Here is a 55259-nt window from a genome sequence, read left to right as displayed (position 1 = left end):
GGCGCGTCCCAGGAGAGCATGGCCGGGCCCGCGGTCGTGCCGGGGGCCGGAGCCGTGGTGGACGACGTGGGTGTCGCACCGGCGGACGGGGTGCCCGGGCCGCCCGGAGGGCTGGTGGTCCCCGGCGCGGTCCGCTCGGGTCCGCCGGGGACGGCCGGTCCGCCGCCGGCCGGCTGTGACGGTGACGGCGACGGAGTCTGTGGCGGTGACGTCGGCCGTGCGGGCGCCGACGGCCGTGGCGTGGCGGGTGTGTCCGTCCGCACGGTCCCGTCGAGCGGGGTCAACGACACCGAGCCCGTCGGGCCGGCCGCGGCCGTACCGCCGCCTTCCGGGCCGCCGACCGTGCCGACCGCGACGTAGCCGCCGCCCGGGCCGTGGTCCCCGCACACCGTGAGTACCCCGCCCAGGACGACGACGGCCGCCGACGCTGCCACAACGGCGCCTCGGCGGCCACGTGTCCATGTCGCACGGATGGTTCGAGCGGTGTCGTCCGGCCCTGTCGCGCGCAGCATCGGGCCAGTGTGACTGACGGGGCGTCAGAAAAGAACCCTCAGTCGGAGATGAGTCCTTCCCGTAGCTGCGCCAGCGTCCGCGTCAGCAGCCGGGAGACGTGCATCTGGGAGATGCCGACCTCCTCGCCGATCTGGGACTGGGTCATGTTGGCGAAGAACCGGAGCATGATGATCCGGCGCTCGCGGGGCGGGAGTTTGGCCAGGAGGGGCTTGAGGGACTCGCGGTACTCCACACCCTCCAGCGCCGTGTCCTCGTAGCCGAGTCGGTCGGCCAGGGAGCCCTCGCCGCCGTCGTCCTCGGGGGCGGGGGAGTCGAGGGAGGAGGCGGTGTAGGCGTTGCCGACCGCGAGGCCGTCGACCACGTCCTCCTCGGAGACGCCCAGCACGGCGGCCAGTTCCGTCACCGTCGGGGAGCGGTCGAGCTTCTGGGAGAGTTCGTCGCTCGCCTTGGTGAGGGCCAGGCGCAGCTCCTGGAGGCGGCGCGGGACGCGCACCGACCACGAGGTGTCCCGGAAGAAGCGCTTGATCTCACCGACGACCGTCGGCATCGCGAACGTCGGGAACTCCACGCCCCGTTCGCAGTCGAAACGGTCGATCGCCTTGATCAGCCCGATGGTGCCGACCTGGACGATGTCCTCCATCGGCTCGTTGCGGGAGCGGAAGCGCGCGGCCGCGTAGCGGACCAGCGGCAGGTTCAGCTCGATCAGGGTGTCCCGGACGTAGGCCCGTTCGGGGCTGTGCTCGTCGAGCGCGGCGAGCCGCAGGAACAGCGAGCGGGACAAGGTGCGGGTGTCGATGTCCCCCGTGGCCGGCAGGGCCGGGACGTGCGCCTCCTGGGCGGGCGGGGACGGCACGGCGTCGAGGGCCGTGACGGCCTCGATTCCGTCGAGGACGTCGAGAGCGTCGAGCTCCTTGGGCGCTGCCGCGCTCGGCGCGGGCGTCAGCACCTTCGAGCTGCCCTGGTCTGCGGACATGCCACCCCCTTTGGGTCGCGGGACGGTCGTGGCGGCGCCGCCTTTCGAGCAACGCAGCCTTCACCTGAATACCGGAGCCGGAGGCCCGGCAAACGCGTCTCCCGCAGAATGTCACATGTCGGCAACACGCTGTAGTGACATGTCGACATGTGAGATCCGAAACGGCCCTGGAGAGAAGGGGTCTGACGCTATTTCGGGTCCCAACTGTCGGCATCGACGCAGGTGAGCGAATTCGCTCGGGACGGTTACCGCTCGCTCGGGTATGCGATGCAGAACCGCTTGAGGCGTGCTTCCGTGCGCCCGCTGTGCTTCATAAGGGGGCCGTTACGGGCCCTTATGCGTCGATGCGATTCGCGGAGCGCAGGCGCTGGAAGCTGCGGGCGAGCAGGCGCGAGACGTGCATCTGCGAGACGCCGAGTTCCGCGCTGATCTGCGACTGGGTGAGATTGCTGTAGTAGCGCAGCAGGAGGATGCGCTGCTCGCGTTCGGGGAGTTGGACGAGCAGGTGCCGGACGAGGTCGCGGTGCTCCACGCCGTCGAGTGCCGGGTCCTCGTAGCCGATCCGGTCGAGCAGGCCGGGCAGCCCGTCGCCCTCCTGCGCGGCCTCCAGGGAGGTGGCGTGGTACGACCGTCCCGCCTCGATGCAGCTCAGCACCTCGTCCTCGCTGATCCTGAGCCGCTCGGCGATCTCGGCGGTGGACGGGGAACGGCCGTAGAGCGTGGTGAGGTCCTCGGTGGCGCTGTTGACCTGCACCCACAGCTCGTGCAGCCGGCGCGGTACGTGCACCGTGCGGACGTTGTCCCGGAAGTAGCGCTTGATCTCGCCGACGACGGTCGGCATCGCGAAGGTCGGGAACTGCACGCCCCGGTCGGGGTCGAAGCGGTCGATGGCGTTGATCAGGCCGATGGTGCCGACCTGGACGACGTCCTCCATCGGCTCGTTGCGGGAGCGGAAGCGGGCGGCCGCGTAGCGCACGAGCGGGAGGTTCGCCTCGATCAGCGCCCCGCGCACGCGGTTGTGCTCCGCAGTGCCCGGCGTGAGCTGCTTCAGCTCGGCGAAGAGCACCTGGGTGAGGGCCCGGGTGTCGGCGCTGCGCCGCTTCTCGGGGCTCGCGGGAGCGGGTTCGGCATCGGGGGCGAGATCGGCGGCGGGGTCGGGTTCGGCAGTGGCGGCTGGGTCTGGGGCGGAGTCGGGAGCGGAGGCGGGAGCGGCCGCCTCTTCCTGGGGCGGCGCAGTACTGGCCGACACGGTCAACGCCACCTCTTCGTCGCTCAATCATCCGCGATCAGTCACCCGTCAAAAGCGGTCATAGCATCACAAGACATGTGCACTGTGTGCAAGCACCGCATAACGCCGTGTTGTGTTCAGATTTCTACAAGTTGAGAGCGGGTGAAGGGTGCCGCGACGCACGAAAGCCCTCCGCCGTTCAGGCGGAGGGCTCGGCCGGACGGGCTCAGAACTCGTAGTCGGCGATCACCCACGTGGCGAACTCCCGCCACAGCGCGACGCCCGCCTGGTGGGCCGGGTGCTCCAGGTAGCGCCCCAGGGCGTCGGTGTCCTCGACCGCCGAGTTGATCGCGAAGTCGTAGGCGACGGGCCGGTCGGTGATGTTCCAGGCGCACTCCCAGAACCGCAGTTCCCCGATCTGGTCGCCCAGTGCCCTGAAGGCCTCCACGCCTGCCACGACCCGCGGATCGTCGCGCTCGACGCCCTCGTTGAGCTTGAAGAGGACCAGATGGCGGATCATGGGATGTACCTCAGTTCTTTCCTCCGTTGGCGAGCCATGTCATGAAGTCGCCCACCGACTTGGCCGCCTCCGATATGCCCTCGAAGACTATCTGGACGTAGTGCGCCGCCCTGGGCGGGTCCGTGATGATCACGTACAGCGCGAAGACCACGAGCACGTACACGGCGATCTTCTTGGCGTTCACCGCCACCGCGGCCTCCCCTGTGCCTGTCCCCTGTGGGCCCCTGCTGCCGGCCGCGAGTGTAACCTTCACGCCCCTTTTGCGGACCAACGGCCCGCCGCCCGGCGGCATTTGCGCGGAGAGGTCCCCTACGACGAGAAGGGCCCCGTCCTCAAGACGGGGCCCTTCTTCGAGCGGTAGCGGAGGGATTTGAACCCTCGGTGACTTGCGCCACACTCGCTTTCGAGGCGAGCTCCTTCGGCCGCTCGGACACGCTACCGAGGGAGACCTTACAGCACAGGGGAGCGTGGTTCGAAATCGGTACTCACCGGCTCCGGAAGAACTCCGTGAGCAGCTGGGCGCACTCCGTCGCGAGGACGCCCTCGATGACCTCGGGCCGGTGGTTGAGCCGGCGGTCGCGGATCACGTCCCACAGCGAGCCCGCCGCGCCCGCCTTGTCGTCCCGGGCGCCGTAGACGACCCGGTCGACGCGGGACTGGACGAGGGCGCCGGCGCACATCGTGCACGGTTCCAGCGTGACCACGAGCGTGCATCCGCTCAGCCGCCACTCCCCGAGCCGGGCGGCGGCCCGCCGGATCGCGAGGACCTCCGCATGGGCCGTGGGATCGCCGGTGGCCTCGCGTTCGTTGTGCCCGGCGCCGAGCACCGTCGTACCGTCCGGGGACAGCACGACGGCGCCGACGGGCACGTCTCCGCCCCGGACGGCCAGCCCGGCCTCGTCCAGGGCGAGTCGCATCGCACCGCGCCAGCGGTCGCGCACCGGGTCCGCCGGGACGCGGCCGTCCTCAGGGCCTGCCGGGTCCACGCCGCCGTACGGGTCCTGGGTGTGCCGCGTGCTGCGCGGGTCTTCCGCGGCGTCCGCGTCCTGTGGTGCGGTCAGCGGACGGTCTCCAGGACCTCCGCGGCGCCCAGGGCCTCGGCGATCGCGCCGAGCGCGTCCTCGGCGTCCAGGGCGCGCAGTTCCTTCTCGCTGATGCCGAGGTCGTCGAGGATCTCGCTGTCGCCCACCGGGCTGTGCGGGACGGAGTCGGCGTCGCCGCCTTCCTCGTCGTCCTCGTCCGTCTCGCCGTCCTCCGTGCCGTCCAGGTCCAGGGAGTCCAGGTCGGGGCCGTCGTCCGAGCCCGGCTCCCGGCCGAGCAGCTCGTCGGTGAGCAGCAGCTCGCCGTACGCGCTGCGCTGGGCGGCGGCCGCGTCCGAGACGTAGATGCGGGGGTCGTCCTCGCCGTCGACGCGGACGACGCCGAACCAGGCGTCCTCCTGCTCGATCAGGACGAGCACCGTGTCCTCGTCGGGAGAGGCTTCCCGGGCCAGGTCGGCCAGATCCGACAGGGTCTCCACATTGTCGAGCTCTGTGTCGCTCGCTTCCCACCCGTCTTCGGTGCGCGCGAGCAGTGCGGCGAAGTACACCGTGACTCTCCCACTGGTCATAGGTGTGCCGGTTGGGGGTCCCCCCGGCGGAGGTACGTGGGCGGGAAGAGCTGGGCTCCGAGCCCCACCCACTCGGAATCGTGGCAGAAACAAGGCGTTCAGGGGACGTCTTCGGCTCCCTGTGTCTTGCCGGCCACCTGCGGATCGTACGCGGCTTTTCCAAGCGCTCACGCACGCCCACCGCGCAAACACCGCCGCGGACGTGGATCTTCCTCACCGAGAACTTTCTCACCGGGCCTCGCTCCAGGGGCCTCCTCCCTGCCGGACGGGCCGACGAGCGGACCACGTCCGGGCTATCCGCGGACCCGACCGGGCTATCAGCGGACCCCGGACGGCCCACCGCGCCGCCGGTCGCGCGGTGCGTGGCTCGTCGGGCGGTCTACCAGCGGAATGTCCGCATGCGCATGGCATGGCGGAGCCGGGCGGCCTTGGCGCGCCGGGGCTGGACGCGGGCGCGCAGCGCGCGGGCCTCGGCGAGATCGCGCAGGAACTGGGCGCGCCGGCGCCGCCGCTCGGCGTCGGTCTCGCCGTCCGCGCCCCGCGCGGCGGCCGCGCGTATCGCGGGCTCCGCGGTGCCCTTCGCGCCCCCGGTGTCCCCGGCGCGCTCGGCCGCGTTCTGTGGAAGGTCAGGCAGGTCAGGCACGTCACACCACCCCGGTTCCGTCCCTCCCACTTTCCCCCGTACGGCCGCTTCGACGCCAGGGCCGGAGGGCGTTCGGTCGCGGGTACCGTTATGGGCATGCGTCTCCACGTCGTCGACCACCCCCTGGTCGCCCACAAGCTCACCACGCTGCGCGACCAGCGCACCGACTCCGCGACCTTCCGCCGGCTGGCCGACGAGCTGGTCACCCTGCTGGCCTACGAGGCCACGCGGGACGTGCGCACCGAGGCCGTCGACATCAACACCCCGGTCGCGCGGACCACCGGCGTCAAGCTCGCCCGTCCGCGCCCGCTGGTCGTGCCGATCCTGCGCGCGGGCCTCGGCATGCTGGACGGCATGGTCCGGCTGCTGCCGACCGCCGAGGTGGGCTTCCTGGGCATGATCCGCAACGAGGAGACCCTCCAGGCGTCCACGTACGCCTCGCGCATGCCGGAGGACCTCTCCGGCCGCCAGGTCTACGTCCTGGACCCGATGCTGGCCACCGGCGGCACGCTGGTCGCCGCGATCCAGGAGCTGATCAAGCGCGGCGCGGACGACGTGACCGCCGTGGTGCTGCTCGCCGCGCCCGAGGGCGTCGCGGTCATGGAGCGCGAGCTGGCGGGCACGCCGGTGACGGTCGTGACGGCGGCGGTGGACGACCACCTCAACGAGCAGGGGTACATCGTGCCGGGCCTGGGCGACGCCGGGGACCGGCTGTACGGCGCGGCCGAATAGCCCCCCCCCGCCGGGCCCTTCGCGGCTGCCGGGACGCCTCGCGTCCATGGCTGCCGGGCTGTTCGGCCGCTGGGCTGCCGCTCAGCAGCCCTTCTTCGAGGACGAGGTCGACGCCGGCGCCGTCAGGGCCGTCAGCGCCTGCTGCGCGTCCGCCGGCCTGGCCAGGCCCGTGAAGCCGTCCCCCAGGATGAGGTCCAGGTCGGCGCCCTTGCGGCTGGCGTCGGTGCGGCGCTCGGCGCCGGCCAGCTCGGTCGCCAGCACCGGCAGCGAGGTGTTCTGGGCGGCGACGGGACCGAGCAGTATCCCGGTGCCCTTGACCTTCTTGTCGTAGTCCTTGGCGGCGTTGCCCACGTCGCCGATCCTGAAGCCGCGCTTCTTCAGTTCGTCGGCGGTGGACTTGGCGAGGCCGCTGCGGGCGGTGGCGTTGTAGACGTTCACGGTGATCTGGCCGGGCTTCGGCAGTGACTTCGCCTGGGCGGCCGGGGTGGCCGCGGTGCCCTTCGGGCGGCAGGCGGTCGCCGGGCCGGCCGCCGTCTTCTTCTTGTGGCCGCCCGAGAAGACGTCGATGAGCTGCAGGGTGCCCCAGCCGATGAGGCCGAGGGCGCAGACGGACGCCACCACGGCGGCGACGAGCCTCGCTCGCCGGCGCGGCGGACGCATGCGGGGGTACTTGTCTCCCGTGATCCGGTACTGGCCGCCCATGCCGGGGGGAGTCAGCATGCTCATGGGCGCAGCGTAGTGCGCCGGAGCGACGATGCCTATCAGATGATCAGTCGATGCCGCTCGGATGCCGCCGACGGAACCCGAAAGGGGCAACGGCCGCGCCGCACCGGGTCAGTCGAGTTCGAGCACGCGCGCGTGCAGCACCTGGCGCTGCTGGAGGGCGGCGCGGACCGCGCGGTGCAGCCCGTCCTCCAGATAGAGGTCGCCCTGCCACTTCACGACGTGCGCGAAGAGGTCGCCGTAGAAGGTCGAGTCCTCCGCCAGCAGGGTCTCGAGGTCGAGCTGCTGCTTGGTGGTCACGAGCTGATCGAGGCGGACCGGGCGCGGCGCGACGTCCGCCCACTGCCGGGTGCTCTCCCGGCCGTGGTCGGGGTACGGCCGGCCGTTTCCGATGCGCTTGAAGATCACACGGAAAGCCTACCGGTCTAGACGTTCCGGGCGCAGCCATGGCGGCGGAGTGCGCTCCTTGGAAAGCCTTGAAAAGATGGAGTGAAGCAGACAAAAGGGATGTTATCGGGGTCGGTGGGCCTGCGATCGCCGTTGTACACAGCCTGTGGACCGCGAATCGGCGGACCGGGAAGGGCGGTGGGCCGGTGGGGGGTGGGCCGCCCCCCACCGGGTCCGGTTCAGCGGCCGTCCCGTTCCTCGGGCCGCTCTTCCGCCTCCACTTCCTCATGCTGCTCCGGTCTGGGCGCCGCGGCGCGCCTCGCCTCCGCGCGCAGCAGCGCGCGCAGGACGGCGTACGGATCCTCGGACATGGCTGTGCTCCTCGCGTCGAGCCGACTGACCTTGCGTGTGCGTGAGGACACGGGTCCGTCAGCAGCGCAGGACCACCGTGCGCAGCGGGGGAGCGGTGTACGGCGCCGTGGCCGCGGCGGGGGACGGGCGGCCGTCCGCGGGGGCCGGGCCGGGCAGGGGCGCGGGGCGCTCGGGGACGTCGGCGCGGTGCACGGCGCGGGCGGCGGGCCGTACGGCGACATCGGGGACGTCCGGCACGTCCGGCACGTCTACGGCGTCGGAAGGATCGGTGAGGTCGCCGGCGCCGGGGTGCCCGGAGGTCTCGGCCGACGCGCCGTACACCGGGGCCGTCCGGGCCTGTGCGGGTGCGCCGGGCACCCACAGGGCGAGGAGCAGCACGAGCACCCGCAGCCAGGTACGGCTGCGCGGGGTACGCGCGCTCCTGCTCACGAAGGGTGTTTCCCCAGGCCGGGCGGCAGGTGCAGCACCGCAGGCCGCGGATCCGCCCGGTCGGGGGACGGGAGGGGTGCGGGGTTGACGTCTGTGGCGGCTCAGACGGTCCGCGGGACCTGCCTGGCCCGGCCGCGGATGCCGAGCGCGGTGACGATCTCGGTGATCCCCACGACGACCAGCCAGACGCCGCCGACGAGGGTCAGTACGGCGACCGACCGGAACGGGGAGTCGATGAGCACGATGCCGGCGATGAAGGTGAGGACGCCGAGGAAGGCCTGCCAGCCCCGGGCGGGCATCCGGGGATCGGAGGCGGCGGCCAGCGTCTGGGTGATGCCGCGGATCAGCCAGCCGATGCCGATCCACAGGGCGAGCAGCAGGATCGACTGCATGGGCCCGCGGAAGCAGAACAGGCCGAGCAGGATCGACAGGGCGCCGCTGATGAAGGCCAGTACCCGCAGCGAGGTCGCCCGGTGCGTGCCGAAGGCGGCCACCAGCTGGAAGACGCCGCTGATCACGAGGTAGAGGCCGAACAGGACGCCGATCGCGAGGAGGGAGGCGCGGGGCCAGAGCAGGACCAGGATCCCGAGGACCAGCGAGGCGACCCCGGTGACCAGGACCACCTGCCAGGCGGCCCGGGACAGCGCGTGCAACGGCCCCTCGAAAGGCGGTTCGGGCTCGTGGCGTCCCGCCGCCTGCCGGGCCGCGTGGACGTTCCGGTCGTCGTACTCGGGCCCCGGGTTCGGGCCGCCGCTCGGTGCCTCGGTCATGGTTCATGCTGTGATCGGCGTGGCGGGCGCTGCCATCAGGGAGGGCCGTCCGGGTGAAGCACGCCCGACCGGGTGGAGCGGCTTTGCTTGGGCGGAGCGGTCGGCTTGGGTGGAGGGGGGGCGGCTCGGGTGGAGCGGCTTGCTTGGGTGGAGCGGTCGGCTCGGGTGGAGCGGCCTGCCCGGCCTGCCCGGCCTGCCCGGCCTGCCCGGCCTGCCCGGCCTGCCCGGCCTGCCCGGCCCGTCCGGCCCGTCCGGTCCTCTCCGCTCTCCGCTATGCGCCGGAGGCCTTCGCCGCCTTGGCCGCGGCCTTCATCTCCTGCTTGTGCGCCCGCACCTTGGTCAGCGACTCCGGCCCGGTGATGTCGGCGACGGACCGATGGGCCTTCGGCTCGCCGTACGCGCCGGCCGCCTCCCGCCACCCCTTCGGCGTGACCCCGAGCTGCTTGCCGAGCAGGGCGAGGAAGATCTGGGCCTTCTGCTTGCCGAACCCGGGCAGGTCCTCCAGCCGCTTCAGCAGCTCGGCCCCGCTGCCGACGCCCCGCCACACGGCCTCGGCGTCCCCGTCGTAGTGCTCGACCAGGTACTGGCACAGCTGCTGCACCCGCTTGGCCATCGAGCCGGGATAGCGGTGCACGGCCGGCTTCTCGGACAGCAGCGCGGCGAAGGCCTCCGGGTCCATCGCGGCGATCTCGTGCGCGTCGAGGTCCCCGTCGGCCCCGGCGCCGAGCCGGTCGGCGATGGTGCGCGGTCCCTTGAACGCCCACTCCATCGGGACCTGCTGGTCGAGCAGCATGCCCACCAGCGCGGCGAGCGGGGAGCGACCGAGCAGCGCGTCGGCCTCGGGGTCCTGGGCGAGGTGCAGGGTGACGTCCATGGCTCGATGATCGCTCCGCCGCGCGCCGGGCGCAGCCAGGGCCGCCCCGCCTTCGCCTCGGCGGACGGGGTCGCTCTTCCGCCAGACGGGGGGGTCCCGTTTCGACAGGCGGGGTCCCCCCTCTCGTCATACGGGTCGTGGACTGTTCGGGGTGACTAGCCTTCCGGCTGTGACGACGCCCGCAGAGCCCAGGCCGACACCGGACGCGCTGATCGCCCACTACGGCCTCGAACCCATCCCCCGTGAAGGCGGCCTGTACCGGCAGACCTGGGCCGGACCCGCCCGCCCCGACGGCCGCCCCCAGGGCACCGCCATCGTCGCCCTGCTCACCGCTGACGACTACTGCGCCCTGCACCGGCTCCCCACCGACGAGATCTGGCACTTCTACCTCGGCGACCCGCTCCGCCTCCTGCTCCTCGCGCCCGACGGCACCACCGGCACCGCCGTCCTCGGCTCCGCCCCGCTGTCCGGCCGGCACGTCCAGCTGACCGTGCCCGCCCGCACTTGGATGGGCGCGCGGGTCGCCCCGGGCGGCGCGTGGACGCTCTTCGGCACCACGATGGCCCCCGGATTCACCGAAGCGGACTACGAACACGGCGAGGCCGCCCACCTGACGGCGCGTTACCCGGCCGAGGCCGCCCGCATCACGGAACTGTGCCGCCCATGAACACGCCCACGGACAGGAACGGAGAGGGAACCGGCGGCAGAACCGGGACCGGAACCGGGACGGCGAGCACGAGCCTGCTCGCGGGCAACCGCCCTCGTGACCGGAGCGGGCGGCGGCATCGGCCGCGCCGTCGCCCCGCGCTTCGCCCAGCAGGGCGCGGCGGTGGCGCTGCACTGCCGTACGGCGGTGGAGACGGCCGGCGACGTCGCGGCACGCGTCCGGGAGTCGGGCGGACAGGCCGTCGTACGGCCCTGGAGTACGGCCCGACGGCATCCGCGTCAACACGGTCCCGCCCGGACTGATCGACCGGGAAGGCCTGGCCGAGGCATGGCCGGACGGCGTACGGCGCCGGCTCACCGCCGTCCCCGCCGGCCGCCTGGGCGGCCGGCGACGACCTGGCCGACGCCTGCGTCTTCCTGGCCCCGCCGCTCGCGGCCCGGATCACCGGCCACGACCTGGTCGTGGCCGGGGGTGTCTCGGCCCGCCCCACGGGTGAGCGACGGCGCCGATCCCTCCGTACCTATAGGGGACACCCATAGGTACCTGCAGAACCTGTGGGAGCTGCGGACGGCGGGCCGACGGAGGGGACAAGGTGCAGCTGCGCGACCGACACCGAGGACCACGACGGGGGGCGCGACGGGAGACAGGGCGAGAGGCACGGCGGGAGGCGCGAGGAGCTTCGCACCCCGCCTCCCGGCGATGGCCACGGCGGCTGGTGCTGCTGGCTACGAGCCTCCTCCTCGTGCTGTTCGCGGGGGCCGCCCCCGCCTCGGCCCACGCGGCCCTGCGGACGACGGCCCCCGCCGACGGGACCGTCCTGCGCGCCTCGCCCCGGCAGGTGACGCTGACCTTCACCGAGTCGGTCGGGCTGCTCACCGACTCCTTCCGGGTCTACGACCCGGCCAACCACCGCGTGCGCACCGGACCCGCCGACCACGCCCCCGGCCGCTCGGACACCGCCCGCGTGCCGCTGCCCGCCAGGCTCGCCCAGGGCACCTACACGGTGGCCTGGCGCGTGGTGTCGGCGGACAGCCACCCGGTGTCCGGAGCGCTGACGTTCTCGGTCGGCCGCCGCACCGCGACGGCCGTGAGCCCGGCACCCGACACCACGGAGAACCCGGTCACCGCGGCCCTGTACAACATCGCGCGCTACCTCGCGTACCTCGCTTTGGCCCTCCTCCTCGGCACGGCCGCGTTCGTGGCGTACTGCCGCCCCCCGAAGGCGGCCCCGCTGCGCACGCCCGTCCTGGCGGCCGCCTGGACCCTCGTCGGATCGACGGCGGTCCTGTTCCTCCTGCGCACCCCGTACGAGGAGGGCACGTCCCCGGCGCGGGCGCTCTCGCTCAGCGCCGTTCTCCACGCGGCGGCGACCCGTCCGGGTCAACTCCTGCTCGCGCGGCTGGCGTTGCTGCTGCTGGCCGCGGCGGTCGTGCTGGTGCTGCGGGCCCGCCGCACACGCCTTCCGCGCCGCGCCACCCTGACGGTGGCGGCGGCGGTCTCGGTGCCCCTCGCCCTGACCTGGTCGGCGGCCGAACACGCCTCGGCGGGCATCCAGGTCCCCCTCGCGATCACCTCCGCCACCCTCCACCTGCTGGCCATGGGCGTCTGGCTGGGCGGCCTGGCCGCGCTCCTGCGGACCATGTCCCGCACCCCGGCGCTCCCGCTGTCGGTCCCGGCCCGCTTCTCCCGCCTGGCCCTCGGCTCGGTGACGGTCCTGGTGGCGACCGGCGTGTACCAGTCCTGGCGGGGCCTCGGCTCCTGGCAGGCGCTCACGGACACGACGTACGGCCGCACCCTGCTTGCGAAACTGGCGGCGGTCGCCGCCCTCCTGCTGGCGGCGGCCTGCTCCCGCACCTGGACGGCCCGCACGACGCGCGCACGCACCCAACCCTCCCCCGCCCCCGCGCTCGCCACCGTGACCGCCACCGTCCCCGCCGTCCGGGCCCGCGTCCCCGAACCGGCGGCGGGTCCCCCGTTCCCCGAGGAACCGTCCCCTCCCACGCCGCCCCCGCCCCCGCCGTCCCTCCCCTTCCACCTCCTGCGCCGCTCCGTGCTGGCCGAGGCGGCCGTGGCGGCGGTGGTCCTGGCCCTGACGACCCTCCTGACCGGCACGGTCCCCGGGCGCACGGCCACGGAGGCGGAGCGGTCCACGGCGGCGGAGTCGGGCATCGCGACGGCATCGGTGACGACCATCCCCTTCGACACCGGCACCTCGGGCGTCCGGGGCAGGATCCAGGTCACCCTGGACCCCGGCCGGGTCGGCACCTCCTCGGTCCAGGCAGTGGTCTACGGCCCCGACGGCGGCCTGTCCACCGTCCCCGGACTCCGTGTCACCCTCACCCTCCCCGCCCAGCGCATCGGCCCCCTCGACACCAGGCTCACGGACCGGGGCGGCTACTGGTCGGCCGACTCCTTCACCCTTCCCCTGCCGGGCACCTGGACGATGAAGGCGACCATCCGCGTCTCCGAACTGGACCAGGTGACGGTCTCGGCACCGGTGCGGGTGGTGCGGTAGGTCAGCCGCGGCCGGAGGACCGCGCGCCGTCGTCCGCGATCCCGCCCGGCCCGCCGGGTTCGGTGAGGTCGGCGAGGAACCGCCGCACCAGCCGCTCCACGACGGCGGGCCGTGCCAGGTGCACGTCGTGTCCGGTGCCGGGCACGCTCACGCCGGTCGTCTCCGGCCGGCGCCGGAACATGCCGTCGATCTCCCGCGCCGAAACGATTCCCCGCTCGCCCCACACGGCGAGCACGGGACAGTCGATGCCCGCCCACTCGTCCCAGGAGGAGCGGCCGGCACCGTCGGTGAGCGAGGCGACCATCACGTCCCGGTCGAAACGGGGCCACCAGCCGTCGTCCCGCTCCTCCAGGCCGGCCGCCCACGCCTCGCCGACGGGCCCGCCGCCGAAGAACTCCACCGCCGCCGTCCGGGACGGGAACGGCACCGGCCAGGCGGCGAGCATCCTGTCGATCCGGTCGGCGGTGCCGGGGGCCGCCTCACCGGGACCCGCCTCGATCAGCACGAGTCCGCGGACCACGGTGGGACGGGCGGCGGCCGCGAGCAGAGCGGTGTGGCCGCCGAGCGACTGGCCGACCAGGACGGGCCGGCGCAGACCGAGCCGTTCGATCACGGTGACGACATCGGCGACGTACGCGGCGCGGCTGACGTCCCCCGGCCGCCGCTCGGAGGCACCGTGCCCCCGCTGGTCGACGGCGACGACCCGGTGGCCGGTGCTCAGGGCTCCCGCCAGGCCGTCCCACTCTCCCGCGTGCCGAGCCAGCCCGTGCAGCAGCACGACGGGCGGCCCGTCTCCGCCCCCACCCCAGTCCCGGCACACGAGCCGCACTCCCGCGTGCTCCACCTCACACTCCACCCAGCCCATGCGCTCCCCTCCGACACCGACGGCGAACGAGAAGAAGGCCCGCGCCGATCGCTCAGCACGGGCCTTCTTCACAGGCGGAGGATACGAGATTCGAACTCGTGAGGGGTTGCCCCCAACACGCCTTCCAAGTCTGTTGGCGCCTAGCCGGAGCGCGTACAGGGCCGTTCACCTGCGTTCATGGGTGGCCTGGCTACGGGAAGGACCTGGCATACGGTCTCGTCCGAACGACGGTGAACGGGGCTGAACGAGACGGAAACTGAGACGGCCGTACTCTTCACGGGAGCACGTGAGACGGCCGCGGCCAGTTGCCGGAGCCACCGTCATTGGTGGAGCTAAGCCGCCTTGGGCCGCGCCGTACGTAGGCCCGAGGCAGGCTCCTGTGCGTCCTCGAGCGGCAAGGTCTCGTCTTCCCCGAAGTCAGGGGCCTGGAAGGGGTTGGTCGTCGGAGGCGGCGATGCCGCAGTGGAGCAGCGAGGTTGCCCTTCCAGGGCGGAAAACAGCGACGTCAGATCGATGAGGGGACTCTCTTTCGGTACAGGTCCCTGAAGGGGCCTGGTGTGCCGTGACCGGGCACAGCGGTCCTACAGTCTGGTCATCTTCGCGTACGGGCTCAAGATCCGCATTTGCGCCGAGCGGAAGTCCACGAGCGCCGCGACTCCGTCCTCGATGCCGATGACTCGGCCGAGGCCGTACATGTCGTGTGTGACCTGGTCGCCCACGGCGAAGTGCTTGGGAGCCGGTGTGACCGGAGCCTTGAAGGGGCTGGTAGGCAGATGACGCTTCGGCGCAGCAGGCTTTGTCATGACTCAGTATGAGCCTACGTCTATACCCGTTCGCTGTGGCCGTCGGCACAGATCCGGACGGGAACAACCGCTCCATGCCGCTGACCTGGTGGTTCGAGACCTGGTGAGGCGAAGCTGGACCGTAGGTCCCCACTGATCGTGGCTGACCCGCCGCATACGACGCCATCGACCTGCACCGACGTGGGCTTGTGCGGTTTTGTTCGCCTGGTTAAGGAGCGCCGTCCGCGATGTGCCCCTTCCGCGTCACTCGTCTGCGCTGTCGGGGGCGACGGCGAGCAGTAGTCCGCCGAGGCTGGAGGTGACACCAGGGGGGCGCGATGTCGGTCCGTAAGCCCGACCCCATGTCGGAAACGCGGCGCCACAGACACACATTGCTGACGGAGGGAAAGGGTGCCCCCATGTCACAGCACACTGCGAGGGGGCCGGGGGCCACCTGGGCGGCCAGGCTGGCGGGAGCTCTGCTGTGCCTCGCGGTGGCCGTCATCCATGTCAAAGATCAAGGCGGCGTCACGACGACGAGGGAGCCTCACTACATCGGTGTGGCCTATCACGTCCTGGAGATCGCTGCCGTCGTCGCTGCTGCGCTGCTTCTCGTCGGTCTCGTCCGACCGGGGTGGCTGCTGGCGGCCGGGGTCGCCGTGGGCCCCCTGCTGGGATACATCCTTTCCAGGGGCCCGGGACTGCCCGACTACAGCGACGACGTCGGCAACTGGACGGAACCGCTCGGGCTGGTCAGTCTGGCCGTTGAAGGGGCCCTCCTGCTGGTGTCGGTCCTGCTCTTTGCGCAACGCCTGCGTCGGAGGAACTACTAGCACTGTGCCGAGTGACCTTGGTGAAGGCGGACCGCCGGCCGACAGGGACAGTGCCCCCGCGAGGCCAAAGCTCTGAGGCCGGTGTTCATCCTTATCAGACCGGAGCTGAAGCCTCTATGAGCCGTCCTCGGGCGGGTGGGGTGATGGAAGGCGAGAGAGTCGTTGGCGTTCCAGTGAAGCATCCAGGGCCCTGCGGATCTCCGGGGGAAGCCGCTGGCACTGCGGCCACTGCACGACGTGCACTGCTACTTCTCGCAGCTTGACGTTGGTGTGCTGTGAGACTTCCTTGAGGACTGTCCACCCTTGCGGGGGTTGCACGCCGCTGTAGGCGATCACGACGCCGATCGCCTGGTCGATGACGGCGTGGGAGTCGATCGCCTGCGTCAGCTGCTCGATCTGCTTCCGCAGGTCGCGATTCTCGCGGTCGAGGTCAGAGCGCTCTTGCATGGGTGATCCGCAACTTTCCACCATGGCGCTGCATGGGATGGCTAGCGTCCAGGCTCTTCAGTGGAGGGGCTCAGGAGGCAGCGGCGTCGTGCACAGTCTCTCGGATCTCCAGGACGGTGTCGGCTCCGGTGATGGCGAACAGTCGCTGAAGCTGCTCCGGCGGCGCGGCCACGCGCAGGGTGCCCGTTCGGTGGATGACGATCAACAGATTGAGGAACGTGGAGTCCGCGAAGTCCACACCGGAGGCGTCCAGGATCACCTTGGGATGCTTCCTGGCGGCGGCGTTCAGGGCGTCCGCCAGAGGCTGGATCGAGTGCATGTCGTAGGAGCCGTGGGCGGCGACGACCCAGCTGCCGCGCCATTCGTACTGGTCCGAGTCGGCTTCCGGGGCATGGTCTGTGGCTTGGTCCGCGTTCTGCTCCTCGCCGGCGTTGCTCATGAGTTCTGGCACGACGGCCTCATCCCTGGACACCTTCGGGGTCTCCTTCCGCGGCGCTTCAGCGCGGACCACGTCAGCGGTTACCGGAAAAGTATGTCATGCATCCGGGTTCGGCAACGGTGGCCCCTTAAAATGCCGGCCATGGTTGGAGTGCCGGAACCTCACAGCGGATGGACGTTCATCACTAGCCACGCACGGGTACTGGCAGCCATCGCCGACAATCCGAACGTCCGGATCCGCGACATGGCTGCCCGCTGCCGGCTCACGGAGCGCGCCGTCCAGCGCATCATTTCCGACCTTGAACAGGAGGGTTACCTCTCCCACACCCGTGACGGGCGCACGAACACCTACCGCATAGAGCCGGACAAGGTGTTGCGCCACCCGGCAGAAGCCGGCCTGTCCGTCGCCGCCCTGCTTTCCCTGCTCGTGCAGGACGAGACCGACCGCGCCGCAAAGCCGGTTCCTCGGTAGCTGCGTCTGGCGGGCGCTGACAGTGTGTACCTCCTCACCCCACCACTCTCCCCAGCTCCCATCCCGTACACCGTCGACCCACACTTCGTGGAGCGGGGCCTTCGCCGCCTGCGCCATCGCCGCGGAACGGCCCGGCCTGGCCGTGGCGGGCGACAGCTCCGGCGGCTGGTCCCGCATCCGTACCCCGTATCTGTCCCTCGCCGACGCTGCGGCCACCTGCCGAGAGTCCGCGCACCTCGCCCCCGACGTACCGGCGCTGACGCCTTTCCGGCCTTACGTCCCACCCGTGCCCGTGGAGGACGCCGGGCCGGTCACCGCCCCTCGCCCGGTCACCGGATAACCCACCCCGCCCAACGGCCGGCGCGGCCCTTCCGCGCCAAGTCCCTACCCCGCCATGCCTGAAGAAGGGAGAGCACTCGCCGTGTGCAGACCTCCGGCTCCGGGCCTGGGCGCACATGCTCGGATTCCGCGGCCACTTCTCCACCAAGTCCCGCCGCTACTCCACCACCCTCGGTGCCCTCCGCGACGCCCGTGCCGACTGGCGCCGCGCCCAAGCCGCACCGCCTGTGCCGCTGGACGGCGAAACCACGCTCGTCCTCGCTCACTGGGTCTTCGCCGCAACCGGCCTCAGTACCGCCGAATCCTGGCTCGTCGCCTCGCTCGAACCAGCCCCCGGAACGGAAGGAGAACCGACCCATGGTTGAGCCCCGACCGACTGTTGCCCCGCCGGAGACGGCCGATCCCACGCTGGCGCTCCTGACCGTAGAGGAGGCGGCTCGGCGGCTCCGTACCGGCCGTATGACGTGCTTCCGGCTCGTCCTCGCCGGTGAGATCGAGTCGGTCCCCGTCGGGCGACTCCGTCGAGTCCCGGTCGGCGCCGTGCCCGCCTACGTGGCCAAGCTGCGCCACCGACCCGCCGAAGCGGCCTGAGAGGGAGCGACATGGCAGAGCAGAAGCGCACTCGCCAGCCCAACGGTGCCTCCTCGATCTACCTCGGCAAGGATGGCAAATGGCACGGACGAGTGGCGGTCGGCGTCCGTGATGACGGCAAGCCCGACCGACGCCACATCGAGCGGAAGTCCAAGGCCGAGGTGACCAAGGCCGTCCGCGAGATGGAGCGGGCGCGGGATGAGAAGAAGCTCAGGAAGGCGGGCCAGGGCTGGACCGTCCAGGCGTGGCTGGAGCACTGGGTCGAGAACATCGCGAAGCCGTACGTCTCTGAGAACACGTACGACGGGTACGAGGTCGACGTTCGCGTTCACCTCGTGCCCGGCCTCGGCGCGCACAAGCTCGACCGCCTGGAGCCGGAGCACCTGGAGCGCTTCTACCGGAAGATGCGGCAGGCGGGGAGCGCGGCCGGCACCGCCCACCACGTCCATCGCACGGTCCGGGTCACCCTCGTGAGGCCGTTCGGCGCGGGCACGTCCCCACCAACGTGGCCGAGATCGCCAAGGCACCCCGCCTCGAAGAAGAGGACATCGAGCCGTACACGATCGAAGAGGTTCAGAGCCTGCTGGTCGAGGCGGCCAAGCTGCAGCGCGCGCTGGGTCGTCGCCCTGGCCCTCGGCCTCCGCCGAGGGGAGGCGCTCGGGCTGCACTGGGAGGACGTCGACCTGGCCGCAGGGTATGTCCGTATCCGCAAGAACCGGCTGCGGCCCAAGTACGCGCACGGCTGCGGTGTGGATCCGTGTGACAGGAAGGCGGGCTACTGCCCCAAGCGGGAGCAGATCCGGCGCGAGCACAAGTCGACCAAGTCACGCGCGGGGCGGCGCACCACGGCACACCCGCTGATCAAGATTCTTCGCCAGCACCAGGAGGTACAGGATCGGGAGCGGCTCGCCGCCGGTGCGGACTGGGAGGGCAAAGGGTACGTCTTCGCCTCGCCGACCGGCGGGCCGTTGAGCCCGAACACCGACTTTCACGTCTGGTAGCGGCTTCTCCGGGGTGCGGGCGTACGAGACGGTCGCCTCCATGACGCTCGTCACACCGCTGCGACTGTTCTCCTGATCCTCGGAGTCCCGGACGTCGTGATCGACGCGATCACGGGTTGGGAACCTGGGGGAGCGGCGCGGATGCGCGCCCGGTACATGCATGTGACCGGGACCATGCTCCGCAAGGTCGCTCAGCAAGTCGGAGACGCGCTCTGGGTGCTGCCCGGCACCGAAGAAAAATCCGACTGAGACGGAAACTGAGACGGACAACGTCGAAGGGCCCCACTGCGAACAGTGGGGCCCTTCGACATCGTGCCCGGTGAGGCACTGGCGGAGGATACGAGATTCGAACTCGTGAGGGGTTGCCCCCAACACGCTTTCCAAGCGTGCGCCCTAGGCCTCTAGGCGAATCCTCCGCCGGAAACATTACATGACCGAGGGGAGTGCTCGCGAACCCGTTCCCGCAGGCCCGGATCGGGGGTGGCCGCGGCCGGGGACGCGGTACTGACCGGGGGCCGCCATCGGGTACTGTGGGGCACAGCCCCTCACGCGGCGCTATCTGACTGAACTCCCCCAGGGCCGGAAGGCAGCAAGGGTAGGTCGGCTCTGGCGGGTGCGTGGGGGGCGCTTGCTTTCCCGGGTTGTCAGTGGGCGCCTATAACCTCGTAAGCGTGTCGTCTCTCGCGCTGTACCGCCGCTATCGCCCGGAGACCTTTGCCGAGGTCATCGGGCAGGAGCATGTCACCGACCCGCTGCAGCAGGCGCTGCGGAACAACCGGGTCAATCACGCGTACCTGTTCAGCGGTCCGCGCGGCTGCGGCAAGACGACGAGCGCGCGCATCCTCGCCCGCTGTCTCAACTGTGAGCAAGGTCCCACCCCGACCCCGTGCGGGGAGTGCCAGTCCTGCCGGGACCTCGCGCGCAACGGTCCGGGCTCGATCGACGTCATCGAGATCGACGCGGCCTCGCACGGTGGTGTGGACGACGCCCGTGAGCTGCGGGAAAAGGCCTTCTTCGGGCCGGCCGCCAGCCGGTACAAGATCTACATCATCGACGAGGCCCACATGGTCACGTCGGCCGGTTTCAACGCGCTGCTGAAGGTCGTCGAGGAGCCGCCGGAGCACCTCAAGTTCATCTTCGCGACGACCGAGCCCGAGAAGGTCATCGGGACCATCCGGTCGCGTACGCATCACTACCCCTTCCGGCTCGTCCCGCCGGGCACCCTGCGCGACTACCTCGGCGAGGTGTGCCAGAAGGAGGACATCCCGGTCGAGGACGGCGTGCTCCCGCTCGTCGTGCGCGCGGGCGCCGGGTCCGTGCGTGACTCGATGTCCGTCATGGACCAGCTCCTCGCGGGTGCCGGCGCCGACGGTGTGACGTACGCCATGGCCACCTCCCTGCTCGGGTACACCGACGGCTCGCTCCTCGACTCCGTCGTCGAGGCCTTCGCCACCGGGGACGGGGCCGCGGCCTTCGAGGTCGTCGACCGCGTCATCGAGGGCGGAAACGACCCGCGCCGCTTCGTCGCCGACCTGCTGGAGCGGCTGCGGGACCTCGTGATCCTCGCGGCCGTGCCGGACGCGGTGGAGAAGGGGCTCTTCGACGCCCCCGCCGATGTCCTGGAGCGGATGCAGGCCCAGGCCTCCACGTTCGGCGCCGCCGAGCTGAGCCGCGCCGCCGACCTGGTCAACGCCGGCCTGACCGAGATGCGCGGCGCCACCTCGCCCCGCCTCCAGCTGGAGCTGATCTGCGCGCGCGTGCTGCTCCCGGCCGCCTACGGCGACGAGCGCTCGGTGATGGCCCGCCTCGACCGCCTGGAGCGCGGCGTGAGCTTCTCTGGTGGCGCCGGCGCGCCCGCCATGGGGTACGTCCCCGGCCCCGAGGCCCATGCCGGCGCCTTCGCGGCCGGCAGCGGCGCTCCCGCACCGGCCGGCCCCCCCGTGCCGCCCGGCGGCGGCCCCGCCGCGGCCCGCGCGGCCGTACGAGCGTCCAACGGCCCCGGCGGCCCGGGTGGCCCCGGATCCGGTGCTCCCGTCGCCCCAAGTGCTCCGGCTGCCGCGGGTGCTGCGGCTGCTCCGGGTGCCGGCGGTCCGGCTCCTGTCGCCCCCGCGCCGACGGACCCCGCGCCGACGGACCCCGCGGCGCCCCCCGCGACGACGGCGCCTGCGCCCGCCCCGGCCGCCCCGGCTCCGGCTCCGGCGGAGGCGCCCGGCGCTGCCCCTGCCGCCGCCTCCGCCGCCCCCGGTGCCTGGCCCACCGCCGCTGCCGTCGGAGGCGGCCGGCGTCCCGGTGGCTGGCCCACGGCCGCGGCACCGGCGGGCGCTGCCCCGCAGGGCCAGGTCCCCGGCCGTGCCCCGGCCCAGCCGCAGCAGCGGTCCGCCCCCGCGTCGACGGCCCCGGCGGCAGCCGCCGCGGCACCCCCTGCCGCTCCCGCCCCGGCCGGTGGCCTCGACCCGCGCATGCTCTGGCCGAACATCCTGGAGGCCGTCAAGAACCGCCGCCGCTTCACCTGGATCCTGCTCAGCCAGAACGCCCAGGTGACCGGCTTCGACGGCACCACCCTCCAGCTCGGCTTCGTCAACGCCGGCGCCCGGGACAACTTCGCCGGCAGCGGCAGCGAGGACGTGCTGCGCCAGGCGCTGGCCGAGCAGTTCAACGTGCAGTGGAAGATCGAGGCCGTCGTCGACCCGTCCGGCGGCTCCGCCCCCGCGTCTCCCGGCGCCCCCGGCTTCGGCGGAGGCGGCGGCTACGGCGGCGGCGCTCCCGCCGGCGGTGGTGGCGGTGGGTACGGCGCCCCGGCCGCCCCCCGGCCCGCGCCCCCCCAGCCGTCCCCGCAGGCGTCGACGCAGTCCGGTCCCGCGGCCGCCGCGCCCGCCGCGGCTCCGTCCCGGCCCGACCCGGCCCCGGAGCCGCCCCCCGTCGCCCCCGAGGACGACGTCCCGGAGGACGACGACCCCGACCTGGACGAGTCGGCCCTCTCCGGCCACGAACTGATCGTCCGGGAGCTGGGCGCGACGGTGGTGGAGGAGTTCTCGAACGAGTAGCCCGCCGTCGAGGAGCCCCTCCGTGCGGCGCGCCCTGGACGCCTCTTTGGAGGAAGCTCCGACAAACCCGGCGCCCCGGCTTCGGCGACCTTGCCATTAGGCTGACCCCGTGAAGGTCCTCGTCATCGGCAGCGGCGCCCGCGAACACGCCCTGTGCCGCTCCCTGTCCCTCGACCCCGACGTCACGGCGCTGCACTGCGCCCCCGGCAACGCCGGCATCGCCGAGGTCGCCGAGCTGCACCCGGTCGACGCGCTCGACGGCAAGGCGGTGGCCGAGCTGGCCGCGGGCCTCGGCGCCGAGCTGGTCGTCGTCGGCCCGGAGGCCCCGCTGGTCGCCGGGGTCGCCGACGCCGTCCGTGAGGCGGGCATCCCCGTCTTCGGACCGTCGGAGAAGGCCGCCCGGCTGGAGGGGTCCAAGGCCTTCGCCAAGGACGTCATGGCGGCGGCCGGGGTGCCGACCGCCCGCTCCTACGTCTGCGCGACCGCCGAGGAGGTCGCCGCGGCCCTGGACGCCTTCGGCGCCCCCTATGTCGTCAAGGACGACGGCCTCGCCGCCGGCAAGGGCGTCGTCGTCACCGAGGACGTCGAGGCGGCCAAGGCGCACGCCGCCGGCTGCGAGCGCGTGGTCGTCGAGGAGTTCCTCGACGGCCCCGAGGTCTCCCTGTTCGCCGTCACCGACGGCGAGAGCGTCGTACCGCTGCAGCCCGCCCAGGACTTCAAGCGCGCGCTGGACGGCGACCAGGGTCCGAACACCGGCGGCATGGGCGCGTACTCGCCGCTGCCGTGGGCCGATCCGAAGCTGGTCGACGAGGTGCTGCGGACGGTTCTGCAGCCGACCGTGGACGAACTGCGCCGCCGCGGCACGCCGTTCTCCGGTCTGCTCTACGCCGGCCTGGCGATCACCAGCCGCGGCGTGCGGGTCATCGAGTTCAACGCCCGTTTCGGCGACCCCGAGACGCAGGTCGTGCTGGCCCGGCTGAAGACCCCGCTGGCCGGCCTCCTGCTGGCCGCCGCCACCGGCACCCTCGCCGACCTGCCGCCCCTGCGCTGGAGCGAGGACGCCGCCGTCACGGTCGTCGTCGCCTCGCACAACTACCCCGGCACGCCCCGCACCGGCGACCCGATCACCGGCCTGGACGAGGTGGCCGCCGAGGACGCCCCGCACGCGTACGTGCTGCACGCCGGGACCAGGCGGGACGGGGACGACGTCGTCAGCGCGGGCGGGCGGGTGCTGTCCGTCACGGCCACCGGCGCGGATCTGACCGAGGCGCGGGAGCGGGCGTACCGGGCGGTGGGCCGGGTCCGGCTGGCCGGCTCGCAGCACCGCACCGACATCGCCGCGAAGGCGGCGCGGGACGCCCAGGCGACCCCGGCGGCGGGCGCCTGACCTGCCCTGCCGTCACCCGAGACGTGCACAGGCCCCGGATCCCCGATCCGGGGCCTGATCCTTGCTGTCTGTCGCCCACCTCTGACCAAAGCCATTCCATCGAGTGAGCAATCGTCCATACGGCTGACGGGGGCCGGGGCCCCAACTAGGGTGCCGCGCAAGCCTTCCGGACGTTCCGGCACTTGGCCCACCGGCATTGCGATGTCAGTGGCGGGTGCCACAGTGGGGGAGTGAGCACCACCAGGCAAGCACGGCGACGGCAGCGAGGGGGTGAGGTCGGCACGTGAGCGGAATCGGTGTGGAGGCGGGCGCGCAGGCCGCGCGTTCCCGGGCCCTCGCCGTCCTGCGGGTCCGGGGCCGGGCGCTGGCCGTGGCCCTGTTGCCCGCGGGCGCCGCGGTGATCCTGCTGACCGGCGGCTCCACCGGCCACCTGGTCGGCCCCGGTTGGGACGCCGCGCGGGTGGCGGTGAGCGCCCTCGCCCTGCTGGTGCTGCTGGCCGCCGCCGGCATCGCCCTGGTCGTGGCCCGCGCCCGCCCCGCCATGGCGCCCACGGTGCCGGTCCCGGAGGCGTCGGCCCCGGATCTGTACCGGATGGTGCGCGACCTCGCCGACCGGCTGGACGTGCCGGCCCCGTCGGCCGTCGCGCTCACCCCGGACTGCGACAGCTGGCTGGAGGACCGCACGCACAGCGCGCACGGCCCGCCGGTCCCCTCCGCGCCCGACGAGATAGCGGGCCCCCACGGCTCCCGCGCCCACCGCCGTGCGCCGCTCGCGCCGGTCCTGGTGATCGGCTCCCCGTTCCTGTGGTGGATGCGCGTCGGCGAGCTGCGCGCGGTCCTCGCCCCGGTCATCGCCGGCACGGGTCCTTCGGCGCACCCCGACATAGCGGCCGCCCGCCGCTTCGTCCGCGGTCTGGACGCGGCGCTCGCGGTCGCCGCGGCGCCCGGCCGCGGCCCGCTGGCCCGGACCGGCTGCGTGGCGCTCGGCTGGGTGGCCGGGGCGCTGTTGCGCGGCTGCCGCGAGCACGCGACGCAGATGGAGCGCGGGGTCGCCGCGGCGGCGGCCGAGCGCGCCCAGGCGGTCGACTACGGCCTCAGGATCGTCGCCCAGGAGCAGGTCGGCCTCGCCTACGCCGGCTGGGACCGGCTCCTGACCAGGGTCGCGCTGCCCGCCTGGCGCATGGGTCGCTGGCCCTCCGGACTGGACGCGGGCGTGGTCGCGGCACTGACCGAGCTGTCCCGGCGCGACCGGCTGGCGGAGGGCTTCACCACCCGCCTCGGCGAGCGTCCCGCCTGTGACCTGCTGGAGGAGCCCGGCGCGGTGGACGAGGCCGCCTCGCTGCTCGCCGCCCGCCTCTTCCACGGCGGCCCCGCCGAGCCGGGCCCGGACTGGGCGCCGGTGGACTGGCAGGCGTATCCGGAGGAGGTCGTGGACCGCACCTGGCGCGCCGAGGCGGCCCGGCTGCACCGCGTGCTGGACGCGCTCGGCGTGCGCCCCGCCGTCGACCCGGCGGCTCCCGACCCCGGCGGCCCCACCCTGGCCCGCGTCCTGGACCACCTCACGGACCCCGCCGGCGCTGTGCAGCACCGGGCCCTCCGCAGCGCCGGCGAGCCCGCCGACGACGAGGACACCGAGGCCGGCACGGAGCGCAGCACCGCCGTGGCCGCCCGGCTGAGCGCCGAGCTGGCCCGCGAGGAAGCCGGCGCGCCGAGCGGCGCGAGCCCCGCGGACCGGAGTCCGGACAGCGCCCTGTGGGACGACGGCGCGCTGTCGCTCTTCCCGCTGCAACCCCCGCGCAGCGGCCGCGACCTCCTCGCCGACCACGTCACGGCGATGGTGTGCTGCGCGGCCGTCGACACCGCCGGCGCGGTCCCGGGCCTGGACTGGCTGGACGGCCCGGCGCTGCTGCTGGACGGTGAGCGGGCCGGCGACCTCACGCCCAGAGTGCTCACTCTGATCGAGGAGGGAGACCCGGGCCCGCTGCGCGACTGGCTGACCGCCACCGGGATACGCCCCGAGAAGCCCGTACGGCTCGTCTGACGAAAATCGGCCAAAGGGAGCCCTGTCTTCCACTTCAGGTCAATTCGCAACGACTAGTGACCGAGCACGTGCGTTATGTGATGTGCTGGGAGCGACCACGCACCTGGCAAACGCGTGCGACATACGACAGCACGGCCGAGCACGCGGAGCACCACCGGGCACCGCTGAGCACGCCGAGCACCACCGAGAACAGCGAGCACCACCGAGACAGGGCCGACACGGGGGACCTGAGGGAGGGGAGCGATCATGGCCTCGGACCACATCCGTCGCTGGGAGTCCGGAGCGCTCGCGCACGCCGTCACGGACCCCTTCGGCCAGGGCCCGGTGCCCTGGCTGCGGGGCAGCGAGACGTACTTCGACGACACCGGCCACGTGGTGCCCTGGTACGTCGACGCCAGTACCCAGCAGCACAGCGGCACCACGGGAGCCGCGCGGGTTCCCGCGCCGCGCGTGTCCCCCGGCGGCCCCCGCTCGGCCGACGACGTGCACCGCCAGATCAAGGGCTTCGCCTCCACCGGCGCGGTCGCGCCCGGCGAGGCGATCGACTTCCGCATCACGGTCGACCCGCCCCAGGAGTTCAGCGTCGACATCTACCGGATCGGCCACTACGGCGGCGACGGCGCCGCCAAGATCACCACCAGTCCGCGGCTGTCCGGCATCGTCCAGCCCGCGCCACTGACCGCCGACCGTACGGTCTCCTGTCACCACTGGTGGCTCTCCTGGCGCCTGCAGGTGCCCGCCCACTGGCACATCGGCGCCTACGTGGCCGTCCTGACCACCGCCGACGGCTACCGCTCCCACGTGCCCTTCACCGTCCGCGACGACCACCCCGCCGACCTGCTCCTGCTGCTGCCGGACGTCACCTGGCAGGCGTACAACCTCTACCCGGAGGACGGCCACACCGGCGCCAGCCTCTACCACGCCTGGGACGAGCGGGGCCGGCTGCTCGGCGAGGCCGACGCGGCGACCACGGTCTCCTTCGACCGCCCGTACGCGGGCGCCGGCCTGCCGCTCCACGTCGGCCACGCCTACGACTTCATCCGCTGGGCCGAGCGCTACGGCTACGACCTCGGCTACGCCGACGCCCGCGATCTGCACGCCGGCCGTGTCGACCCCACCCGCTACCGGGGCCTGGTCTTCCCGGGGCACGACGAGTACTGGTCGGTGCCGATGCGCCGAGCGGTCGAGGACGCCCGCGACCGGGGCACCTCGCTCGTCTTCCTGTCCGCCAACACCATGTACTGGCAGGTGGAGTTGGGGCCCTCCCCGGCCGGCGACGCGGACCGGCTGCTGACCTGCCGCAAGCGCAAGGGCCCCGGGAAGCCGGTGCTGTGGCGGGAGATCGACCGGCCCGAGCAGCAGGTCGTCGGCATCCAGTACGCGGGCCGGGTGCCCGAGCCTGCCCCGCTGATCGTCCGCAACGCCGGTCACTGGCTGTGGGAGGCGACCGGCGCGCACGAGGGCGACGAGATCGCGGGACTGGTCGCCGGGGAGGCCGACCGGTACTTCCCGCGCACGCCGCTGCCCGAGCACGAGGAGCGCATCCTGCTCGCCCACTCGCCCTACACCGACAACGACGGCGTTCTGCGCCACCAGGAGACCTCCCTCTACCACGCCCCCTCCGGCGCCTGGGTCTTCGCCTCCGGCACCTTCGCCTGGTCCCCGGCCCTGGACCGCCCCGGCCACGTGGACGCCCGCATCCAGCGCGCCACGGCGAACCTGCTGGACCGCATCTGCAAGCGCGACTGACCCCGGCGGCCGGCCGCCGGACCCGCCACCGCCCCCTGACCGAAACCGATCGTCCCCATAAGGGAGAATCGAGGTCATTGGACAGAACCACGGGGAGGAACCGTGTCCGGATTCGTAGAAAAGCCCGAGCCGATCCAGGTTCCGGGCCTGGTGCACCTGCACACCGGAAAGGTGCGCGAGCTGTACCAGAACGAGGCGGGCGACCTCGTGATGGTCGCCAGCGACCGCATGTCCGCCTACGACTGGGTGCTGCCCACGGAGATCCCCGACAAGGGCCGCGTCCTCACCCAGCTCTCCCTGTGGTGGTTCGACCAGCTGCGGGACATCGCCGTCAACCATGTGATCAGCACGGAGCTGCCCGACGGCGCCCCCGCCGACTGGGCGGGCCGCACGCTGGTCTGCAAGTCCCTGAAGATGGTCCCGGTCGAGTGCGTGGCCCGCGGCTACCTCACCGGCTCGGGCCTGCTGGAGTACAACGAGTCCCGCACGGTCTGCGGCCTCGCCCTGCCCGAGGGCCTCGTCGACGGCTCCGAGCTGCCCGCCCCGATCTTCACCCCGGCCACCAAGGCCGAGGTCGGCGAGCACGACGAGAACGTGCCCTACGAGGAGGTCGCCCGCCAGACCGGCGCCGAGACCGCCGCCCAGCTGCGCCAGGCCACCCTCGCCGTGTACTCCCGCGCCCGGGACATCGCCCGCGACCGCGGCATCATCCTGGCCGACACCAAGTTCGAGTTCGGCTTCGACGGTGACACGCTCGTCCTGGCCGACGAGGTCCTCACCCCGGACTCCTCCCGCTTCTGGCCGGCCGACGAGTGGCAGCCGGGCCGCGCGCAGCCGTCGTTCGACAAGCAGTTCGTGCGCGACTGGCTGACCTCGGCCGCGTCGGGCTGGGACCGCAAGAGCGAGCAGCCTCCGCCGCCGCTGCCGGACGAGGTCGTCCAGCGGACCCGGCAGAAGTACATCGAGGCGTACGAGCGCCTGACGGGACTGAGCTGGGTGTGACGCAAAAGGCCCCCGGAGGACCGGGGGCCTTTACTGGAGCGGACGACGAGGCTCGAACTCGCGACCTCAACCTTGGCAAGGTTGCGCTCTACCAACTGAGCTACGTCCGCGTTGCGCCGTGGCGTGAGAGCCACTATACCCAACCTCGCTCGCGTGCGAGACGCACCGCCGCATGACGGTTCTCGGCGCCGAGCTTCGTGACGGCCGCGGACAGGTAGTTCCGCACGGTCCCCGGGGACAGCGCGGCCCGCTCGGCGATCTCCGCGACCGGTGCCCCGTCGGCCGCCAGCTCCAGCACCTCGGCCTCCCGGGCGGTCAGCGGGGAGTCCCCGGCGGAGATCGCGTCGGCCGCCAACTCGGGGTCGACGTAGCGGTTTCCCGCGTGCACGGTGCGGATGATCTCGGCGAGCCGCTGGGCGCTGACGGTCTTCGGGACGAAGCCGCGCACACCCGCCGTGAGGGCCCGTTTGAGATGGCCCGGGCGGCCGTGACCGGTGACGATCAGCACCTGGCAGCCGGGTAGTTCGGTGCGCAGGGATGTGGCGACCTTCACACCGTCGGCGCCCGGCATCTGCAGGTCCAGCACGGCCACATCAGGGGCGTGGGCGCGGGCCATGGCGAGGGCCTCGGGCCCGGTGGCCGCCTCCGCGACGACGAGGAGGTCGTCCTCCAGCGACAGCAGTGCGGCGAGGGCGCCCCGGATCAGATGCTCGTCGTCGGCGAGCAACAGCCGTACCGGACCGCTCACGATGTGACTCCGCTCACTTCTTTCGCCTCCTGTGTCAGCGGCACCTCGGCCGCCAGCTGGAACCGGTCGGTCCCGACCCGGCCGGCCCGGAGCGTCCCGCCCACGGCGCCCAGCCGCTCCCGCAGCCCGGCCAGACCGGAACCCCCGTCCCGGTCGGGGGTCCCGGCCACTCCGTCGTTCTCCACCGTCAGCACCACACGCCCCCGCAGTATCCGCAGCCGCAGGGAGCAGTGGCCCGCGTCGCCGTGCCGCAGCACGTTGGTGGTCGCCTCGCGGACCACCCAGCCCAGCACGGACTGCACCTCGGCGGGCAGCCCCGCGGTCTGCGCGCCGACCTCGCACTCGATCCCCGCTGCCGCCAACACGCCTTGTGCGCCCGCGAGTTCCGTCCCGAGGTCGGCCTCCCGGTAGCCGCGGACGACGGCCCGCACCTCGCGCTGGGACTCCTGCGCGACGCGGTGCACCTCGATCATCTGCTCCACCGCCTCGGGCCGTCCGCGCCGGGCGAGTTGGACGGCCAGCTCGCTCTTGAGCGAGATCACGGACAGATTCCGGCCGATGACGTCGTGCAGATCCCGCCCGAACCTGAGGCGCTCCTCGGCGACGGCGAGCCGGGCCTCGGTCTCCCGGGCGCGGTCCGCCTCCCACATCACGGAGAGGGTCCAGGCGCCGCAGCGGCCCGCGAGCAAGGCGAAGAGCGACTGGAAGACGGTTGTCACGACGGTCGCCACCAGGCCGACGGCGCTGTGGTCGGCCCAGCCGAAGGCGGCGGCGAGCAGGACGGTGAGCAGTGCCGACCTGAGCAGAAAAGTGCGGACCGGCACGGCGAGTCCGTAGAGCAGCCCGAACGGCATCAGCAGGCCGCCGATCGCCATCCGGACCGGTACCGGCTTGGCCGCGTCCAGCGCGGCGAGCGTCACGAGGACCGCGAACCCGATTCCCAGCAGGGCGGCCGGGAAGCGGTGGGTGCCGGGCGGCAGTTCGGCGCGGCCCAGACAGGCGTCGAGCGCGGTCCTCATGAGCGCGCTCGCTGTCGCACACTGCACGACCGACACGAGGACGAGGACGGACCCGAAGACGATCGCGGCGGGCCGGTGGGCCAGCCCGGCGGGCAGGGGCAGGAGCACCCAGCAGCCGGCGATGAACCAGATCGAGCAGTGCCAGGTGATGACGCTGTACAGCTCGACCCGCTCGACCTTGCTCCGCTCTCCCCAGTGCCGCTGCCGCCAGCGCCGTATCCGGCCCGTCATCCGCTCCCCCGTACGTCAGATCTCTCACCGTCGCGGTTCCCAGCGGAACCACCGGCGTCCAGCAAACACCGCCAGGATCGCCCAGGCCACCGCGGTCGCCAGGGCGCCGAGGGCCTCGTACCCGCTCAACTGCCCGGTCCAGCCGCCCCGGACGAGCCGGATCGCGGGGGACAGCGGGAGCAACTCGCAGACGACGGCGAGCCGATGGGGCATGACCTCGGTCGGGACCATGAGCCCGGAGCCGGCCATCGTCACGAGCATCAGCGGCAGCGCGGTGACCTGCCCGCTCTCCACGGTCCGGGTGTAGGACGCGGTGAGCGCGGCGAGCCCGGCGCTGATCACGAGCCCGGCCGCCAGCCCCGGCAGCAGCAGGTAGGGCGCCCTGGGCGCGCCGGTGTGCAGCAGCGCCGCGCACCCGGCGCACAGCAACACCGCCTGGGCGAGCCCGATGCCGACCGCGGGCAGCGCGGTGCCGGCGAGGATCTCGCCGTCGGAGAGTTCCCCGGTGCGCAGCCGCTTCAGGACGAGTTCCTCGCGGCGGGCGACGTAGGCGTTGACCAGGGAGGTGTAGACGGCGAAGAGGAAGGAGAAGCCGATCGCGGCCGTCAGCATGGTCGTGCCGATGGTCAGCCCGTGCTTCCTCAGATCGACCTGGTGCAGCGCCGGCCGCACGCTGAACGGCAGCAGCAGCGGTACGGCCAGCGCCGTGACCACGACCCCCCGGTTGCGGCCGAGCAGCGCCAGCTCCGCCCGCCCCAGCGCCCGCAGCCGGCGGCTCGCCGGCGCCCACGCGATCCCGCTCACGCGGCCACCTCCCGCGACCGTCCCTGTTCGCGCGCGATGCCGAGGAACGCCTCCTCCAGCGAGGCGGAGCGCACGTCCAGGCCGCGCAGCTCGACCCCGGCCCGCTCGGCCCAGGTCAGCACACCGGTCGCCGTCCGCTGCAACCGCGTCGTGCGCAGCCGCACCATCCGGCCGTCGGTCTCGTGGCCGCTGACACCGAGGTCGGCCAGCGGTGGCAGGTCGCCGAGGAAGTAGCCCTCGGGCAGTTCGAAGGACATCCGGGAGGGCCGGCCGGCGGTCACCTCGGCCGGGGTGCCGCAGGCGGCGATCCGGCCCTCGTGCAGGATGGCGAGCCGGTCCGCGAGGCCCTCGGCCTCCTCCAGGTAGTGCGTGGTGAGCAGCACGGTCGTGCCCGCGTCGCGCAGCGCGCGCACCAACTCCCAGGTGTCCCGGCGGCCTTCGGCGTCGAGCCCGGTCGTCGGTTCGTCGAGGAAGAGCACCTCGGGATCGCCGAGCAGCGCGAGCGCGAGGTCCAGCCGCCTGCGCTCCCCGCCGGAGAGCTGCTTGACCCGTACGCCGTGTTTGCCCGCGAGCCCCACCAGCTCGAGGACCTCGCCCTCCGGCCGCGCCCCGCTGGTGCACCCGGCCCACATGCGGGCGGTCTCGGCGACGCTCAGCTCGGACGGGAAGCCGCCCTCCTGGAGCATCACGCCGGTGCGCGGCCGTACGGCGGCGCGTTCGCGGTACGGATCGTGCCCGAGCACCCGGACCCGGCCCCCGGCCGGCGCGGCGAGTCCTTCCAGCAGTTCGACCGTCGAGGTCTTGCCCGCGCCGTTGGTCCCCAGGAGGGCGAAGACCTCCCCGCGAGCCACGGAGAAGGAGATTCCGCGTACGGCCTCGAACCCGCCCCCGTAGACACGCTGGAGATCGGTGACCTCGATCACGTGTTCGTGTTCGTCGTTCATGATGCCAGCGTCCCGGCGGCGGAGGCGGTTCGGCAGTGCGCGGTGTCATCGCTCGCCGTGACAAATGTCAGAGGGCCAAGCGGAACTCGCGAACCCGGGGCGCGAAAAGACCCCGGCCCAGAAGGACCGGGGTCTCATTCCCGAGCGGACGACGAGGCTCGAACTCGCGACCTCAACCTTGGCAAGGTTGCGCTCTACCAACTGAGCTACGTCCGCACTGCCCCCGACCGGCTCCCACCGATCGGTGCGAGCACCAGCCTACCTGATCCACAAGGGTGGTTCTGACCGGTGCCAGAGCGGGTGACAGGAATCGCACACTGCGCCTTCCCCCTGGAAGGGGGATGTTCTGCTACTGAACTACACCCGCACGATCCTCGGGGTTCCGGCTTTTCGGCCTCGCCCCTCGGCGTGCTGCAGACATTAGCTGATCAACAGGGGGGTTGCGCAAGTCGGCTCCTGCGGGCTCCCCCGGACCCCTCCGGCGGGGCCCCCGCGGCGGCGCGCGTACGGGCCCCGCGCAGGCCCGAGCGCACGGTCCCCAGGGCCTGCTGACGGGCCCTGGGGGCTGCCCCTTCGCGGGCTCACTGCGCGGCGCTGAAGGCCTCGTAGACCTTCTTGGGGATGCGCCCGCGGGCCGGCACGTCCATCTTGTTGGCCTGGGCCCAGGCGCGGACGGCCGCCGGGTCGGGGGCGACCTCCGTCTGCTTGTACGCCTTGCCGGACCGCGACCGCTTGCGGCCGGCCTCGACGTAGGGCGCGAGCGCCTTGCGCAGTTTCCTTGCGTTGGATGCGTTGAGGTCGATCTCGTACGACTTGCCGTCGAGTCCGAAGGCGATCGTTTCCGCCGCTTCCGAGCCGTCGATGTCGTCAAAGAGAGTGACCACGACCTTTTGCGCCACGAATATCGGTCCCTTCGTGCGGCATGTCGATACAGCTCACGCCGCCGACATGCCGAGTATCGGCTATTGCCAATTCATTTGTACAGTGCCCGGCAATGCAAAGTGAAGCCCGACTAAATCCGCCTGCGTGTCCCGGAGCAATAGGCGGGGGCGGGCGGACTGTGGAACTTTCCCAGAACTTTTCGCGACCGCGCGGCTTCGACACCCGATCGTGATGCGGCTCACGTAGTTTCATCCAACTCTACTCGCGTAGAAATTTTGTGCGGGTAGTCTGAAGGGACCTGCTCAGCACCACACACCGGGAGTGCCAGTGGCACGCGTCGTAGTCGACGTCATGCTCAAGCCGGAGATCCTCGACCCCCAGGGCCAGGCGGTCCAGCGTGCGCTGCCGCGCCTGGGATTCGAAGGCATCTCGGACGTACGTCAGGGAAAGCGTTTCGAACTGGAAGTTGACGGGCCGGTCGACGAGGCCGTGCTCGCCCGCATCCACGATCTTGCGGAATCCTTCCTCGCCAACACCGTGATCGAGGACTTCACCGTCAAGGTGGAAGAGGCCGCGGAAGTCGCGGAGGCGGCCAAGTGACCGCTCGTATTGGCGTCGTCACTTTCCCCGGGAGCCTGGACGACCGGGACACGCAGCGCGCGATCCGTCTCGCGGGCGCCGAGCCGGTCGCCCTGTGGCACAAGGACAAGGACCTCCACCAGGTCGACGCCGTGGTCCTGCCCGGCGGCTTCTCCTACGGCGACTATCTGCGGGCCGGTGCCATCTCCCGGTTCTCGCCGGTGATGGAGACCGTCATCGAGCAGGCGAGGGCCGGCCTGCCGGTCCTCGGCATCTGCAACGGCTTCCAGGTCCTCACCGAGGCCCACCTCCTGCCGGGCGGGATGCTCGGCAACGACCACCTCCACTTCATCTGCCGTGACCAGAAGCTGCGGGTGGAGAACGCCGAGACCGCCTGGACCAGCGACTACCGCGCGGGCCAGGAGATCCACATCCCGCTGAAGAACATGGACGGCCGGTACGTCGCCGACGAGTACACGCTCGACAAGCTGGAGGCGGAGGGCCGGGTCGTCTTCCGGTACCTCGACTTCAACCCCAACGGGTCGCTGCGGGACATCGCCGGCATCACCAACGAGGCGGGCAACGTCGTCGGCCTGATGCCGCACCCCGAGCACGCCGTCGAGCCGCTGGTCGGTACCGGCCGTACCGACGGGCTCCCCTTCTTCACCTCGATCCTCAAGAAGCTGGTCAAAGCATGAGCCGGACGCCTCTGGACACGGTCGAGCACGCGGCCGCGACCCCCGACGTCGAGCTGCCCTGGGCCGAACTCGGCCTGAAGAAGGACGAGTACGAGCGGGTGGTGGAGATCCTCGGCCGCCGCCCGACCGGCGCCGAACTCGCCATGTACTCGGTCATGTGGTCCGAGCACTGCTCGTACAAGTCCTCCAAGGTCCACCTGCGCCAGTTCGGCGAGAAGGCGCCGCAGAGCGACGCCCTGCTCGTCGGCATCGGCGAGAACGCGGGCGTGGTGGACGTCGGCCAGGGCTACGCGGTCACGTTCAAGGTCGAGTCCCACAACCACCCGTCGTACGTGGAGCCGTACCAGGGCGCCGCGACCGGTGTCGGCGGCATCGTCCGCGACATCATCGCGATGGGCGCCCGCCCGGTCGCGGTGGTCGACCCGCTGCGTTTCGGCGCGGCCGACCACCCCGACACCAAGCGCGTCCTGCCCGGCGTCGTCGCCGGCATCGGCGGCTACGGCAACTGCCTGGGCCTGCCCAACATCGGCGGCGAGGTCGTCTTCGACGCCTGCTACCAGGGCAACCCGCTGGTCAACGCCGGCGCCATCGGCGTGATGCGGCACGAGGACATCCACCTCGCGAAGGCCTCCGGCGCGGGCAACAGGGTCATCCTGTACGGCGCCCGGACCGGCGGCGACGGCATCGGCGGCGCCTCGATCCTGGCGAGCGAGACCTTCGACGACGCCAAGCCCTCCAAGCGTCCCGCCGTCCAGGTCGGCGACCCCTTCCAGGAGAAGCTCCTCATCGAGTGCACCCTGGAGGCCTTCCGGGAGAAGCTGGTCGTCGGCATCCAGGACCTGGGCGCGGCGGGCCTGTCCTGCGCGACCAGCGAGCTGGCGTCGAACGGCTCCGGCGGCATGCGCGTGACCCTGGACGACGTACCGCTGCGCGACTCCACGCTCTCGCCCGAGGAGATCCTCATGAGCGAGTCGCAGGAGCGCATGTGCGCGGTCGTCGAGCCGGAGAAGGTCGGCCGCTTCCTGGAGATCTGCGAGAAGTGGGACGTCATCGCCACCGACATCGGCGAGGTGACCGACGGCGACCGGCTGGAGATCTTCTGGCACGGCGAGAAGATCGTGGACGTCGACCCGCGCACGGTCGCGCACGAGGGACCGACGTACGAGCGCCCGTACGCCCGCCCGGACTGGCAGGACACCCTCCAGGCGGACGACGCGAACAAGCTGCCGCGCCCGCGGACGCCGCAGGAGCTGCGGGCCCAGGTCCTGAAGCTGGTCGCGTCCCCGAACCAGGCGTCCAAGAAGTGGATCACCCAGCAGTACGACCACTTCGTCCAGGGCAACACGGTGCTGGCCCAGCCCGAGGACTCGGGCATGATCCGCATCGACGAGGAGAGCGGCCTCGGCGTCGCCATCGCGACCGACGGCAACGGCCGGTACGCCAAGCTCGACCCGTACACGGGCGCGCAGCTGGCGCTGGCCGAGGCCTACCGGAACGTGGCGACCACCGGCGCCAAGCCCCTCGCCGTCTCCGACTGCCTGAACTTCGGCTCGCCCGAGGACCCGGCGGTCATGTGGCAGTTCGCGGAGGCGGTGCGCGGTCTCGCGGACGCCTGCCTGCAGCTCGGCACCCCGGTGACCGGCGGCAACGTCTCGCTCTACAACCAGACGGGCGAGGCGGCCATCCACCCGACCCCGGTCGTGGCGGTCCTGGGCGTCATCGACGACGTGGCCCGCCGCACGCCGGTCGCCTTCCAGGAGGAGGGCCAGCTGGTCTACCTCCTCGGCGACACCCGCGAGGAGTTCGGCGGCTCGGCCTGGTCCCAGGTGGTCCACGACCACCTCGGCGGCCTGCCCCCGAAGGTCGACCTGGAGCGCGAGCGGCTGCTGGCCGAGATCCTGATCTCCGCCTCCCGCGACGGCATGATCGACTCCGCGCACGACCTGTCCGACGGCGGTCTGGTCCAGGCCGTCGTCGAGTCGGCCCTGCTGGGCGGCAAGGGCGCGCGCCTGGTCGTCCCGGACGGCCTGGACGCCTTCACCTTCCTGTTCTCCGAGTCGGCCGGCCGCGCGATCGTCGCCGTGCCGCGCTCGGAGGAGCTGCGCTTCACCGACATGTGCGCCGCCCGGGGCCTGCCGGCCACGCGGATCGGCGTCGTGGACGGTGAAACGGTCGAGGTCCAAGGCGAGTTCGAGCTGTCCCTGGAGGAACTGCGCACGGCGCACGAGGACACGATCCCGGCGCTGCTGGCGTAAGCGGTCAGCCGGAGGGCCCCGTCCGGGACACCGGGCGGGGCCCTCCGCGTGCGCCACGGACAGCGCTCCCGATCGCGGCCCCGCACAGGGGCATCGCCAGGGCCGTCCGCAGCCGCCACAGGCAGGCGTGCACGCGGTCGGGCCGCGGTCGGGGGCGGCCCAGGCGCCCGCGCGGCCGGGCCGCTGGCAGCTCGGGACGCGGGCGTAGATCGGATGCCCGGCGGTCCGTACGCGTCGCCCCGGGCCCGGAGGCAGGGCCAGGCTGCCTGAACGCGCTCTCGCGCCCCGCTCCGGCACGGACCCCGGCCCGCACGTGCGCCCCCGCCGGCTCCTGACCGGCACCCCCGACGGGCACGCCCGCCACCCCGCCCGATTCCACCCGCCGCTCCCGGCAGGCCCCACCTCGCACGGCCCACAGCCCTCGCCGGGAGCCGCACCCCCGGCCCGGACGCCCCCATTTCGCTCGCCGTCAGAGCTGAGGGCCGCATAGGCTCACCGTCATGCCTCCGGCCAAGAAGCGTGCCCGTACGTACGATCCCGTCAAGACGCGTGCCGCTGTGCTCGCCCAGCTCGGAAACGTACGGCAGGCCGTGCGCGGGCTGACGGGCGAGCAGTTGGCGCTGCCGACCCGGCTCGGTGAGTGGACCGTGCGGGAACTGGTCGTGCACATCGGCATGGCGGTCACCGCCGTGCACCGCGCCCTCGGCAACCCGGCTCCGCCGCGGCAGGACGTGACCCTCGTGCAGTGGGCCTTTGCCACCGCGGCCAACTCCTCCGCCATCGACGCGTTCACCCGCGACCTCACCGCCCAGCACCCCGACCTCGACGCCTACCTCGCCGACGTCGACGCGTCCCTGCGCACGCTGCTCGCCGAGCACCCCGGCGGCCGGCTGCTGGCGACGAACGCGGGCGCGCTGCCGCTGGACGACTACCTGGTCACCCGTACCGTCGAACTCGTCGTCCACACCGACGACCTCAACGCCGCCGTGCCGGGCCTCGACGTCCCCTACGACCGCCAGGCCCTGGCCGCCTGCACCCGGCTGCTCGCCGACGCCCTCGCCGTGAAGGCGCCCGGCGGCTCCACCGAGGTGCGGGTACCGCCGTACGCCGTCGTGCAGTGCGTGCAGGGGCCGAGGCACACCCGGGGCACCCCGCCGAACGTCGTGGAGACCGACCCGCTCACCTGGATCCGGCTCGCCACCGGCCGCGTGGGCTGGAAGGACGCCCTGGAGCAGGCCGAGGTGCGCGCCGGCGGGGAGCGGGCGGACATCGGGGGACTGCTGCCGCTCATGTCGTGACCTCGGGCGTACCGCGAGCGGAACCCCTCGTACCGGCCGCCCGTCCAACCCGTATGAACCGGTACAAGCAGTGCATCCCCCTGGCGGCAGCGGCCCTGCTGGTGGCGTGCGGCAGTTCGCAGGCGGACAGTGGTGCCGTGAGTTCACGACAAGCGGTCACCGGCGTCGAGTGGCGGGTCGACAGCCTCACCACCGGCGGTACGACCCGCCACGCGCCCGCCGTCGCCCGGCTGCGCGTCGACGCCGACGGCAAGGCGGCCGGCAATCTCGGCTGCAACCAGTTCAGCGCCCGGGCCACCGTCCGCGGCGACCGGATCACCCTCGGCGACCTGCGTACGACCCGCATGGCCTGCGCCCCGGACCGGATGGACTTCGAGCGCGCCCTCGCCCGCGCGCTGACCACCGGCACGCTCGTCGCCAGGACCGACGACGGGAAGCTGACGCTCACCGACGGCAACGGCGACCTCATCAACCTCAGCCGTCACACCTCCGGATGATGTGCGACACCTCACTCGCGCATCCGGCAGCTACGGCCGGCAGGGCCGTCCCGCAGCCGCACGACGGTCGGCCGGCTCCCGACAGCGCCCCGCTGACCTGCGTAAACAGAGAAAGCGACAAGGTGATCCGGACTCGCCGATCCGGTACGTCGGCACAGAGCAGGCATTCCCCAATTCGGACCAGTGGTCGACCTCGCCTACACTCGGTGGCGTGCCACGTGGTGACGGTCGACTCAATCACGATCTGCTCCCCGGTGAGAAAGGCCCCCAGGACGCGTGTGGCGTCTTCGGTGTCTGGGCTCCGGGCGAAGAGGTCGCAAAGCTCACGTACTTCGGGCTCTACGCCCTCCAGCACCGGGGTCAGGAATCCGCGGGAATCGCGGTCAGCAACGGCTCCCAGATCCTCGTCTTCAAGGACATGGGCCTGGTCTCCCAGGTCTTCGACGAGACCTCGCTCGGTTCGCTCCAGGGTCATATCGCGGTCGGACACGCCCGCTACTCGACCACCGGCGCCTCCGTGTGGGAGAACGCCCAGCCGACGTTCCGCGCCACCGCGCACGGCTCGATCGCGCTCGGCCACAACGGCAACCTGGTCAACACGGCCCAGCTCGCCGAGATGGTCGCCGAGCTGCCGAACGACAACAACAGCCGCTCCACCCGGGTCGCGGCCACCAACGACACCGACCTGCTGACGGCGCTGCTCGCCGCCCAGGTCGACGAGGACGGCAAGCCGCTGACCATCGAGGAGGCCGCCCACGCGGTGCTCCCGAAGGTGCGCGGTGCCTTCTCGCTCGTCTTCATGGACGAGCACACCCTCTACGCCGCCCGTGACCCGCAGGGCATCCGCCCGCTGGTCCTCGGCAGGCTGGAGCGCGGCTGGGTGGTCGCCTCCGAGACCGCCGCCCTCGACATCACCGGCGCGAGCTTCGTGCGGGAGATCGAGCCGGGCGAGTTCGTCGCCATCGACGAGAACGGTCTGCGCGCCTCGCGATTCGCGGAAGCAAAGCCCAAGGGCTGTGTCTTCGAGTACGTGTACCTGGCCCGCCCGGACACCGACATCGCCGGCCGGAACGTGTACCTCTCCCGGGTCGAGATGGGCCGCCGGCTCGCCAAGGAAGCACCCGTCGAGGCCGACCTGGTCATAGCGACCCCGGAATCCGGCACCCCGGCCGCCATCGGCTACGCGGAGGCCTCCGGTATCCCCTTCGGCGCGGGTCTCGTGAAGAACGCCTACGTGGGCCGGACCTTCATCCAGCCCTCGCAGACCATCCGCCAGCTGGGCATCCGCCTGAAGCTGAACCCGCTGAAGGAAGTCATCAAGGGCAAGCGCCTGGTCGTCGTCGACGACTCGATCGTGCGCGGCAACACCCAGCGCGCCCTGGTCCGCATGCTGCGCGAGGCCGGCGCCGCCGAGGTCCACATCCGGATCTCCTCGCCGCCCGTGAAGTGGCCCTGCTTCTTCGGCATCGACTTCGCCACGCGCGCGGAGCTGATCGCCAACGGCATGTCCATCGAGGAGATCGGCACCAGCCTCGGCGCCGACTCGCTCGCCTACATCTCCATCGACGGCATGATCGAGGCGACCACCATCGCCAAGCCGAACCTGTGCCGCGCCTGCTTCGACGGCGAGTACCCGATGGAGCTGCCGGACCCCGAGCTGCTGGGCAAGCAGCTGCTGGAGACCGAGCTGGCGGCCGGTCCCGCCGCCACGGCCGCGGCCGACGCCATCCGTCGCCCGTAAGCCCCGTCATCCCAACCCGAAAGACCCAGGCAATGTCTGAGAGCCAGTCCGGTGCTTCCTACGCGGCTGCCGGTGTCGACATCGAGGCGGGCGACCGCGCGGTCGAGCTGATGAAGGAGTGGGTGAAGAAGACCCGGCGCCCCGAGGTCCTCGGCGGCCTCGGCGGCTTCGCCGGCCTCTTCGACGCCTCCGCCCTCAAGCGCTACGAGCGTCCGCTGCTCGCCTCCGCCACGGACGGCGTCGGCACGAAGGTCGACATCGCACGCCGGCTCGGCGTCTACGACACGATCGGCCACGACCTGGTGGCCATGGTCATGGACGACATCGTGGTGTGCGGTGCCGAGCCGCTGTTCATGACGGACTACATCTGCGTCGGCAAGGTGCACCCCGAGCGCGTCGCGGCCATCGTGAAGGGCATCGCGGAGGGCTGTGTGCTCGCCGGATGCGCCCTGGTGGGCGGTGAGACGGCCGAACACCCGGGTCTGCTGGGCGAGGACGACTTCGACGTCGCCGGCGCCGGTACGGGCGTCGTGGAGGCCGACCGGCTGCTCGGCGCCGATCGTATCCGTACGGGTGACGCGGTGATCGCCATGGCGTCCTCCGGGCTTCACTCGAACGGGTACTCCCTGGTCCGCCACGTGCTGCTGGACCGCGCCGGTCTCGCGCTGGAGGCGGAGGTCGCCGAACTCGGCCGCACCCTCGGCGAGGAGCTGCTGGAGCCGACGAAGATCTACTCGCTGGACTGCCTGGCGCTGCTGCGCACCACCGATGTGCACGCCTTCTCGCACATCACCGGCGGCGGCCTCGCGGCCAACCTGGCCCGCGTGATCCCGGACGGGCTGCACGCCACCGTCGACCGCTCCACCTGGACCCCGGGCGCGATCTTCGACCTGGTCGGGAAGACCGGGAACGTCGAGCTGCTGGAGCTGGAGAAGACCCTCAACATGGGCGTCGGCATGATGGCGGTCGTCCCCGCGGAGTCCACCGAGGTGGCCCTCGCGACCCTGGCCGACCGGGGGGTCGACGCCTGGGTGGCCGGCGAGATCACCGAGCGTGGCACGAAGGCGACGGGCGCCGAGCTGGTCGGGACCTACGCGGACTGACGGGCCGGGACGCGCGCGGCTCCAAGGAGAACGCCGCGGCCTGACCCGCCGCCCGGTCCCTTGCCTCCATGACCATGGGACAAGCACAGAAACCGGTCGGTGGCACTGCCACCGACCGGACTGGTCAATGCAAGGTCAAGCTCCGCGACGGTGCTGCTGCCGAGGACCCTCGTCCTCGTCCTCGTCGTCGTCCTCATAGAGGTCGGCGTACCGAGAGTACAGATCGTCGTCGTCATGCTCATCGGCGTCCTCGAAGCGGTCGCCGTTCGGCGACTGGTTCGACGTCGATGCGCCCAGCTCCTCGGCCAGGCGTGAGAGATCCGTCCCGCCGCTGTTGTACTTCAGCTGGCGGGCGACCTTCGTCTGCTTGGCCTTGGCCCGGCCGCGCCCCATGGCTCGACCCCCTCAACGACGGGGCTCGACGGCCCCAGAGTCTGACACGCGTTCATGATCTGGAACGGACTCTCCGCAGAGAGGCCGGTCCGTAGGGCTTCCACGGTACCTGAGCCCGCGCCCATACGGTACGTCGCCCGCAGCACGCGCGTGTGCACAGGACCTTCGAGGCGCCCCGTCCTCGCTGGTCAGTGGCGATTTTAACCACTTATCGGGGAACGACCCGCCGGTGGAAGTGAGAGTTCTCTCCAAGTTCGCGCCGACGGGTACCGCTCACCTGTGCGACCGGGTCAGTGCGCCGCGTGTCCCGCGCGGGCCTCCGCCATCCGCTGCTCGGCGATCCGGTCGGCCGCGGCGGCCGGCGGAATACCGTCATCCTTCGCACGTGCGAAGATGGCGAGCGTGGTGTCGAAGATCTTCGCCGCCTTCGCCTTGCACCGGTCGAAGTCGAACCCGTGCAGCTCGTCGGCGACCTGGATGACCCCGCCGGCGTTCACCACGTAGTCCGGTGCGTAGAGGATCCCGCGATCGGCGAGGTCCTTCTCCACACCCGGGTGCGCGAGCTGGTTGTTGGCCGCGCCGCACACCACCGAGGCGGTGAGCACCGGGACGGAGGCGTCGTTCAGGGCGCCGCCGAGCGCGCAGGGGGCGTAGACGTCGAGCCCCTCGACCCGGATCAGCTCCTCGGTGTCGGCGACCGCCGTCACGCCCTCGGGGTACTGGTCGAGGATCCGCCGGACGGCGTCCGCGCGCACGTCCGTGATCACGACCTCGGCGCCCTCGTCCCGCAGGTGCCGGACCAGGTGGTGGCCCACCTTGCCGACGCCGGCGATGCCGACCTTGCGGCCGCGCAGCGAGGGGTCGCCCCACAGGTGCTGGGCGGAGGCGCGCATGCCCTGGTAGACGCCGAAGGAGGTGAGCACGGAGGAGTCGCCGGCGCCGCCGTTCTCGGGGGAGCGGCCGGTGGTCCAGCGGCACTCGCGGGCGACGACGTCCATGTCGGCGACGTAGGTGCCGACGTCGCACGCGGTGACGTAGCGCCCGCCGAGCGAGGCGACCATGCGGCCGTAGGCGAGCAGCAGTTCCTCGGTCTTGTCGCGCCCCGGGTCGCCGATGATCACGGCCTTCCCGCCGCCGTGGTCGAGGCCGGCCATGGCGTTCTTGTACGACATACCGCGCGCGAGGTTGAGGGCGTCGGCGACGGCCTCGGCCTCGGTGGCGTAGGGGTAGAAGCGCGTGCCGCCGAGGGCCGGGCCCAGGGCGGTGGAGTGGATGGCGATCACGGCCTTGAGGCCGCTGGCGCGGTCCTGGCAGAGCACGACCTGCTCATGACCCCCCTGCTCCGAGTGGAACAGGGTCTGCAGGACATCAGCAGGTGCGCCAATTACGTCGGTCACTGTGGTGACTCCTGTGTAAAGAGCGGCGAGTGGGGTCGGGCCCCGTACGGGTGGCGGGGTGCCGTGGCATGAGCGTAGAGCCTCGGCACGACCACCATCCGTGCAGTGTTCAGGATCACTCTCGCGTGCCCCTCGCGCACGCATGTCCGTGGGACGATTTGCAGTGGTTTTGCAGCGGTTTTCGAGCCGGGCCCGATGGGGAGGGAGCAGGCGTGCCGAAGGTGTCCTCCGTGGTCGTCCCCTATGCCGCGTACCTGCGCGTGTACGAGCCGCTGGGCGCCTTCCCGGAGCCGGAGCGCAGCCACTGGGCGGGCTACGCCCGTCGTCCCGAGCGCCCCACCTACCAGGACGAGCTGCGCCGCTCCCTCGCCGACTTGCTGCCCACCCCGCCGGTCGCGGTGCCGGTGCACGAGAGCAGCGACGCCTTCGTGCTGGAGGCGGACGGGGTCGTCTGCGTGTGCCCGTGGCGGACCCGGCTGCGCGGCTGGCAGGCGCTCGGCGAGTTGGCGGAGGAACTGCCCGCGCCGGTGCTGGACGCGGTGCTGCCCCCGGTCGTGCGCCGGCAGGCGGCGCAGGACTACGAGCGCTGGCTCGCCCGCAATCCGGACGCCCGGCCGTGGATCCGCACCGCCACCTGGCAGGTGCCGCTGAACTGGTTCGTGCTGGTCTCGGACGAGGAGCGGCGCTACGACAAGGGCACCGCCGAGGTGCCCCCGCTGCTGCGGTACCGCACGCCGATGGTGCAGGCCCGGCGCCGGGTCGCGCGGGCGCTGCGCACCCTGAGGGACACCGTCGAGGAGAGCCCGCTGATCGACGGGCTGGTGGACGTCGGCCGCTGGCTGGAGGAGTTCCACCCGCGCTCGGTGGTGGAACTGGACTACGGCGGCCTGGTGCACGTGCTGTCGGCCGGTGAGCTGGAGGGCGACCACTCGGCGGCGGACGTGGCCGACGGCATCCAGGCGCTGCGCCGGGGCGACGGCGCGGCGGCCGGGGAGGCGTACGCGCGGCTCGTGGAGCGCTGGCGGTCGGTACGGGACCGGCGCTCGGCGAACTGAGTGATGCACGTCACGCCCCAAAGCGCCGTGGAACGGCATACGGTCTACCGCACTTGACGACCTGACGGGACGTTGGTCCCGATCCGGGCGTTTGTGTCAAGGATGGCCTAAGCGTGATGGATCGCACGTACAGGGCCCTTGCGTCTCTTGCCACTCCTCATGCCAAAATAGGACAAGGAGTCCGGGGAGGACTCTGTCCGCCCAACTGTGTACCGCTGTGGGCGGAATCTCAGCATTGCACGCTTTGGGGGGTCTGATGACTCCTGATCGTCCTGTGACTGATCGTCACAGTGGCGTGACTGTCCGCTATGGCATGGTCCATCGGCTTCCGTCGCTGATGAACACCTGGGAGGGCAATTCCATCGGTTTGGCCGACGCGGCTGGACAGATGGTGTAGTTGTAGTGCCGAGGACAAGCCGTTCGTCCTATAACCGACTCGACTCGCGTCCGCCATTTCGGGCAACGCGGGTCAAGGTGCAGAATTTAGAGGAAAGAACCGAGAAGGTTCGGTTCTCCCGAGGAGGCCGCTCATGACCGCTCGCACCCCTGATGCCGAGCCGCTGCTGACCCCGGCTGAGGTCGCCACCATGTTCCGTGTCGACCCCAAGACGGTCACGCGGTGGGCGAAGGCCGGCAAGCTCACTTCGATTCGCACGCTCGGCGGGCATCGCCGCTACCGCGAGGCCGAGGTCCGCGCTCTGCTCGCGGGCATCCCGCAGCAGCGCAGCGAGGCCTGAACAACCGCATAACCGGGCGAAACGGCAGGTCCCCCAACATGCCGGGAAGCCCGGGACGCTAGCTCCAACCGACGCGGGACCTGCCCCAACAGGACCCACGCCCAAGCCGGACAGACCGTTGTCGGCAGCGACACAGGGTGCGTCGTGGATCGCGCTGGACTCCGCCGGGTCCAGCGCGATCTTTTTTGTGCGCTGGTCGGACCTCGGGGGCGCTTCTGTGAGCGGCCTTGTCGGACTCTGGGGAGGGCTGTCGGATCGGCTGTGCGTGGCCTCTGGGGTAGGTGCAATTGCACATATTAAATTGACCTGTTGTAGGGCGTGGGTAAGTACCGCTCTTTCAAAAACTCATGCGGTGACTCCCGTCACATGCGCGGGTGGTTGTTGCCGACGGCATGTGTGCGCTAATGGAACGTCATGTCCCAGCGTCCCACGGGAGATGGGGCGTTGGAGTCGGCGTCGCTCACCCGAGCCGGCTGCTACGGTCCGGGACCCCGTGCGGGCAGTCCCCGCCCTCCACGCCGTCGGCGCCGTCGACGACGTCGTCCTCCTCCTCGTCCGTCTCCCGCGCTCGCGGCCCGGCGTCCATCGCCAGCCGCAGGAGGTGATGGCAGACGGGACAGTGGCGGGTGAGGTGCCGGTAGGACGAGGCGGCCGCCAGATGCGCCCTCAACAGCGCCCGTGTCTCATGCCGGGCCGTTGCCCCCATACGCCACCTCCACAGGCCCTGCCGCACGGCAGGCCCTGTCTTCTGGGTACAGACGGAATGTGACGCCGTCAAGGGATGCAGCCGCCCCCACCGGCCCGCCCTGGCGAGGCCCGGCCGACCGCCGCACGGGACCGCGCCCGCCTTCCCTGGGCGCGGCTGCTCCATGCGCGCGGGCGCGGCGCCTGCGGCGCTGGGGTGGCTGCTGTGGTGGCGGGTACGCCGAAGGGCCCGCATCCCTGCTGGGATGCGGGCCCTTCTTCGATGCGGTCCTGACGGGATTTGAACCCGCGGCCTCCACCTTGACAGGGTGGCGAGCACTCCAAACTGCTCCACAGGACCAGGTCTCGCGGCGCTTGGCTCCGTGCTTTGCGCTGCGAGATGAGACTGTACAGGAGGTGGGGCCGCCTGGTCGAACTCACTCCCTGTACGCGCTCGATCACGGCACGGCCGCGTCGATCGCCTTCACGATCCGCTTGTCGGAGATCGGGTACGCGGTGCCGAGGGCGTGCGCGAAATAGCTGACCCTCAGCTCCTCCAGCATCCAGCGGATGTCCAGGACGGCCTGGGGGACGGGGCGGCCCTTCGGGAGCTGTTCCAGGAGCCAGGCGTACTCGTCCCGCATCTCGTGGACCTTCTCCATGCGGGTGGTGTCCCGCTGGACGTTCGTCGGCATCTGCTGCAGGCGCCGGTCCACGGCCACCAGGTAGCGCATCAGGTCCGGCAGCCGGCGTATCCCGGCCCACGTCACGAAGCCCGGCTTCACGAGGGCGTCCAGCTGTCCGCGGACGTCCGTCAGGTTCGCCAGCAGCGCCGGGCTCCGCACGGCCTTCAGACGGCGTTCAGCGGCCTGCCACGCCGCGAGGACCTGCTGCACCTGGGCCACCGTGCGGACCGTCGTGTCCACGATCTCGGCGCGGACCTTGTCGTACAGCTTCCGGTACGACTCCTCGTCCCACACCGGCCCGCCGAAGTCCGCGATCAGCTTATCCGCCGCGGCCATCGCGCAGTCGTCGAAGAGGGCCTGGATCGAGCCGTGCGGGTTCGCCGACAGGGCGAGCTTCTGGGCGTTCGTCAGCTTCTCCGAGGCGAACTTCGCCGGGTTCACCGGGATGTTGCGCAGGATCAGGCGCCGGGTGCCCTTCCACATGGCCTCCGTCTGCTCGGCCTCCGTGTCGAAGAGCCGTACCGAGACCGTGTCGCCGTCGTCCACCAGTGCCGGGTACGCCTTCACCGGCTGGCCGGCCCGGCGGGTCTCGAAGACCCGGGTCAGCGTGCCGATCGTCCAGTCGGTCAGGCCCTTGCGCTCCAGGGACTCGCCGCCCTCCCGGGAGGCCGTGGCGGCGGCCGCCTGGGACAGGGCCTTGCGCGCCTTCGGTTTCAGCGTGAGCTTCAGCGCCTGAAGATCCTTGTCCTCGGCCAGCTTCCGGCGCCGCTCGTCGACGATCCGGAAGGTGATCCTCAGGTGGTCGGGGACCTTCGTCCAGTCGAAGTCCTCCGCCTCGAAGGGGACGCCGACCATCCGCTTCAGCTCGCGCGCCATCGTCAGCGTCAGTGGCTCCTGGAGGGGCACCGCCTTCTCAAGGAACGCCTTCGCGTAGTTCGGGGCGGGGACGTAATTGCGGCGGATGGGCTTGGGCAGGGAGCGGATCAGCTCCGTCACGACCTCCTCGCGCAGGCCCGGGATCTGCCAGTCGAAGCCCTCGTCCGTGACCTGGTTGAGCACCTGGAGGGGGATGTGGACCGTGACGCCGTCGGCGTCCGCACCCGGCTCGAACTGGTACGTCACCCGGAACTTCAGCTGCCCCTGCCGCCAGGAGTCCGGATAGTCGGCCTTGGTGACCGCCTCCGCCGACTCCCGGATGAGCATCTCCCGCTCGAAGTCCAGGAAGTCCGGCTGCTCGTGCCGCTTGTGCTTCCACCAGGAGTCGAAGTGGGCGCCCGACACCACGTGCTCGGGCACGCGCTGGTCGTAGAAGTCGTAGAGCGTGTCGTCGTCGACCACGATGTCCCGGCGCCGGGCCCGGTTCTCCAACTCCTCGACCTCGCTGAGGAGTCTGCGGTTGTCGGCGAAGAACTTGTGGTGCGTGCGCCAGTCGCCCTCCACGAGCGCGTTGCGGATGAACAGCTCGCGGCTCGCCTCCGGGTCGATCCGGCCGTAGTTGACCTTCCGCTGGGCGACGATCGGGACGCCGTACAGCGTGACCTTCTCGTACGCCATCACGGCCGCCTGGTCCTTCTCCCAGTGCGGTTCGCTGTACGTCCGCTTCAGCAGGTGCCCGGCGAGCGGCTCGACCCACTCCGGCTCGATCTTGGCGTTGACCCGCGCCCAGAGCCGGCTCGTCTCGACCAGCTCGGCCGACATCACGAACTTCGGCTGCTTCCTGAACAGCGACGAGCCCGGGAAGATCGCGAACTTGGCGCTGCGGGCGCCCAGGTACTCGTTCTTGTTGCCGTCCTTCACGTCCTTCATCCCGATGTGGGACAGCAGGCCGGCGAGGAGGGAGGTGTGGATGCGGTCGCCCGGCGCATCGTCCTCGTTGAGGTGGATGCCCATCTGCTTGGCGACCGTCCGCAGCTGGGTGTAGATGTCCTGCCACTCGCGGATGCGCAGGAAGTTCAGGTACTCCTGCTTGCACATCCGGCGGAAGGAGGACGACCCACGCTCCCTCTGCTGTTCGCGGACGTACCGCCACAGGTTCAGATAGGCGAGGAAGTCGCTGGTCTCGTCCTTGAAGCGGGCGTGCTGCTGGTCGGCCTGGGCCTGCTTGTCGGCCGGGCGCTCGCGCGGGTCCTGGATGGACAGGGCCGCCGCGATGACCATGACCTCGCGGACGCAGCCGTTCTTGTCGGCCTCCAGCACCATGCGGGCCAGACGCGGGTCCACGGGCAGCTGGGCCAGCTTGCGGCCGGTGTCGGTGAGCCGCTTGCGCGGGTCCTTCTGCGCCGGGTCGAGCGCGCCCAGCTCCTGCAGCAGTTGCACGCCGTCGCGGATGTTGCGGTGGTCCGGCGGGTCGATGAACGGGAACTTCTCGATGTCACCGAGGCCGGCGGCGGTCATCTGCAGGATGACGGAGGCCAGGTTGGTCCGCAGGATCTCCGCGTCCGTGAACTCCGGGCGGGCTAGGAAGTCGTCCTCGCTGTAGAGGCGGACGCAGATGCCGTCGGACGTACGGCCGCAGCGGCCCTTGCGCTGGTTGGCGCTGGCCTGCGACACGGGCTCGATGGGCAGCCGCTGGACCTTGGTGCGGTGGCTGTAGCGGCTGATCCGGGCGAAGCCGGGGTCGATGACGTACTTGATGCCCGGGACGGTCAGGGAGGTCTCGGCGACGTTGGTCGCGAGCACGATCCTGCGCCCGGTGTGCGGCTGGAAGACCCGGTGCTGCTCGGCGTGCGACAGCCGGGCGTAGAGGGGGAGCACCTCGGTGAATCTGTACTTCTTCTTCTCCAGCGCGTCCGCGGTGTCCCGGATCTCGCGCTCGCCGGAGAGGAAGACGAGGATGTCGCCCTGCCCCTCGGCCATCAGCTCCTCGACGGCGTCGCAGATCGCGGTGATCTGGTCCCGGTCGGCGTCCTCGGCGTCCTCCTCCAGGAGCGGCCGGTAGCGCACCTCGACCGGATACGTCCGCCCGCTGACCTCGACGATCGGGGCGTCGCCGAAGTGCCGTGAGAAGCGCTCGGGGTCGATGGTGGCGGAGGTGATGACGACCTTCAGGTCCGGCCGCTTCGGCAGCAGCTGGGCCAGGTACCCGAGCAGGAAGTCGATGTTGAGGGACCGCTCATGGGCCTCGTCGATGATGATCGTGTCGTAGGCGCGCAGCTCGCGGTCGGTCTGGATCTCGGCGAGCAGGATGCCGTCCGTCATGAGCTTGACGAAGGTGGCGTCCGGGTTCACCTGGTCGGTGAAGCGGACCTTCCAGCCGACGGCCTCGCCGAGGGGCGTCTTCAGCTCCTCCGCGACCCGCTCGGCGACGGTGCGCGCGGCGATACGACGGGGCTGGGTGTGCCCGATCATGCCGCGCACGCCCCGGCCCAGCTCCATGCAGATCTTGGGGATCTGCGTGGTCTTTCCGGAGCCGGTCTCACCGGCGACGATGACGACCTGGTGATCGCGGATGGCGTCCGCGATCTCGTCCTTCTTCTGGCTGACGGGCAGCTGTTCGGGGTAGGTGACGGCGGGCACACGGGCGCGCCGTTCACCGATCCGTGCCTCGGCCTTGCCGATCTCCGCCTCGATCTCGGCGAGGACGGCGGCGCGGGCCTCCGGCTTACGGATCTTGCGCGCGCCCTCGAGCCGCCGCCCGAGCCGGTGCGCGTCACGCAGCGACAGCTCGGTCAGACGGGGGGCGAGGGTGCCGAGGGCGGGGGCGGGATGCGTAGACATACGCGGTCCAGGATCTCATCCCGGCCGAAAATCACGCGAATGATTTGCCCGCGCTGCCTAGCCGGCGCGCTGGACCGGTGCGGCGGGGGTGGGTGCCGCAGGAGCCGGGGTCGCGGGGACGGACGTCGTGGGGGCCGATGCCGCGGAGGCCGACTGAGCCTGCTGCGCGAGCGACTTCGCCGTGTTGGAGATGGCCTTGATCCCCAGATAGGCCGTGGTCGTGCTGCTCACGGCGGTGAAGGCGGCGGTCAGGATGCCGACGATCACGGATCTGTCCCCGTCGAGCCGCCACACACCCACGATCGCGACGATGACGATCGCGAGGTTGCTGGCGACGATCGCGAGCAGTCCGTACCGTGCCCGGGTCTTCTCCACCTGGGCGTCCGCCGTTATGGCAGCGACCTGGTCCTGGCTCATCTCCCCGTCCCCCCGCGGTCCCCGCTACGACGAAGGCCCCGTTCGACGAACGGGGCCTTCTGGCTGTGGCTGGGGCCGGGGTCGAACCGGCGACCTTCCGCTTTTCAGGCGGACGCTCGTACCAACTGAGCTACCCAGCCACGGTGTTTCACGTGAAACACCAGCGGTCCTGACGGGATTTGAACCCGCGGCCTCCACCTTGACAGGGTGGCGAGCACTCCAAACTGCTCCACAGGACCAAGCTTGTGCGTGCAACAGTGTCGCACACGATCTTGCGTGCCCCCAACGGGATTCGAACCCGTGCTACCGCCTTGAAAGGGCGGCGTCCTAGGCCGCTAGACGATGAGGGCTATCGGCCCGCCTGGGCGCTTCTCAGCGCGTCGGGGACGTGAGAAGCATATGGGATGGCGAGGGGTATCGCCAAAACGGTTTACGGCGAGGGGGCGGCAGCCGAGGACGAGCCGGCGGGGGCGGGGCCGGCGCCGGGCCTGACCGGGGTGGCCAGATGGCGGCTGACCTCGGCCGTCGTCTCGCCCAGTCCGCCCAGCCTGATCGCGTCCCAGGCCTGGAGGCGGCGGCTGTCCCGGTCGAAGTAGAGGATCGAGGCCTCGATGGGGGCCGGGTACTTGCCCTCCACCGCCCGCAGCCCGCTGCCCCCGGTGGAGCCCTCCATCCGCAGCCGGGTCCCGTACGGGAGCATCTCGTCCCCCTCGTGGTGCAGGTGCCCGCACAGCACCAGGGGCACCTCGCCGTCCGTCTCGCGGGCCGCCGCCGGTTCGTGGACGACGGCCACGTCGACCGGGGTGTGCCGGGCCTTCTGGTCGCGCAGGGCGCTGGCCAGCCGGTCACCGGCCAGCTGCTCCGACGCGTCGCCGCCCGGCACCGCCGCGCGGTCCGGGGTGAACTGGGGATCGCCCATGCCCGCGAAGCGCAGCCCCGCGACCGTCTGGGCCCGGCCGTCGTCCAGGACGTGCACGTTCTTCATGCGCTCCAGATAGCGCTGGGTGGTCCGGGAGTCGTGGTTGCCGCGCACCCAGACGTACGGCACGCCCAGGTCCCTGACCGGGTCCAGGAAGCCGTTCTCGGCCGCGATGCCGTGGTCCATCGTGTCGCCGGAGTCGACGATCACGTTCACCTTGTACTGCTCCACCAGGGAGGCGATGATCTTCCAGCTCGCCGGGTTGAGGTGGATGTCCGACACGTGCAGGACCCGGATCGTGGAGGGGTCCGGCTGGTAGGCCGGGAGCGTGGAGGTGACGTCGTAGAGCTTCGTCACGTTCGTCACCAGGCGGGCCAGCTCCTTCTGGTAGACGTCGAAGTCGGTGACGATGCTGCGCGCGGTGCCGACCACGGACGGCGCCGAGGACAGCAGCCCCGAGTACCTCGGCTCCAGCACCGACTTCGGGTTCCAGGTGGCGTACGCCGACGCGCCCGAGGCGGCGAGCAGCGTCAGGGCCAGTCCGCCGGCCGCGAGGGCCCGGCGCGGGCGGCGGTAGACGACGAGGCCGAGGGCGGTGGCGCCGGCGACGACCGCGACACAGGAGCGCACGGCCAGGTCCAGCGTGCCGTGTTCGACGTCCCTGACGACCTCCTCCTGCAGTCCCGAGATCCGCTCGGGATGGTCGACGAGGGCCTGGGAGCGCGGCGGGTCGAGCTGGTCGACGTTGACGTCGAGGCGGACCGGGGCGACATGGCTGTCCAGGGTGAGCGCGCCCAGCGGGGAGATGTTGATCCTGGTGCCGCCGCTGAGCGAGGGGCGCAGCGCCATCGTCGTGTTCACCGGACCGACCGGGGTGCGTACGCTGCCGACGATCAGCAGGCCCAGCCAGGCGCCGGCGAGGACGACGGCGCCGAGCCCGAGCGCGCTCAGCCAGGGGCGGCCCGGCCGGGCGGCCGCTTCCGGTGCCGGGGGCCGGCCGGTCGCCGAGCGGGGCCGCAGGCGCGGCCCGAGGCCCGGCCTGGGACGGGGAGCGGAGCGGGATCGGAGGCGGGCGGGGCGCGGGCGTACGCGGTTCGTCAGCGTGCGGAGGGCGGCGACGGAGACGCGGACCATTGGTCCCGTATGCCCATGCCCGGGTGCGGATATGCGGCGCCGCACCGCTGTCGTACGGGCCTCTCCCCCCAAGCCGCCGTACCGGACAATGACCCTGTGCTGGAGATGACGCGCGAGGAGTTCGAGGAACTGGTCGCCGAGGCGCTCGACCGGATCCCGCCGGAGCTGACACGGCTCATGGACAACGTGGCGGTGTTCGTGGAGGACGAACCGCCCGCCGACGACCCGGGGCTGCTCGGCCTGTACGAGGGCACCCCGCTGACCGACCGGGGCGAGTGGTACGCGGGCGTGCTGCCGGACCGGATCACGGTCTACCGGGGGCCGACGCTCAGGATGTGCGAGACACGCGAGGACGTCGTCGCGGAGACCGAGGTGACGGTCGTGCACGAGATCGCCCACCACTTCGGCATCGACGACTCGCGTCTGCACACTCTCGGCTACGGCTGACGCCGGGGCGTGTCCGGTCCCGGCGGTGACGCGGTGCCGTGGCCCATGGTCCGGCGGTGAAGCGCGCGGGGCGCGTGTCCTCTTGCGGGCGGCGGGAGTTGGGGAGGTTGACTCCTTCCCTCGCCCCGGAGGTGGCCGCTGTGCGCCCCTTGTACGTACCCGTCCGGCTCGCCGTCACCGTGCTGGCCGTCACCGCCACCGCGGCCGGCTGTGTGAACGTGGGTGACGACGCCGGCCGGGCCCGGCCCTCGCACTCGGCGGGGCAGCACGGCGGCGAGGCGCCCGACGGCGGCCCGGTGAACGGCCTCGACGGCCGGCAGCGCGGGAAGGCGGCGGGCGACGGCAAGCACGGCAACGGCGGCAAGGCGGCGCCCGGCGTGTCGCCCGGCGCGTCGGCCACCTCGTCCGACGGCTCCGGCAGCGCGTCGGCGAGCCCCTCGCAGCCCGGCAAGCCGGCCAAGGCCGGGAAGCCGGGCAAGACGACGGGGCCCGGGGGCCCGGGGCCCACCCAGGCGCCGCCGACCCCGCCGGCCGCCTCCGCGCCGCCCCCGCCCCCGGCCTCCACCCCGCCTGCGGCCACCTCCGAGCCTCCGTCGGCCGAACCGTCCTCCTCCGCGCACCAGGGGACCGGCCCGCAGCTGGTGCAGCGCGAGCCGGCGCCCAGGGCGGGCGTACCGGCCTGACCGGACGAGCGGCCGGAGCTGCGCGGGGCCCGGGCGGCCGAGCGGCTGCGTAGCCGCCGACCTGCGACTTCGAGGCTCGGTTTGCCTTCAGGGGTGGTAGGTGCGTATGGTGGCAGATCGTTTGATCCCATTTGCCCGGCGCCACTACAGAGCGCGCCGTGTGGCGCGTACTCTCCTTTGCCGTGGCGGACCGCATCGAGGCGGTCGTGAGCGAATCACGGAGTTGACGGGCGCGTGCCGAAGAGACTCCGGAAGGTTTCGCATTCGCATGTCCGTGTCCAGTACTGACCAGTTCGTCGTGTCCGAGAACGAGTTCGACGAGTTCAACCAGCTCGACCAGGAACTCGCCGACGCGACGGCCGAGGTCACCGAGGCCCCCGAGGCCGCTGACACCCCCCAGACCACCAGCAAGACCCCCGAGATCACCTTCGCCGACCTCGGCCTGCCCGAGGGCATCGTGCGCAAGCTCGCGCAGAACGGCGTGACGACCCCCTTCCCGATCCAGGCCGCGACCATCCCGGACGCCCTGGTCGGCAAGGACATCCTCGGCCGTGGCCGCACCGGCTCCGGCAAGACCCTCTCCTTCGGTCTGCCGACCCTGGCGTCGCTGGCCGGCGGCCGCACCGAGAAGAAGCGGCCCCGCGCGGTCATCCTCACCCCGACCCGTGAGCTGGCCATGCAGGTCGCCGATGCCCTCCAGCCGTACGGCGACGTCCTCGGCCTGAAGATGAAGGTCGTCTGCGGCGGCACCTCGATGGGCAACCAGATCTACGCCCTGGAGCGCGGCGTCGACATCCTCGTCGCCACCCCGGGCCGGCTGCGCGACATCATCAACCGCGGCGCCTGCTCGCTGGAGGACGTGCAGATCGCCGTCCTGGACGAGGCCGACCAGATGTCCGACCTGGGCTTCCTGCCCGAGGTCACCGAGCTGCTCGACCAGGTCCCGGCGGGCGGTCAGCGCATGCTCTTCTCCGCCACGATGGAGAACGAGATCCAGACCCTGGTCGACCGCTACCTGAACGAGCCCGTCTCCCACGAGGTGGACGCGGCCCAGGGCGCGGTGACGACCATGTCGCACCACATCCTCATCGTGAAGCCCAAGGACAAGGCGCCGGTCACCGCCGCGATCGCGTCCCGCAAGGGCCGCACGATCATCTTCGTCCGCACCCAGCTGGGCGCCGACCGCGTCGCCGAGCAGCTGCGTGACGCGGGCGTGAAGGCGGACGCGCTGCACGGCGGCATGACCCAGGGCGCCCGCACCCGCACCCTGGCCGACTTCAAGGACGGCTACGTCAACGTCCTGGTCGCCACCGACGTCGCCGCCCGCGGCATCCACGTCGACGGCATCGACCTGGTCCTGAACGTGGACCCGGCCGGCGACCACAAGGACTACCTGCACCGCGCCGGCCGTACCGCCCGCGCGGGTCGCACCGGCACCGTCGTCTCCCTGTCCCTGCCGCACCAGCGGCGCCAGATCTTCCGCCTCATGGAGGACGCCGGCGTCGACGCGGCCCGCCACATCATCCAGGGCGGCGCCGCCTTCGACCCGGAAGTCGCCGAGATCACCGGCGCCCGCTCCATGACCGAGGTCCAGGCCGAGTCCGCGGCCAACGCCGCGCAGCAGGCCGAGCGCGAGGTCGCCCAGCTCGCCAAGCAGCTCGAGCGCGCCCAGCGTCGCGCGGCCGAGCTGCGCGACGAGTCCGACCGGCTGGTCGCCCGGGTCGCCCGCGAGCGCGGCGAGGACCCGGAGGCCGCGGTGGCCGAGGCCCAGGCGACGGCGGCGGAGGAACTGGCGGTCGCCGAGGCGGCCGCTGCCGCCGCACAGCAGGCCGAGCGCGAGGAGCGTCCGGCGGCCCCGGCGCCGTACGAGCGCCGGGAGCGGCGCGGCTTCGACCGGGACCGCGACGAGCGGGGCGGCCGTGGCTTCGACCGCGACCGTGGCGAGCGTGGGTTCGACCGCGACCGTGGCGAGCGTGGTTTCGAGCGTCGTCCGTTCGACCGTGACCGCAACGAGCGTGACCGTGGCGGCCGTGGTTTCGAGCGTCGGGACGACCGTGGTGGCCGTGGTTTCGAGCGTCGGGACGAGCGTCGTCCGTTCGACCGTGACCGCAACGAGCGTGACCGTGGCGGTGACCGCGGCGGCCGTGGGTTCGAGCGTCGGGACGACCGTGGTGGCCGTGGTTTCGAGCGTCGGGACGAGCGTCGTCCGTTCGACCGTGACCGCAACGAGCGTGACCGTGGCGGA

At 71.8% G+C, this 55259-nt stretch carries 53 protein-coding genes, 9 tRNA genes, 1 other RNA gene and 3 pseudogenes (1 of these 66 cut by a window edge); 28 read left to right on the top strand and 38 right to left on the bottom strand.

Going from position 1 to position 55259, the window contains the following annotated elements:
- From ACZ60X_RS18425 to ACZ60X_RS18385, 9 genes are all read right to left on the bottom strand, one after another.
- Positions 1-434: the 5' portion of a hypothetical protein gene (locus tag ACZ60X_RS18425; RefSeq protein WP_469599443.1), read on the bottom strand. Its footprint begins 280 nt before the window's first position; 434 of the gene's 714 nt are visible here — the first part of the coding sequence; the start codon lies at positions 432-434; its stop codon lies off the left edge, out of view.
- Positions 435-550: 116 nt separating this feature from the next.
- Entirely contained in the window at positions 551-1486 is a 936-nt protein-coding gene (locus tag ACZ60X_RS18420; RefSeq protein WP_469599441.1) for an RNA polymerase sigma factor SigF, read from the bottom strand.
- 334 nt (positions 1487-1820) lie between these two features.
- On the bottom strand, positions 1821-2741 hold the full coding sequence (locus ACZ60X_RS18415) for an RNA polymerase sigma factor SigF (protein WP_469600050.1): 921 nt from the start codon (positions 2739-2741) through the stop codon (positions 1821-1823).
- A 199-nt stretch (positions 2742-2940) separates the two neighbouring features.
- Entirely contained in the window at positions 2941-3234 is a 294-nt protein-coding gene (locus ACZ60X_RS18410; protein ID WP_469599439.1) for a Dabb family protein, read from the bottom strand.
- A gap of 10 nt (positions 3235-3244) precedes the next feature.
- Entirely contained in the window at positions 3245-3424 is a 180-nt protein-coding gene (locus ACZ60X_RS18405) for a hypothetical protein (protein ID WP_469599437.1), read from the bottom strand.
- 165 nt (positions 3425-3589) lie between these two features.
- Positions 3590-3674: transfer RNA gene (locus ACZ60X_RS18400), tRNA-Ser, on the bottom strand.
- A 45-nt stretch (positions 3675-3719) separates the two neighbouring features.
- Positions 3720-4151, bottom strand: a complete 432-nt coding sequence (gene tadA / locus ACZ60X_RS18395) for a tRNA adenosine(34) deaminase TadA (protein ID WP_469600048.1) — start codon at positions 4149-4151, stop codon at positions 3720-3722.
- A 140-nt stretch (positions 4152-4291) separates the two neighbouring features.
- Positions 4292-4822: a tRNA adenosine deaminase-associated protein gene (locus ACZ60X_RS18390; RefSeq protein WP_469600046.1), complete on the bottom strand. Its 531-nt coding sequence runs from the start codon at positions 4820-4822 to the stop codon at positions 4292-4294.
- A 400-nt stretch (positions 4823-5222) separates the two neighbouring features.
- A complete protein-coding gene (locus ACZ60X_RS18385) occupies positions 5223-5486 on the bottom strand; it encodes a hypothetical protein (protein ID WP_469599435.1) in 264 nt (87 codons plus the stop codon).
- Positions 5487-5582: 96 nt separating this feature from the next.
- On the opposite strand from ACZ60X_RS18385, the gene upp reads away from it, so the two are divergent.
- Positions 5583-6218, top strand: a complete 636-nt coding sequence (gene upp, locus ACZ60X_RS18380; protein ID WP_469599433.1) for a uracil phosphoribosyltransferase — start codon at positions 5583-5585, stop codon at positions 6216-6218.
- 81 nt (positions 6219-6299) lie between these two features.
- On the opposite strand, the gene ACZ60X_RS18375 is transcribed toward upp, so the two are convergent.
- From ACZ60X_RS18375 to ACZ60X_RS18350, 6 genes are all read right to left on the bottom strand, one after another.
- Positions 6300-6944, bottom strand: a complete 645-nt coding sequence (locus tag ACZ60X_RS18375; RefSeq protein ID WP_469599431.1) for a LytR C-terminal domain-containing protein — start codon at positions 6942-6944, stop codon at positions 6300-6302.
- Positions 6945-7052: 108 nt separating this feature from the next.
- On the bottom strand, positions 7053-7349 hold the full coding sequence (locus ACZ60X_RS18370; RefSeq protein ID WP_004943146.1) for a type II toxin-antitoxin system VapB family antitoxin: 297 nt from the start codon (positions 7347-7349) through the stop codon (positions 7053-7055).
- Positions 7350-7567: 218 nt separating this feature from the next.
- Complete coding sequence (locus tag ACZ60X_RS18365; RefSeq protein WP_469599429.1) at positions 7568-7699, bottom strand: hypothetical protein; 132 nt, start codon at positions 7697-7699, stop codon at positions 7568-7570.
- Positions 7700-7757: 58 nt separating this feature from the next.
- Positions 7758-8129, bottom strand: a complete 372-nt coding sequence (locus ACZ60X_RS18360) for a hypothetical protein (RefSeq protein WP_469599426.1) — start codon at positions 8127-8129, stop codon at positions 7758-7760.
- Between the two features lie 101 nt (positions 8130-8230).
- The gene (locus ACZ60X_RS18355; protein WP_469599424.1) at positions 8231-8899 is read right to left on the bottom strand and encodes an HdeD family acid-resistance protein; all 669 of its coding nucleotides are present in this window, start codon (positions 8897-8899) and stop codon (positions 8231-8233) included.
- A gap of 271 nt (positions 8900-9170) precedes the next feature.
- The gene (locus tag ACZ60X_RS18350; RefSeq protein WP_469599422.1) at positions 9171-9773 is read right to left on the bottom strand and encodes an HhH-GPD-type base excision DNA repair protein; all 603 of its coding nucleotides are present in this window, start codon (positions 9771-9773) and stop codon (positions 9171-9173) included.
- Between the two features lie 169 nt (positions 9774-9942).
- Here ACZ60X_RS18350 and ACZ60X_RS18345 point away from each other — a divergent pair, with 169 nt between their 5' ends.
- The 3 genes and pseudogenes from ACZ60X_RS18345 (at position 9943) to ACZ60X_RS18335 (ending at position 12955) form a co-directional block, all read left to right on the top strand.
- Entirely contained in the window at positions 9943-10440 is a 498-nt protein-coding gene (locus ACZ60X_RS18345; protein WP_469599420.1) for a cupin domain-containing protein, read from the top strand.
- Positions 10441-10536: 96 nt separating this feature from the next.
- A pseudogene (locus ACZ60X_RS18340) lies at positions 10537-10626 on the top strand (SDR family NAD(P)-dependent oxidoreductase); the annotation flags it as partial.
- A 529-nt stretch (positions 10627-11155) separates the two neighbouring features.
- Positions 11156-12955 (top strand): copper resistance CopC/CopD family protein, encoded by a 1800-nt coding sequence (locus ACZ60X_RS18335; RefSeq protein WP_469599418.1) that lies wholly within the window; start codon positions 11156-11158, stop codon positions 12953-12955.
- Position 12956: 1 nt separating this feature from the next.
- Here ACZ60X_RS18335 and ACZ60X_RS18330 read toward each other — a convergent pair whose 3' ends face one another.
- Together ACZ60X_RS18330 and ACZ60X_RS18325 are read right to left on the bottom strand one after the other, a co-directional pair.
- Positions 12957-13820 (bottom strand): alpha/beta fold hydrolase, encoded by an 864-nt coding sequence (locus ACZ60X_RS18330; protein ID WP_469600044.1) that lies wholly within the window; start codon positions 13818-13820, stop codon positions 12957-12959.
- A 581-nt stretch (positions 13821-14401) separates the two neighbouring features.
- Positions 14402-14623 (bottom strand): hypothetical protein, encoded by a 222-nt coding sequence (locus ACZ60X_RS18325; protein WP_469599416.1) that lies wholly within the window; start codon positions 14621-14623, stop codon positions 14402-14404.
- Between the two features lie 398 nt (positions 14624-15021).
- Here ACZ60X_RS18325 and ACZ60X_RS18320 point away from each other — a divergent pair, with 398 nt between their 5' ends.
- Positions 15022-15435, top strand: coding sequence for a hypothetical protein (locus ACZ60X_RS18320; protein WP_469599414.1), 414 nt, complete (start codon positions 15022-15024; stop codon positions 15433-15435).
- 114 nt (positions 15436-15549) lie between these two features.
- Here the strand turns inward: ACZ60X_RS18320 and ACZ60X_RS18315 are convergent, their stop codons facing one another.
- Both ACZ60X_RS18315 and ACZ60X_RS18310 read right to left on the bottom strand, forming a co-directional pair.
- On the bottom strand, positions 15550-15882 hold the full coding sequence (locus ACZ60X_RS18315) for an ANTAR domain-containing protein (RefSeq protein WP_469599412.1): 333 nt from the start codon (positions 15880-15882) through the stop codon (positions 15550-15552).
- A gap of 70 nt (positions 15883-15952) precedes the next feature.
- Positions 15953-16354 carry an STAS domain-containing protein gene (locus ACZ60X_RS18310; protein WP_469599410.1) on the bottom strand — a complete coding sequence of 134 codons (402 nt, stop codon included), beginning with the start codon at positions 16352-16354 and terminating at the stop codon, positions 15953-15955.
- Between the two features lie 108 nt (positions 16355-16462).
- Between ACZ60X_RS18310 and ACZ60X_RS18305 the strand changes: the two genes are divergently transcribed.
- The 5 genes and pseudogenes from ACZ60X_RS18305 (at position 16463) to ACZ60X_RS18285 (ending at position 18972) form a co-directional block, all read left to right on the top strand.
- The gene (locus tag ACZ60X_RS18305) at positions 16463-16792 is read left to right on the top strand and encodes a helix-turn-helix transcriptional regulator (protein ID WP_469599408.1); all 330 of its coding nucleotides are present in this window, start codon (positions 16463-16465) and stop codon (positions 16790-16792) included.
- Between the two features lie 103 nt (positions 16793-16895).
- Positions 16896-17132, top strand: a pseudogene (locus ACZ60X_RS18300) (FtsK/SpoIIIE domain-containing protein); the annotation flags it as partial.
- Between the two features lie 58 nt (positions 17133-17190).
- Positions 17191-17496 carry a replication initiator gene (locus ACZ60X_RS18295; RefSeq protein ID WP_469600042.1) on the top strand — a complete coding sequence of 102 codons (306 nt, stop codon included), beginning with the start codon at positions 17191-17193 and terminating at the stop codon, positions 17494-17496.
- Entirely contained in the window at positions 17489-17722 is a 234-nt protein-coding gene (locus ACZ60X_RS18290) for an excisionase family DNA-binding protein (protein WP_469599406.1), read from the top strand. Before ACZ60X_RS18295 ends, ACZ60X_RS18290 begins: the two co-directional genes overlap by 8 nt.
- Positions 17723-17733: 11 nt before the next feature.
- Positions 17734-18972 (top strand): annotated as a pseudogene (locus ACZ60X_RS18285) (tyrosine-type recombinase/integrase).
- A 79-nt stretch (positions 18973-19051) separates the two neighbouring features.
- Here the strand turns inward: ACZ60X_RS18285 and ACZ60X_RS18280 are convergent.
- Positions 19052-19139: transfer RNA gene (locus ACZ60X_RS18280), tRNA-Ser, on the bottom strand.
- Between the two features lie 120 nt (positions 19140-19259).
- Here ACZ60X_RS18280 and ffs point away from each other — a divergent pair.
- The 6 genes from ffs (at position 19260) to ACZ60X_RS18250 (ending at position 27946) form a co-directional block, all read left to right on the top strand.
- Positions 19260-19358: signal recognition particle sRNA small type (gene ffs / locus ACZ60X_RS18275), an RNA gene on the top strand.
- 36 nt (positions 19359-19394) lie between these two features.
- The gene (locus tag ACZ60X_RS18270) at positions 19395-21767 is read left to right on the top strand and encodes a DNA polymerase III subunit gamma and tau (RefSeq protein ID WP_469599404.1); all 2373 of its coding nucleotides are present in this window, start codon (positions 19395-19397) and stop codon (positions 21765-21767) included.
- 109 nt (positions 21768-21876) lie between these two features.
- Entirely contained in the window at positions 21877-23154 is a 1278-nt protein-coding gene (gene purD, locus ACZ60X_RS18265; protein WP_469599402.1) for a phosphoribosylamine--glycine ligase, read from the top strand.
- A gap of 283 nt (positions 23155-23437) precedes the next feature.
- Positions 23438-25195 carry a M48 family metalloprotease gene (locus ACZ60X_RS18260; protein WP_469599400.1) on the top strand — a complete coding sequence of 586 codons (1758 nt, stop codon included), beginning with the start codon at positions 23438-23440 and terminating at the stop codon, positions 25193-25195.
- 246 nt (positions 25196-25441) lie between these two features.
- The gene (locus ACZ60X_RS18255; RefSeq protein ID WP_469599398.1) at positions 25442-26944 is read left to right on the top strand and encodes a N,N-dimethylformamidase beta subunit family domain-containing protein; all 1503 of its coding nucleotides are present in this window, start codon (positions 25442-25444) and stop codon (positions 26942-26944) included.
- A gap of 102 nt (positions 26945-27046) precedes the next feature.
- Positions 27047-27946, top strand: coding sequence for a phosphoribosylaminoimidazolesuccinocarboxamide synthase (locus tag ACZ60X_RS18250; protein ID WP_469599396.1), 900 nt, complete (start codon positions 27047-27049; stop codon positions 27944-27946).
- 34 nt (positions 27947-27980) lie between these two features.
- On the opposite strand, the gene ACZ60X_RS18245 is transcribed toward ACZ60X_RS18250, so the two are convergent.
- The 8 genes from ACZ60X_RS18245 to ACZ60X_RS18210 all read right to left on the bottom strand — a co-directional run bounded on the left by ACZ60X_RS18245 (position 27981) and on the right by ACZ60X_RS18210 (position 32591).
- Positions 27981-28056 (bottom strand) — tRNA-Gly (locus ACZ60X_RS18245).
- A 23-nt stretch (positions 28057-28079) separates the two neighbouring features.
- Positions 28080-28694: a response regulator gene (locus ACZ60X_RS18240; RefSeq protein ID WP_469599393.1), complete on the bottom strand. Its 615-nt coding sequence runs from the start codon at positions 28692-28694 to the stop codon at positions 28080-28082.
- Positions 28691-29944: a sensor histidine kinase gene (locus tag ACZ60X_RS18235; RefSeq protein WP_469599391.1), complete on the bottom strand. Its 1254-nt coding sequence runs from the start codon at positions 29942-29944 to the stop codon at positions 28691-28693. The genes ACZ60X_RS18240 and ACZ60X_RS18235 overlap by 4 nt, the downstream gene beginning before the upstream one ends.
- A gap of 24 nt (positions 29945-29968) precedes the next feature.
- Positions 29969-30748, bottom strand: a complete 780-nt coding sequence (locus ACZ60X_RS18230; RefSeq protein WP_469599389.1) for an ABC transporter permease — start codon at positions 30746-30748, stop codon at positions 29969-29971.
- Positions 30745-31692 carry an ABC transporter ATP-binding protein gene (locus tag ACZ60X_RS18225; RefSeq protein WP_469599386.1) on the bottom strand — a complete coding sequence of 316 codons (948 nt, stop codon included), beginning with the start codon at positions 31690-31692 and terminating at the stop codon, positions 30745-30747. Before ACZ60X_RS18225 ends, ACZ60X_RS18230 begins: the two co-directional genes overlap by 4 nt.
- Before the next feature lie 143 nt (positions 31693-31835).
- Positions 31836-31908, bottom strand: a tRNA-Gly gene (locus ACZ60X_RS18220).
- A 79-nt stretch (positions 31909-31987) separates the two neighbouring features.
- Positions 31988-32059, bottom strand: a tRNA-Gly gene (locus ACZ60X_RS18215).
- 214 nt (positions 32060-32273) lie between these two features.
- Entirely contained in the window at positions 32274-32591 is a 318-nt protein-coding gene (locus ACZ60X_RS18210; RefSeq protein WP_469599384.1) for a histone-like nucleoid-structuring protein Lsr2, read from the bottom strand.
- 310 nt (positions 32592-32901) lie between these two features.
- Between ACZ60X_RS18210 and purS the strand changes: the two genes are divergently transcribed.
- The 7 genes from purS (at position 32902) to purM (ending at position 40745) form a co-directional block, all read left to right on the top strand.
- Complete coding sequence (purS, locus tag ACZ60X_RS18205) at positions 32902-33174, top strand: phosphoribosylformylglycinamidine synthase subunit PurS (RefSeq protein WP_093825677.1); 273 nt, start codon at positions 32902-32904, stop codon at positions 33172-33174.
- Positions 33171-33851, top strand: coding sequence for a phosphoribosylformylglycinamidine synthase subunit PurQ (gene purQ / locus ACZ60X_RS18200; protein ID WP_469599381.1), 681 nt, complete (start codon positions 33171-33173; stop codon positions 33849-33851). The genes purS and purQ overlap by 4 nt, the downstream gene beginning before the upstream one ends.
- Entirely contained in the window at positions 33848-36106 is a 2259-nt protein-coding gene (gene purL, locus ACZ60X_RS18195) for a phosphoribosylformylglycinamidine synthase subunit PurL (RefSeq protein ID WP_469599379.1), read from the top strand. Before purQ ends, purL begins: the two co-directional genes overlap by 4 nt.
- 500 nt (positions 36107-36606) lie before the next feature.
- Positions 36607-37404: a maleylpyruvate isomerase family mycothiol-dependent enzyme gene (locus ACZ60X_RS18190; RefSeq protein WP_469599377.1), complete on the top strand. Its 798-nt coding sequence runs from the start codon at positions 36607-36609 to the stop codon at positions 37402-37404.
- A 137-nt stretch (positions 37405-37541) separates the two neighbouring features.
- Entirely contained in the window at positions 37542-37901 is a 360-nt protein-coding gene (locus tag ACZ60X_RS18185) for an META domain-containing protein (protein WP_469599375.1), read from the top strand.
- Between the two features lie 211 nt (positions 37902-38112).
- On the top strand, positions 38113-39642 hold the full coding sequence (gene purF / locus ACZ60X_RS18180; protein WP_469599373.1) for an amidophosphoribosyltransferase: 1530 nt from the start codon (positions 38113-38115) through the stop codon (positions 39640-39642).
- 32 nt (positions 39643-39674) lie between these two features.
- Positions 39675-40745 (top strand): phosphoribosylformylglycinamidine cyclo-ligase, encoded by a 1071-nt coding sequence (gene purM, locus ACZ60X_RS18175; protein WP_469599371.1) that lies wholly within the window; start codon positions 39675-39677, stop codon positions 40743-40745.
- A 135-nt stretch (positions 40746-40880) separates the two neighbouring features.
- Here purM and ACZ60X_RS18170 read toward each other — a convergent pair whose 3' ends face one another.
- Positions 40881-41138, bottom strand: a complete 258-nt coding sequence (locus ACZ60X_RS18170) for a DUF3073 domain-containing protein (RefSeq protein WP_469599369.1) — start codon at positions 41136-41138, stop codon at positions 40881-40883.
- Between the two features lie 290 nt (positions 41139-41428).
- The gene (locus ACZ60X_RS18165; RefSeq protein WP_469599367.1) at positions 41429-42535 is read right to left on the bottom strand and encodes a Leu/Phe/Val dehydrogenase; all 1107 of its coding nucleotides are present in this window, start codon (positions 42533-42535) and stop codon (positions 41429-41431) included.
- Between the two features lie 212 nt (positions 42536-42747).
- On the opposite strand from ACZ60X_RS18165, the gene ACZ60X_RS18160 reads away from it, so the two are divergent.
- Both ACZ60X_RS18160 and bldC read left to right on the top strand, forming a co-directional pair.
- Positions 42748-43590: a DUF8083 family protein gene (locus tag ACZ60X_RS18160; protein ID WP_469599365.1), complete on the top strand. Its 843-nt coding sequence runs from the start codon at positions 42748-42750 to the stop codon at positions 43588-43590.
- Between the two features lie 530 nt (positions 43591-44120).
- Positions 44121-44327: a developmental transcriptional regulator BldC gene (gene bldC / locus ACZ60X_RS18155; RefSeq protein WP_003949541.1), complete on the top strand. Its 207-nt coding sequence runs from the start codon at positions 44121-44123 to the stop codon at positions 44325-44327.
- A 460-nt stretch (positions 44328-44787) separates the two neighbouring features.
- Here bldC and ACZ60X_RS18150 read toward each other — a convergent pair whose 3' ends face one another.
- The 8 genes from ACZ60X_RS18150 to ACZ60X_RS18115 form a co-directional block, all read right to left on the bottom strand.
- On the bottom strand, positions 44788-45033 hold the full coding sequence (locus tag ACZ60X_RS18150; protein WP_469599363.1) for a DUF6274 family protein: 246 nt from the start codon (positions 45031-45033) through the stop codon (positions 44788-44790).
- Between the two features lie 264 nt (positions 45034-45297).
- Positions 45298-45372: transfer RNA gene (locus ACZ60X_RS18145), tRNA-Asp, on the bottom strand.
- A 97-nt stretch (positions 45373-45469) separates the two neighbouring features.
- Positions 45470-49414: an ATP-dependent RNA helicase HrpA gene (gene hrpA, locus ACZ60X_RS18140; RefSeq protein WP_469599361.1), complete on the bottom strand. Its 3945-nt coding sequence runs from the start codon at positions 49412-49414 to the stop codon at positions 45470-45472.
- A 57-nt stretch (positions 49415-49471) separates the two neighbouring features.
- Positions 49472-49831 (bottom strand): hypothetical protein, encoded by a 360-nt coding sequence (locus tag ACZ60X_RS18135; RefSeq protein WP_469599359.1) that lies wholly within the window; start codon positions 49829-49831, stop codon positions 49472-49474.
- Positions 49832-49897: 66 nt separating this feature from the next.
- Positions 49898-49971 (bottom strand) — tRNA-Phe (locus ACZ60X_RS18130).
- Between the two features lie 24 nt (positions 49972-49995).
- Positions 49996-50070: transfer RNA gene (locus ACZ60X_RS18125), tRNA-Asp, on the bottom strand.
- A 38-nt stretch (positions 50071-50108) separates the two neighbouring features.
- Positions 50109-50181 (bottom strand) — tRNA-Glu (locus ACZ60X_RS18120).
- Positions 50182-50261: 80 nt separating this feature from the next.
- Complete coding sequence (locus ACZ60X_RS18115) at positions 50262-51884, bottom strand: metallophosphoesterase family protein (RefSeq protein ID WP_469599357.1); 1623 nt, start codon at positions 51882-51884, stop codon at positions 50262-50264.
- Positions 51885-51980: 96 nt separating this feature from the next.
- Between ACZ60X_RS18115 and ACZ60X_RS18110 the strand changes: the two genes are divergently transcribed.
- The 3 genes from ACZ60X_RS18110 to ACZ60X_RS18100 form a co-directional block, all read left to right on the top strand.
- On the top strand, positions 51981-52331 hold the full coding sequence (locus ACZ60X_RS18110; protein WP_469599355.1) for a metallopeptidase family protein: 351 nt from the start codon (positions 51981-51983) through the stop codon (positions 52329-52331).
- Positions 52332-52471: 140 nt separating this feature from the next.
- Positions 52472-53014, top strand: coding sequence for a hypothetical protein (locus ACZ60X_RS18105; protein WP_469599353.1), 543 nt, complete (start codon positions 52472-52474; stop codon positions 53012-53014).
- A 268-nt stretch (positions 53015-53282) separates the two neighbouring features.
- Positions 53283-55259 (top strand): DEAD/DEAH box helicase (locus ACZ60X_RS18100; RefSeq protein ID WP_469599351.1); only part of this gene is annotated, 1977 nt, incomplete at its 3' end.

This window comes from Streptomyces sp. NPDC104106, from assembly GCF_055584345.1.
This window is presented reverse-complemented; position numbering and strand designations above follow the sequence as displayed.

What these genes read in the sequence shown, in the direction of transcription:
- ACZ60X_RS18420 (WP_469599441.1), bottom strand. Translation starts at nt 1,486, where the DNA reads ATGTCCGCAGACCAGGGCAGCTCGAAGGTGCTGACGCCCGCGCCGAGC.
- ACZ60X_RS18235 (WP_469599391.1), bottom strand. Translation starts at nt 29,944, where the DNA reads ATGACGGGCCGGATACGGCGCTGGCGGCAGCGGCACTGGGGAGAGCGG.
- ACZ60X_RS18315 (WP_469599412.1), bottom strand. Translation starts at nt 15,882, where the DNA reads ATGCAAGAGCGCTCTGACCTCGACCGCGAGAATCGCGACCTGCGGAAG.
- purM (WP_469599371.1), top strand. Translation starts at nt 39,675, where the DNA reads ATGTCTGAGAGCCAGTCCGGTGCTTCCTACGCGGCTGCCGGTGTCGAC.
- ACZ60X_RS18190 (WP_469599377.1), top strand. Translation starts at nt 36,607, where the DNA reads ATGCCTCCGGCCAAGAAGCGTGCCCGTACGTACGATCCCGTCAAGACG.
- ACZ60X_RS18305 (WP_469599408.1), top strand. Translation starts at nt 16,463, where the DNA reads ATGGTTGGAGTGCCGGAACCTCACAGCGGATGGACGTTCATCACTAGC.
- ACZ60X_RS18150 (WP_469599363.1), bottom strand. Translation starts at nt 45,033, where the DNA reads ATGGGGGCAACGGCCCGGCATGAGACACGGGCGCTGTTGAGGGCGCAT.
- ACZ60X_RS18375 (WP_469599431.1), bottom strand. Translation starts at nt 6,944, where the DNA reads ATGAGCATGCTGACTCCCCCCGGCATGGGCGGCCAGTACCGGATCACG.
- ACZ60X_RS18225 (WP_469599386.1), bottom strand. Translation starts at nt 31,692, where the DNA reads ATGAACGACGAACACGAACACGTGATCGAGGTCACCGATCTCCAGCGT.
- ACZ60X_RS18355 (WP_469599424.1), bottom strand. Translation starts at nt 8,899, where the DNA reads ATGACCGAGGCACCGAGCGGCGGCCCGAACCCGGGGCCCGAGTACGAC.
- ACZ60X_RS18365 (WP_469599429.1), bottom strand. Translation starts at nt 7,699, where the DNA reads ATGTCCGAGGATCCGTACGCCGTCCTGCGCGCGCTGCTGCGCGCGGAG.
- ACZ60X_RS18290 (WP_469599406.1), top strand. Translation starts at nt 17,489, where the DNA reads ATGGTTGAGCCCCGACCGACTGTTGCCCCGCCGGAGACGGCCGATCCC.
- bldC (WP_003949541.1), top strand. Translation starts at nt 44,121, where the DNA reads ATGACCGCTCGCACCCCTGATGCCGAGCCGCTGCTGACCCCGGCTGAG.
- ACZ60X_RS18325 (WP_469599416.1), bottom strand. Translation starts at nt 14,623, where the DNA reads ATGACAAAGCCTGCTGCGCCGAAGCGTCATCTGCCTACCAGCCCCTTC.
- ACZ60X_RS18170 (WP_469599369.1), bottom strand. Translation starts at nt 41,138, where the DNA reads ATGGGGCGCGGCCGGGCCAAGGCCAAGCAGACGAAGGTCGCCCGCCAG.
- purL (WP_469599379.1), top strand. Translation starts at nt 33,848, where the DNA reads ATGAGCCGGACGCCTCTGGACACGGTCGAGCACGCGGCCGCGACCCCC.
- ACZ60X_RS18350 (WP_469599422.1), bottom strand. Translation starts at nt 9,773, where the DNA reads ATGGACGTCACCCTGCACCTCGCCCAGGACCCCGAGGCCGACGCGCTG.
- hrpA (WP_469599361.1), bottom strand. Translation starts at nt 49,414, where the DNA reads ATGTCTACGCATCCCGCCCCCGCCCTCGGCACCCTCGCCCCCCGTCTG.
- ACZ60X_RS18320 (WP_469599414.1), top strand. Translation starts at nt 15,022, where the DNA reads ATGTCACAGCACACTGCGAGGGGGCCGGGGGCCACCTGGGCGGCCAGG.
- tadA (WP_469600048.1), bottom strand. Translation starts at nt 4,151, where the DNA reads ATGCGACTCGCCCTGGACGAGGCCGGGCTGGCCGTCCGGGGCGGAGAC.
- ACZ60X_RS18255 (WP_469599398.1), top strand. Translation starts at nt 25,442, where the DNA reads ATGGCCTCGGACCACATCCGTCGCTGGGAGTCCGGAGCGCTCGCGCAC.
- ACZ60X_RS18135 (WP_469599359.1), bottom strand. Translation starts at nt 49,831, where the DNA reads ATGAGCCAGGACCAGGTCGCTGCCATAACGGCGGACGCCCAGGTGGAG.
- ACZ60X_RS18115 (WP_469599357.1), bottom strand. Translation starts at nt 51,884, where the DNA reads ATGGTCCGCGTCTCCGTCGCCGCCCTCCGCACGCTGACGAACCGCGTA.
- ACZ60X_RS18330 (WP_469600044.1), bottom strand. Translation starts at nt 13,820, where the DNA reads ATGGGCTGGGTGGAGTGTGAGGTGGAGCACGCGGGAGTGCGGCTCGTG.
- upp (WP_469599433.1), top strand. Translation starts at nt 5,583, where the DNA reads ATGCGTCTCCACGTCGTCGACCACCCCCTGGTCGCCCACAAGCTCACC.
- ACZ60X_RS18410 (WP_469599439.1), bottom strand. Translation starts at nt 3,234, where the DNA reads ATGATCCGCCATCTGGTCCTCTTCAAGCTCAACGAGGGCGTCGAGCGC.